This is a genomic window from Sphingomonas sp. 10B4 (assembly GCF_035019905.1).
Taxonomy (GTDB): Bacteria; Pseudomonadota; Alphaproteobacteria; order Sphingomonadales; family Sphingomonadaceae; genus Sphingomonas; species Sphingomonas glacialis.
Map to the genome: position 1 here is coordinate 1 of NZ_JASJVC010000029.1, position 45,031 is coordinate 45,031.

General features: G+C 67.1%; 46 protein-coding genes, 1 tRNA gene and 1 pseudogene. 15 read left to right on the top strand and 33 right to left on the bottom strand.

All coding sequences use genetic code 11. The features are described 5' to 3' along the window. Positions 1-78 precede the first annotated feature (78 nt). A pseudogene (locus QN347_RS10405) lies at positions 79-438 on the top strand (NAD(P)H-dependent oxidoreductase); the annotation flags it as partial. A 252-nt stretch (positions 439-690) separates the two neighbouring features. Here QN347_RS10405 and QN347_RS10410 read toward each other — a convergent pair. The 4 genes from QN347_RS10410 to QN347_RS10425 form a co-directional block, all read right to left on the bottom strand. Next, positions 691-2,076, bottom strand: coding sequence for an alpha,alpha-trehalose-phosphate synthase (UDP-forming) (locus QN347_RS10410; protein WP_322161179.1), 1,386 nt, complete (start codon positions 2,074-2,076; stop codon positions 691-693). Continuing rightward, on the bottom strand, positions 2,073-3,854 hold the full coding sequence (locus QN347_RS10415) for a glycoside hydrolase family 15 protein (RefSeq protein ID WP_322161180.1): 1,782 nt from the start codon (positions 3,852-3,854) through the stop codon (positions 2,073-2,075). The genes QN347_RS10410 and QN347_RS10415 overlap by 4 nt, the downstream gene beginning before the upstream one ends. Then, positions 3,851-4,597, bottom strand: a complete 747-nt coding sequence (otsB, locus tag QN347_RS10420) for a trehalose-phosphatase (protein ID WP_322161182.1) — start codon at positions 4,595-4,597, stop codon at positions 3,851-3,853. Before otsB ends, QN347_RS10415 begins: the two co-directional genes overlap by 4 nt. A gap of 279 nt (positions 4,598-4,876) precedes the next feature. Further along, a tRNA-Leu gene (locus QN347_RS10425) sits at positions 4,877-4,963 on the bottom strand. 109 nt (positions 4,964-5,072) lie between these two features. Here QN347_RS10425 and QN347_RS10430 point away from each other — a divergent pair. The 8 genes from QN347_RS10430 (at position 5,073) to QN347_RS10465 (ending at position 15,272) form a co-directional block, all read left to right on the top strand. Next, on the top strand, positions 5,073-6,023 hold the full coding sequence (locus QN347_RS10430) for a complex I NDUFA9 subunit family protein (protein ID WP_322161184.1): 951 nt from the start codon (positions 5,073-5,075) through the stop codon (positions 6,021-6,023). A 24-nt stretch (positions 6,024-6,047) separates the two neighbouring features. Next, positions 6,048-6,857 (top strand): undecaprenyl-diphosphate phosphatase, encoded by an 810-nt coding sequence (locus QN347_RS10435; protein WP_189676101.1) that lies wholly within the window; start codon positions 6,048-6,050, stop codon positions 6,855-6,857. 154 nt (positions 6,858-7,011) lie between these two features. Then, entirely contained in the window at positions 7,012-8,466 is a 1,455-nt protein-coding gene (locus QN347_RS10440; RefSeq protein ID WP_322161187.1) for an NAD(P)-dependent oxidoreductase, read from the top strand. Beyond that, on the top strand, positions 8,463-9,044 hold the full coding sequence (locus tag QN347_RS10445; RefSeq protein ID WP_322161189.1) for a DUF2059 domain-containing protein: 582 nt from the start codon (positions 8,463-8,465) through the stop codon (positions 9,042-9,044). The genes QN347_RS10440 and QN347_RS10445 overlap by 4 nt, the downstream gene beginning before the upstream one ends. Further along, the gene (gltB, locus tag QN347_RS10450; RefSeq protein ID WP_322161191.1) at positions 9,041-13,552 is read left to right on the top strand and encodes a glutamate synthase large subunit; all 4,512 of its coding nucleotides are present in this window, start codon (positions 9,041-9,043) and stop codon (positions 13,550-13,552) included. The genes QN347_RS10445 and gltB overlap by 4 nt, the downstream gene beginning before the upstream one ends. Before the next feature lie 207 nt (positions 13,553-13,759). Further along, positions 13,760-14,197, top strand: coding sequence for a hypothetical protein (locus QN347_RS10455; protein ID WP_322161192.1), 438 nt, complete (start codon positions 13,760-13,762; stop codon positions 14,195-14,197). Between the two features lie 69 nt (positions 14,198-14,266). Further along, a complete protein-coding gene (locus tag QN347_RS10460) occupies positions 14,267-14,938 on the top strand; it encodes a glutathione S-transferase family protein (protein WP_133190728.1) in 672 nt (223 codons plus the stop codon). Next, the gene (locus QN347_RS10465) at positions 14,925-15,272 is read left to right on the top strand and encodes a tRNA-binding protein (protein ID WP_322161194.1); all 348 of its coding nucleotides are present in this window, start codon (positions 14,925-14,927) and stop codon (positions 15,270-15,272) included. The genes QN347_RS10460 and QN347_RS10465 overlap by 14 nt, the downstream gene beginning before the upstream one ends. On the opposite strand, the gene QN347_RS10470 is transcribed toward QN347_RS10465, so the two are convergent. From QN347_RS10470 to QN347_RS10530, 13 genes are all read right to left on the bottom strand, one after another. After that, positions 15,264-16,736: a hypothetical protein gene (locus tag QN347_RS10470; protein WP_322161196.1), complete on the bottom strand. Its 1,473-nt coding sequence runs from the start codon at positions 16,734-16,736 to the stop codon at positions 15,264-15,266. The genes QN347_RS10465 and QN347_RS10470 overlap by 9 nt on opposite strands. A 4-nt stretch (positions 16,737-16,740) precedes the next feature. Next, the gene (locus QN347_RS10475; protein WP_322161198.1) at positions 16,741-17,256 is read right to left on the bottom strand and encodes a hypothetical protein; all 516 of its coding nucleotides are present in this window, start codon (positions 17,254-17,256) and stop codon (positions 16,741-16,743) included. Between the two features lie 14 nt (positions 17,257-17,270). Further along, complete coding sequence (locus QN347_RS10480) at positions 17,271-17,699, bottom strand: hypothetical protein (RefSeq protein ID WP_322161200.1); 429 nt, start codon at positions 17,697-17,699, stop codon at positions 17,271-17,273. 15 nt (positions 17,700-17,714) lie between these two features. Next, the gene (locus QN347_RS10485; RefSeq protein ID WP_322161201.1) at positions 17,715-18,251 is read right to left on the bottom strand and encodes a demethoxyubiquinone hydroxylase family protein; all 537 of its coding nucleotides are present in this window, start codon (positions 18,249-18,251) and stop codon (positions 17,715-17,717) included. Then, positions 18,248-18,721 carry a disulfide bond formation protein B gene (locus QN347_RS10490; protein ID WP_133190740.1) on the bottom strand — a complete coding sequence of 158 codons (474 nt, stop codon included), beginning with the start codon at positions 18,719-18,721 and terminating at the stop codon, positions 18,248-18,250. Before QN347_RS10490 ends, QN347_RS10485 begins: the two co-directional genes overlap by 4 nt. Then, positions 18,721-20,058, bottom strand: coding sequence for a S41 family peptidase (locus QN347_RS10495; RefSeq protein WP_322161203.1), 1,338 nt, complete (start codon positions 20,056-20,058; stop codon positions 18,721-18,723). The genes QN347_RS10490 and QN347_RS10495 overlap by 1 nt, the downstream gene beginning before the upstream one ends. A gap of 131 nt (positions 20,059-20,189) precedes the next feature. Further along, a complete protein-coding gene (locus tag QN347_RS10500) occupies positions 20,190-21,374 on the bottom strand; it encodes a murein hydrolase activator EnvC family protein (RefSeq protein ID WP_322161205.1) in 1,185 nt (394 codons plus the stop codon). A gap of 4 nt (positions 21,375-21,378) precedes the next feature. Continuing rightward, entirely contained in the window at positions 21,379-21,801 is a 423-nt protein-coding gene (locus QN347_RS10505; RefSeq protein ID WP_322161207.1) for a 23S rRNA (pseudouridine(1915)-N(3))-methyltransferase RlmH, read from the bottom strand. 162 nt (positions 21,802-21,963) lie between these two features. Continuing rightward, complete coding sequence (rsfS, locus tag QN347_RS10510; protein ID WP_133190748.1) at positions 21,964-22,365, bottom strand: ribosome silencing factor; 402 nt, start codon at positions 22,363-22,365, stop codon at positions 21,964-21,966. A gap of 8 nt (positions 22,366-22,373) precedes the next feature. Then, on the bottom strand, positions 22,374-22,991 hold the full coding sequence (locus QN347_RS10515; RefSeq protein ID WP_133192108.1) for a nicotinate-nucleotide adenylyltransferase: 618 nt from the start codon (positions 22,989-22,991) through the stop codon (positions 22,374-22,376). Beyond that, entirely contained in the window at positions 22,988-23,272 is a 285-nt protein-coding gene (locus tag QN347_RS10520) for a type II toxin-antitoxin system RelE/ParE family toxin (protein WP_133190750.1), read from the bottom strand. The genes QN347_RS10515 and QN347_RS10520 overlap by 4 nt, the downstream gene beginning before the upstream one ends. Next, the gene (locus tag QN347_RS10525; RefSeq protein ID WP_133190752.1) at positions 23,269-23,535 is read right to left on the bottom strand and encodes a CopG family transcriptional regulator; all 267 of its coding nucleotides are present in this window, start codon (positions 23,533-23,535) and stop codon (positions 23,269-23,271) included. The genes QN347_RS10520 and QN347_RS10525 overlap by 4 nt, the downstream gene beginning before the upstream one ends. A gap of 31 nt (positions 23,536-23,566) precedes the next feature. Then, complete coding sequence (locus QN347_RS10530; protein WP_322161209.1) at positions 23,567-24,835, bottom strand: glutamate-5-semialdehyde dehydrogenase; 1,269 nt, start codon at positions 24,833-24,835, stop codon at positions 23,567-23,569. 77 nt (positions 24,836-24,912) lie between these two features. On the opposite strand from QN347_RS10530, the gene QN347_RS10535 reads away from it, so the two are divergent. Next, positions 24,913-25,977, top strand: a complete 1,065-nt coding sequence (locus tag QN347_RS10535) for a DUF3667 domain-containing protein (protein WP_322161211.1) — start codon at positions 24,913-24,915, stop codon at positions 25,975-25,977. Between the two features lie 335 nt (positions 25,978-26,312). Here the strand turns inward: QN347_RS10535 and ftsH are convergent, their stop codons facing one another. The 13 genes from ftsH to QN347_RS10600 all read right to left on the bottom strand — a co-directional run bounded on the left by ftsH (position 26,313) and on the right by QN347_RS10600 (position 38,362). Further along, positions 26,313-28,280, bottom strand: a complete 1,968-nt coding sequence (gene ftsH / locus QN347_RS10540) for an ATP-dependent zinc metalloprotease FtsH (RefSeq protein WP_133190758.1) — start codon at positions 28,278-28,280, stop codon at positions 26,313-26,315. A 91-nt stretch (positions 28,281-28,371) separates the two neighbouring features. Next, positions 28,372-29,481 carry a tRNA lysidine(34) synthetase TilS gene (tilS, locus tag QN347_RS10545; RefSeq protein ID WP_322161212.1) on the bottom strand — a complete coding sequence of 370 codons (1,110 nt, stop codon included), beginning with the start codon at positions 29,479-29,481 and terminating at the stop codon, positions 28,372-28,374. Position 29,482: 1 nt separating this feature from the next. Beyond that, positions 29,483-30,502 carry a hypothetical protein gene (locus QN347_RS10550; protein ID WP_322161214.1) on the bottom strand — a complete coding sequence of 340 codons (1,020 nt, stop codon included), beginning with the start codon at positions 30,500-30,502 and terminating at the stop codon, positions 29,483-29,485. A gap of 64 nt (positions 30,503-30,566) precedes the next feature. Continuing rightward, positions 30,567-31,538 (bottom strand): helix-turn-helix domain-containing protein, encoded by a 972-nt coding sequence (locus tag QN347_RS10555; protein WP_189676119.1) that lies wholly within the window; start codon positions 31,536-31,538, stop codon positions 30,567-30,569. A 107-nt stretch (positions 31,539-31,645) separates the two neighbouring features. After that, on the bottom strand, positions 31,646-33,913 hold the full coding sequence (gene ptsP, locus QN347_RS10560) for a phosphoenolpyruvate--protein phosphotransferase (RefSeq protein ID WP_206365587.1): 2,268 nt from the start codon (positions 33,911-33,913) through the stop codon (positions 31,646-31,648). Positions 33,914-34,013: 100 nt separating this feature from the next. Next, the gene (gene ruvB / locus QN347_RS10565; RefSeq protein ID WP_322164132.1) at positions 34,014-35,036 is read right to left on the bottom strand and encodes a Holliday junction branch migration DNA helicase RuvB; all 1,023 of its coding nucleotides are present in this window, start codon (positions 35,034-35,036) and stop codon (positions 34,014-34,016) included. After that, the gene (locus QN347_RS10570) at positions 35,033-35,251 is read right to left on the bottom strand and encodes a type II toxin-antitoxin system HicA family toxin (RefSeq protein ID WP_322161215.1); all 219 of its coding nucleotides are present in this window, start codon (positions 35,249-35,251) and stop codon (positions 35,033-35,035) included. Before QN347_RS10570 ends, ruvB begins: the two co-directional genes overlap by 4 nt. Next, positions 35,244-35,450, bottom strand: a complete 207-nt coding sequence (locus QN347_RS10575) for a type II toxin-antitoxin system HicB family antitoxin (protein WP_322161216.1) — start codon at positions 35,448-35,450, stop codon at positions 35,244-35,246. The genes QN347_RS10570 and QN347_RS10575 overlap by 8 nt, the downstream gene beginning before the upstream one ends. A gap of 20 nt (positions 35,451-35,470) precedes the next feature. Then, entirely contained in the window at positions 35,471-36,064 is a 594-nt protein-coding gene (gene ruvA, locus QN347_RS10580) for a Holliday junction branch migration protein RuvA (RefSeq protein ID WP_133190772.1), read from the bottom strand. Between the two features lie 43 nt (positions 36,065-36,107). Beyond that, positions 36,108-36,593, bottom strand: coding sequence for a crossover junction endodeoxyribonuclease RuvC (gene ruvC / locus QN347_RS10585; RefSeq protein WP_322161218.1), 486 nt, complete (start codon positions 36,591-36,593; stop codon positions 36,108-36,110). A gap of 316 nt (positions 36,594-36,909) precedes the next feature. Beyond that, positions 36,910-37,653 carry a YebC/PmpR family DNA-binding transcriptional regulator gene (locus tag QN347_RS10590; RefSeq protein WP_133190776.1) on the bottom strand — a complete coding sequence of 248 codons (744 nt, stop codon included), beginning with the start codon at positions 37,651-37,653 and terminating at the stop codon, positions 36,910-36,912. A gap of 112 nt (positions 37,654-37,765) precedes the next feature. After that, complete coding sequence (locus QN347_RS10595; RefSeq protein ID WP_010185731.1) at positions 37,766-38,005, bottom strand: DUF2312 domain-containing protein; 240 nt, start codon at positions 38,003-38,005, stop codon at positions 37,766-37,768. 63 nt (positions 38,006-38,068) lie between these two features. Then, positions 38,069-38,362, bottom strand: coding sequence for a DUF1244 domain-containing protein (locus QN347_RS10600; protein ID WP_322161221.1), 294 nt, complete (start codon positions 38,360-38,362; stop codon positions 38,069-38,071). Positions 38,363-38,442: 80 nt separating this feature from the next. On the opposite strand from QN347_RS10600, the gene pyk reads away from it, so the two are divergent. Then, a complete protein-coding gene (pyk, locus tag QN347_RS10605; protein ID WP_322161222.1) occupies positions 38,443-39,900 on the top strand; it encodes a pyruvate kinase in 1,458 nt (485 codons plus the stop codon). A gap of 145 nt (positions 39,901-40,045) precedes the next feature. On the opposite strand, the gene QN347_RS10610 is transcribed toward pyk, so the two are convergent. Beyond that, positions 40,046-40,654, bottom strand: coding sequence for an HAD family phosphatase (locus tag QN347_RS10610; RefSeq protein WP_322161224.1), 609 nt, complete (start codon positions 40,652-40,654; stop codon positions 40,046-40,048). 5 nt (positions 40,655-40,659) lie between these two features. Further along, positions 40,660-40,785 carry a type B 50S ribosomal protein L36 gene (gene ykgO, locus QN347_RS10615; RefSeq protein WP_010160916.1) on the bottom strand — a complete coding sequence of 42 codons (126 nt, stop codon included), beginning with the start codon at positions 40,783-40,785 and terminating at the stop codon, positions 40,660-40,662. Positions 40,786-40,957: 172 nt separating this feature from the next. On the opposite strand from ykgO, the gene QN347_RS10620 reads away from it, so the two are divergent. Genes QN347_RS10620 through gpmA form a run of 3 tightly spaced genes read left to right on the top strand, consistent with a single transcriptional unit; the run spans position 40,958 to position 43,418 of the window. Beyond that, the gene (locus QN347_RS10620; RefSeq protein ID WP_133190784.1) at positions 40,958-41,593 is read left to right on the top strand and encodes a DUF4136 domain-containing protein; all 636 of its coding nucleotides are present in this window, start codon (positions 40,958-40,960) and stop codon (positions 41,591-41,593) included. Further along, positions 41,590-42,708: a M14-type cytosolic carboxypeptidase gene (locus tag QN347_RS10625; protein ID WP_322161226.1), complete on the top strand. Its 1,119-nt coding sequence runs from the start codon at positions 41,590-41,592 to the stop codon at positions 42,706-42,708. Before QN347_RS10620 ends, QN347_RS10625 begins: the two co-directional genes overlap by 4 nt. A 23-nt stretch (positions 42,709-42,731) precedes the next feature. After that, positions 42,732-43,418, top strand: a complete 687-nt coding sequence (gene gpmA / locus QN347_RS10630) for a 2,3-diphosphoglycerate-dependent phosphoglycerate mutase (RefSeq protein WP_322161227.1) — start codon at positions 42,732-42,734, stop codon at positions 43,416-43,418. 171 nt (positions 43,419-43,589) lie between these two features. Here gpmA and QN347_RS10635 read toward each other — a convergent pair whose 3' ends face one another. Continuing rightward, complete coding sequence (locus tag QN347_RS10635; protein WP_322161229.1) at positions 43,590-44,225, bottom strand: hypothetical protein; 636 nt, start codon at positions 44,223-44,225, stop codon at positions 43,590-43,592. Positions 44,226-44,344: 119 nt separating this feature from the next. Between QN347_RS10635 and purE the strand changes: the two genes are divergently transcribed. After that, on the top strand, positions 44,345-44,836 hold the full coding sequence (gene purE / locus QN347_RS10640) for a 5-(carboxyamino)imidazole ribonucleotide mutase (protein ID WP_189676130.1): 492 nt from the start codon (positions 44,345-44,347) through the stop codon (positions 44,834-44,836). Positions 44,837-45,031 lie beyond the last annotated feature (195 nt).

Consider the following 45,031-nt stretch of genomic DNA (forward strand, 5'->3'; position numbering starts at 1 on the left):
GCAGGTTTGGGCATCACGCCCATCTATCCCACTCGATTCCCTACGTGAATCCCCAACGTCAGTTTTGCAACAAAGCCAGTCACCGGCATCATGAAGACGCAGATCGACCACCTCCCGCTCGCCATGGGTGGGATGCGCCCGACGCAAGGGCGCACGCTCGCGGTCATGCAGGTATCGGCCGGGTCGCAGTCGTTCAACAGCGTCAACACGCTACGCCTCCTCGGGCGCTGGATGCGGATGTTCACGATCCCGAACCAGTCGAGCGTTGCAAAGGCGTATCAGGAGTTCGACGAATCCGGCCGCATGAAGCCGTCGGCTTACTATGATCGGATCGTCGACGTGATGGAGGAGCTGGTCCGCTTCACGATCGTGCTGCGCCCCCATACCGCACAGCTCGTCGACCGCTATTCCGAGCGAAAGGATGCTGGGCGGAGCTAGGCTCGATCGCGCCGACCGACGAGGCCGGCGGCTTGTCGCGCATCATCGATCTGCCGATCGCCCCTGCGCTCGGCCGCAAGCTGGTTCAGTGGGGGCGCTCCGACGGGACACCGCTGCGCCTGCCGAGCGCGGATATCCCCGCCCCCACGACCCTGCGCCTTGTCACACTGGGTTCAAGCCAACGCTCCGGCTAGCCGGGGTCCGCGGTCAATCCACTTAGATCGGAGGATCGCTGTCCAGGCACGCAAGACCCTAGGCGCCGGCTCGCGGCAGCATGAGCGCGTCGAGAAACGTCTGCCGCCACCAATTGATGTCCTGCGATTCAATCGAATCCATGCACGCGCGCCAACGACGGATGCGCTCCGCGCGATCCATTCGCATGGCCTTCAGGATCGCGTCGGACACTTCCTCGGCGCTATACGGGTTGACCAGGATCGCCTCGGTCAACTGGGCGGCTGCCCCGGCGAAGCGCGACAGGATCAGGACGCCGGGATCGTCGGGATCCTGCGCGGCGACATATTCCTTCGCCACCAGGTTCATCCCGTCGCGCAGCGGCGTGACCAGTCCGATCTTCGCCGCCCGATAGATGCCGGCCAACGTATCGCGCCCATAGCCCTGGTTGACGTAGCGGATCGGGACCCAATCGACATCGGCATAGGCACCGTTGATCCGCCCCGACAGGCCCTGCAGCGTGTCGCGAATCCGCTGATAGCTGCCAACCGCGCCACGCGACGGCGGCGCGATCTGCAGGAGAAACACTTCCTTGCGCTCTTCGGGATGCTCGACCAGGAACCGTTCGTAGCCGAGGAAGCGCTCCTCCAGCCCCTTCGAATAATCGAGCCGGTCGACCCCGACGATCATGTCGCGGCCATCGGCGCTGTCGCGCATCTTCCGGTACGCCAGCCGCGCCGGCACGCCCGCTGCGAGCTCGACGAATTCGGGCGTGTCGATCCCGATCGGGCACACCAGGGCACGCACGCTGCGGTCGCCGAGCGTCACGATCCCGTCCGCACCGATCGTTCCGCCGAGCTCGAGACGGACGAAATCGAGAAACGACTCGAGCCATTCGGCGGTGTGGAAGCCGATCACGTCATAGGCGAACATCCGCCGCACCAATTCCGCCGCTTCGGGCAGGATCGACAGCAGCCGACGCGGCGGCCAGGGAATGTGCAGGAAGAAACCGAGCCGATTGCCGCAGCCGCGCTGGCGCAGTTCGTCGCCGAGCGGGAACAAATGGTAATCCTGGATCCACACGACGTCGTCGGCCTCGAGCAGCGGCGCGACCATGTCGGCGAAGCGCGCGTTGACCCGCTGGTAACCGCCCGCGAAATCGCGCTCATATTCGGCCAGATCGACGCGGTAGTGGAATAGCGGCCACAGCGTCCGGTTGGCGTAGCCGTTATAATATTCGTCGATGTCCTGGTCCTCCAGGTCCATCGTGGCGGTCGTGACACCCTGATTGACCTGATAGTCGATCTCGCCAGTGAACGTATCGATCCGTTCACCCGACCAGCCGAACCACAGGCCGTCATGCTCGCGCAGCGCCGATGCGAGCGCGACCGCCAGCCCACCCTGCGCGCCGGACTGTGATCCCTTGGGGGCCGACACGCGGTTCGAGATGACGATCAGCCGGCTCATCGGATCGCGCTCCACGGCTTGCTGAGCAGGACGGCGCAATTGATCATGCCGACCAGCGAATAGGTTTGCGGGTAATTGCCCCACAATTCGCCAGTCTCGGGCTCGATATCCTCGGAGAGCAGGCCGGCGGCGGTGCGTCTGGCCAGCATCTCCTCGAACAGCGAGCGCGCGTCGGCACTGCGCCCGGTGAAGTGCAGCGCCTCGATCAGCCAGAAGGTGCAGACGTTGAACGCGGTCTCGGGCAGGCCGAAATCGTCCTCGATCGCGTAGCGCAGCATGAACGACCCACGGCGCAGCCCCGCTTCGACCGCCGTCAGCGTATCGAGGAAGCGGGGGTCATCGGGCGACAGGAAACGCAGGTCGAGCAATTGCAGCACGCTCGCGTCGAGATCGTCGCCCGCGAAGGTCGCCGACATGCGCTTGGTCTCGGGCCGCCACGCGGCGGTCTCGATCCGCGCACGGATCGTGTCGGCGCGCTCCTGCCAGAAGGTCGCGCGATCGGTCAGGCCGAGCGCCAGCGCGGCATTGGCGAGCCGGTCGCACGCCGCCCAGCACATCGCCGACGAATAGGTGTGGACGCTCTTGCGCGTGCGCAGCTCCCACAGACCAGCATCGGGCGCGTCGTAATTGAGCCAGGCGCGCTCGCCCACGCGCTCGAGCGATTCGAAATCCTCGAGGCCCGCCATGCGGAACAAGCGCGTGTCGAAGAAGGCGTGCACCGCGCACAACACGATCTGGCCGTAAGCATCGTGCTGGATCTGCTCATAGGCCTGGTTGCCGACGCGAACCGGCCCCATGCCGCGATACCCCGCGAGCGCCGGTTCGATCCGCTCCTCGAGCCGCGCCTCGCCCAGCACGCCGTACAGCGGCTGGATGTGGCCGCCGGCGGCATCATCGACGATGTTACGCAGGTAGCCGAGATAGCTTTCGAGCACGTCGAGCGCACCGAGGCGGTTGAGCGCCTGCACGGTATAATAGGCGTCGCGCACCCAGCAGTAGCGGTAATCCCAGTTGCGCTGCGATCCGGCATGTTCGGGGATCGAGGTCGTCATCGCCGCGATGATCGCGCCGGTTTCCTCATGCTGACACAGTTTGAGCGTGATCGCCGAGCGGATCACGACATCCTGCCATTCGAGCGGAATGGCGAGGCCGCGCACCCATTCCTGCCAGTAGCGCGTGGTGTCGGCGAGCATCGTGTCGAGCGTCGCGGCGAGATCGCCCGCAAACCCCTCGTCGGGCCCGAGGAAGAAATGCAGCGGCCGCTCGACGCGGAACGCGCGCTCTTCCTCGACCATCCCGACCGGCGCGGTCGTCGTCAGACGCAGCGCCATGCCCGGCATCAGGAAGCGGATGTGGTTCGATCCGCCGGTCTGCTCGCCGCAGGACCCGCCCCAGCCGCAGGTCGGGCGCAACCGCACGCGGATGCGCGGGCTGCCGGTCACCGGCCGCACGATCCGCGCATAGGACACCGGGCGATAGCTGCGCCCCTGCCGCTCGAAACGCGGACAGAAATCGATCACGTCGATCGCGTTGCCCGTCGCGTCGGTATGGCGGCTCACCAGGATCGGCGTGTTGCGAACATAGTGCTGCTCGACCTTCACGCTGTCTTCGATCTCGATTGCCCAGAAGCCGGCTTGCGGCGTTTCGCCGCCAAGCAGCGACGAGAACACCGGGTCGCCGTCGATCCGCGGCACGCATCCCCACACGAACTGGCCCGCCCGATCGACGAGCGCGCTGACCTGGCAATTGCCGATCGGCCACAGATCGACCGAGCTCATGCCGCCTGCTCGCACGCGGTTTCGAGCCAGGCGAGCGTGTCGGCGACATCGTGCAGACCGTAAAGTGCGCTGCTTGGGCGCGGATCGCCCACGAGGATGCCCGCACCCCCGAGCGCGGCGGCAGCGGCCATAGCCGGTTCGTCGGTATCGTCGTCGCCGAGGAAGACTGGGCGATGCCCCGCCATCGGCGCCCGCTGCATCAACTGGCGTAGCGCGCTTCCCTTGTCGGCCCCACCGACGCGCAGTTCGACCATCATCTTGCCGGTCTGCAAGTGCAGCCCCGTCTCGTCCGCAAGCGTCCCGGCGAGCGCGTGTGCCGCGGCTTCCATATGGGGGGCGCCGCGATAGTGCAGCGCCTCGCCCAGCGTCTTCGTCTCGACCAACAGGCCCGGCGTTGCGTGTGCGAATTCTGTCATGATGGCATGAATACGATCGAGAGCAACCGGTCGTTCCGGTAAGGATACCGTTCCGTCGCGCCAGCGCACCTCCGTGCCGTGGCTCCCCGCGATCGTGAGCGGCAGGCTGCCGAAGAGCGCGGCGATGCCATCGACCGAGCGCCCGCTGATCAAGGCGACGCGGCCATCGAGCCGTTCCGTCAACCGCGCGATCAACGCCGCAAGCCGCGCATCGACCGCGACCAGATCGGGGCGCGCGGCAAGCGCGACGAGCGTTCCGTCGAAATCGAGGAACAGCGAAGCGTTCCGCAACAGGGCAGCGGGCGGTCGTGGCAAAGGCTTTGTCATCGCGCCTGCGTTAGATCACAAATCCCGCGCTCGCGCCCCTTATGTGAGGGGCGCCTGCACATCCCGATATGATCGGGTTCGATCGAAGACATCCAGTCAACCGCGTCGGGATGGCCCGCCGGGCAATCTTTCAGACGGGCCACCGATGGTTCGGGCCATGGCCCATATTGAGCTAAGGTCGACCGAAATCTGCTCGGACAGCATCCGACACCACGCAGGACAAGCTGGCAAAAATCTGCCGTCTTGTCGATGGTTGTCGGATGTCCTGCGAAGAACGAATGGTGCCCGGAAGAGGACTCGAACCTCCACGCCCTTGCGAGCGCCAGCACCTGAAGCTGGTGCGTCTACCAATTCCGCCATCCGGGCACTGGGTAGGTCGCGGGCCTTAGGGGAGGCGAGTCGGCCTTGTCAACACACTGCGTGCTGGGGCAAGGGCTGACCATCCCAAGCGAATGGCAGGCACAAGGCGCACGCGATGAAGAATACACTGGTTACGCTGATCGGCGGCGGAGGGTTTCTCGGCCGCTATGTCGCACAGGCGCTGCTCGCAAGCGGTGCGCGCGTGCGAATCGCGCAGCGCGATCCGCGGCAGGCGTTTTTTCTCAAGCCACTAGGTGGCTTGGGTCAGACGCAATTCGCCGTTGCCGACATTTCCAAGCCCGATTCGATCCGCCGCGCGGTCGCGGGCTCCGACGCGGTGGTCAATCTCGTCGGCATCCTGAGCGGGGACTTCCAGAAGATCCAAGTCGAGGGTGCGCGGATCGTCGCCGAGGCCGCTGCCGCTGCGGGGGTCGCATCGCTCGTCCATGTCTCGGCGATCGGGGCCGATCCGCACTCCGACTCGGCCTATGGCCGCTCGAAGGGCGAAGGCGAGGCTGCGGTCCACGCCGCCTTCCCGACCGCCACGATCCTGCGCCCGTCGATCGTGTTCGGGCGCGAGGACCAGTTCATCAACCGCTTCGCCGCGATGGTCGCAACGGCGGCGTCGATGCCGCTCGTCCATGTCGTGCCCGTGCTGCGCGCCGGCACCAAGTTCCAGCCGGTCTATGTCGGTGACGTCGCCGACGCCGTGATCGCGGCGCTGAGCCATCCCGAGCTCGCCGCCGGCAAGACGCTCGAGCTCGGCGGGCCCGACGTGCTGTCGATGGGGGCGCTGGTGCGCTGGATCGCCAAGGCGACCAACCGCACGCCGAAAATCGTCGAACTGCCCGATGCGATCGGCGCGGCGATCGCTGCGGTCGGCTTCCTCCCGGGTGCGCCGATCACACAGGATCAGTGGAAGATGTTGGCAAACGACAATGTGGTTTCGGCGACCAACGGACTAGAGCTGCTCGGCATCACGCCGACGCCGCTCGACGCGGTCGCGCCGGGCTGGCTGGTGCGCTACCGCAAGGGCGGACGCTTCGCGGTGCCGGCGGCGGCATAAGCGCCGTCTATTAGGGGGAATTTCGTGGGCGACATCATCAGCATCATCCTGCTCGGCATCGTCGAGGGGGTGACCGAATTCCTGCCGGTGTCGTCGACCGGCCACCTGATCCTCGCGACCAAGCTGCTCGGCTATGATGCGGCGCGCTGGCAAGTGTTCAACATCGTCATCCAGCTGGGCGCGATCCTCGCGATCGTCGTGCTGTACTGGCGGACCTTCCTCGCGGTCGCGATGGGTCTGGCGCGGCGCGATCCGGTGTCGCTGCGCTTCGTGCGCAACATCCTCGTCGCCTTCATTCCCGCCGCGATCCTCGGGCTTGCGATCCACAAGCAGATCGAAGCGCTGCTCGGCAATGCGGTGGTCGTGTCGATCGCGCTCGTCGTCGGCGGAATCGCGATCATCGCGGTCGAGCGGCTCGCCCCCAAGAGCGACATCGTCGGCGTCGCGGACATTCCGCTCGGCAAGGTCGTCGGGATCGGCTGCCTGCAATGCCTGGCGATGGTGCCGGGCGTCAGCCGTTCGGGCGCGACGATTCTCGGTGCGCTCGCGCTCGGGGTCGAGCGGCGCACCGCTGCCGAGTTCAGCTTCTTCCTCGCAATCCCGACGATGCTCGGCGCGACCACGCTCGAACTCGTCAAGAACCGGCACGAATTGCTGAGCGGGCAAGGCGTCGGGCTTGGCGCGATCGGCCTCGGCTTCGTCGTCGCGTTCATCGTCGCGCTGCTGGTCGTGAAGTGGTTTGTCGGTGTCGTGACACGCTATGGCTTCGTGCCGTTTGCTTGGTACCGCATTATTGCCGGAACCGCGGCTTTCGTGTGGCTTATGACTATTTAGTCCGTTTCGGCCATATTTAGGCTGCGAACGACGCTGAAACTCGTTGCATTCCCGGCGTCACGATTTAAATAGGTCAGCACTGCTGCCATAAATCACGTTTTCGTAATGACAGCGTGACGATCGCTCGGTATTTGCGCATCCGAAAGGTGCGCACATGGCTGACACGTCCCTGTTGAAATTCGTCGATCGCGAGCAGGTTTATCCCGCAAAGCGCGAGCCCGAGCTCCGCGCCGAAGACTTTCGCGAGATTGCCGAGCGCTATCCGGTTCCCGATGCGGAAGCCCAGGCCGGGCGCTGTTCGCAATGCGGCGTGCCCTATTGTTCGGTCCACTGCCCGCTCCACAACCACATCCCCGACTGGCTGCGGCTGACCGCAGAGGGCCGGTTGCGCGAGGCGTACGAGCTCAGCAACGCGACCTCGACCATGCCCGAGATCTGCGGGCGGATCTGCCCGCAGGACCGTTTGTGCGAAGGCAATTGCGTGATCGAATTCTCGGGCCACGGCGCGGTGACGATCGGCGCGGTCGAGAAGTTCATCACCGACACCGCATGGGAAGAAGGCTGGGTCGAGCCGCTCGTCCCCGGCCGCGCGCGCGGGCAATCGGTCGGCGTGATCGGCGCGGGCCCGGCAGGCCTTAGCGCCGCCGAATATCTGCGCGGCAACGGCTATGACGTCCATGTCTATGACCGCTACGATCGCGCGGGCGGGCTGCTGACCTACGGCATCCCGGGCTTCAAGCTCGAAAAGCCCATCGTGACGCGCCGCGTCGAGCGGCTGAAGGCGGGCGGCATCGTCTTCCACGAGAATTTCGAAGTCGGTCGCGACGCCAGCATGGACGAGCTGCGCCAACGCCACGACGCGATCCTGATCGCCACCGGCGTGTACCGCGCCCGCGCGATCAAGGCGCCGGGCGTCGACGCAAACGGCGTGGTCGATGCGCTCGCCTTCCTTACCGCATCGAACCGCAAGGGCTTTGGCGATGCCGTGCCGAGCTTCGACGATGGTAGCCTGAACGCCGCGGGCAAGCATGTCGTCGTGATCGGCGGCGGCGACACCGCGATGGACTGCGTCCGCACCGCGATCCGCCAGGATGCGGCGTCGGTGAAGTGCCTCTATCGCCGCGACCGCGCCAACATGCCGGGCTCGCAGCGCGAAGTCGCCAATGCCGAGGAAGAAGGCGTCGAGTTCGTCTGGCTGTCCGCGCCCGAGAGCTTTGCCGGCGAAGGCGCGGTCTCGACCGTCAAGGCGAGCGCGATGCGGCTCGGCGCACCCGACGCCTCGGGCCGCCGCGCGCCCGAGATCGATCCCGAAGGCGGGTTCGAGCTCAACGCCGACCTGGTGATCAAGGCGCTCGGCTTCGATGCCGAGGATCTGCCGACGCTGTTCGGCGCGCCCGAATTGAACGTCACGCGCTGGGGCACGGTGCTGGTCGACAACAAGACGCTGATGACCTCGCTCGACGGCGTGTTCGCGGCGGGCGACATCGTGCGCGGCGCGAGCCTCGTCGTCTGGGCGATCCGCGATGGGCGCGACGTCGCGGCGAACATGCACCGCTATCTCAAGACCAAGGCCGCGGCCGATATGGCGGCGAGCAAGCAAGCGGCATGATGCGGCGTCGGACCCGCCTGTGGCTCGGCCGGAGTGCCACGCTCGGCGTCGCGCTGCTTGCTGGCGCGACGGCGCATGCCGAGACGCGGCGCCCTGCTTTGCCCGCGCCCGCCGCCAATGCCGATGCCGCCGCCGACTATGACGAACGCCGCGCCGCCGCCGGTCGGCTGCTCGTCGTCAGCCGCTTCCGTGCGCGGCAAGCGGTGCTGATCAAGGACGCGATCCGCGCTGCCGAGTCCGAACTGACCGAGAATTGCCTCGATCGCGCGGCGACAGGGCGCGACATGAAGCCGTGCCAGGCGTTTGTCAGCCCGAGCGCGGGGACGCGGGCGCGGCTTGCCGCGAGCGAATCCGCGATCCTCGACGATCTGATGGCGGCGAGCCAGACGATCTACGCGCGGCGCTTCACCGCTGCAGAGCTCGACGAAATCGCGCGCTTCTTCCGCACGACGGTCGGGCAGCGTTACGCGCTCACCTCACCGCAGCTCCTCAACGAAATCCAATCCCGCAAGCGCGAGATCGTGCGCCGCTATCTGAGCGCCGCCACAGCCGCCGACACCAAGGGGTCCCAACGATGACCGACCAGCACGCCTATCTCGCCGAGCACGGCATGTACCGCCCCGAATTCGAAGGCGATGCCTGCGGCGTCGGCCTCGTCGCCGCGACCGACGGCACGCCATCGCGCCGCGTCGTCCAGTCGGCGATCGATGCGTTGAAGGCGGTGTGGCACCGCGGCGCGGTCGATGCCGATGGCAAGACCGGCGACGGCGCCGGGCTGCACATCGACTTGCCGCTCAAATTCTTCGACGATGCGATCGCTGCGTCGGGCCACCGTCCGCTCCCCAACCGACTCGCGGTCGGGATGATCTTCCTGCCGCGCACCGATCTCGGCGCGCAGGAAGCGTGCCGCACGATCGTCGAGAGCATCATCATCGACGAGGGCTACACCATCTATGGCTGGCGCCAGGTGCCGGTCGACGTGTCGGTGATCGGCCAGAAGGGCTTGGCCACGCGCCCCGAGATCGAGCAGATCATGATCGCCGGGCCGCTGCCCGAGGAGGCGAGCTACGCCGAGTTCGAGAAGAACCTCTATCTCGTCCGCCGCCGGATCGAGAAGCGCGTGATCGAAGCGCAGATCCAGGGCTTCTACATCTGCAGCCTGTCGTGCCGCTCGATCATCTACAAGGGGCTGTTCCTCGCCGAATCGCTGTCGATCTTCTATCCGGATTTGCGCGACACGCGCTTCGAGAGCCGCGTCGCGATCTTCCATCAGCGCTATTCGACCAATACCTTCCCGCAATGGTGGCTGGCGCAACCGTTCCGCACGCTCGCGCACAATGGCGAGATCAACACGATCCGCGGCAACAAGAACTGGATGCTTAGCCACGAGATCCGCATGGCGAGCCTCGCCTTCGGTGAGCATTCGGAGGACATCAAGCCGGTGATCCCGGCGGGCGCATCGGACACGGCGGCGCTCGACGCGGTGTTCGAAGCGATCTGCCGCTCGGGCCGCGACGCGCCGACCGCCAAGCTCATGCTCGTCCCCGAGGCAATGGCCGATTCGATCGACATGCCCGCCGATCATCTCGCGATGTACCAGTATCTCGCCTCCGTCATGGAACCGTGGGACGGCCCCGCCGCGCTCGCGATGACCGATGGCCGCTGGGCGGTTGCCGGCATGGACCGCAACGCGCTGCGTCCGCTCCGCTATGTTCGCACGATCGACGGCCTGCTGATCGTCGGGTCGGAGAGCGGGATGGTCGTCGTGCCTGAATCGACCGTGATCGAGAAGGGCCGGCTGGGGCCGGGCCAGATGATCGCGATCGACCTCGACGAAGGCGTCCTGCTGCACGACCGCGCGGTGAAGGACCGGATCTCGGGCGAGCATGATTATGCCGCGATGATCGGCGAGTTCACCAGCATCGAAGACCTGCCGCTGCCCGGCGGCGATCCAGTCACGCGCTTCGACCGCGCCGATCTGACGCGCCGCCAGGTCGCCGCCGGCCAGACGCTCGAGGATATGGAACTGATCCTCGCGCCGATGGTCGAGGGGGCCAAGGAAGCGATCGGCTCGATGGGCGACGATACGCCGCTCGCCGTCATTTCCGACAAGCCGCGCCTCATCAGCCAGTTCTTCCGGCAGAATTTCAGCCAGGTCACCAACCCGCCGATCGACCCTTTGCGCGAACGCCACGTCATGTCGCTCAAGACGCGCTTCGGCAACCTCGCCAACATCCTCGATACCGAGGACCGGCGCGACGGCGTGCTCGTGCTCGAATCGCCGGTGCTCGACGGGGCCGACTGGGCGAAGCTCAAGGCGCATTTCGGCAGCCAGGCAGCCGAGATCGACTGCACCTTCGAAGCCGGCGGCGGCCCCGAGACGCTGCGCGCTGCCATTGCGCGGATCCGCGCCGAGGCGGTAACGGCAGTGCGCCAGGGGCATAGCGAGCTGTTCCTGACCGATCGCGCCATCGGCCCCGACCGCATCGGCATCGCCGGCGTGCTCGCGGCGGCGGCGGTCCACACGCATCTCGTGCGGATGGGCCTGCGCTCCTACGCCAGCATCAACGTCCAGACCGCCGAATGCCTCGACACGCATTACTACGCCGTGCTGATCGGTGTCGGCGCGACCACCGTCCACGCCTATCTGGCCGAGGCGTCGATCGCCGATCGCCACGCGCGCGGGCTGTTCGGCGCGCTGAGCCTCGCGGAATGCCTCGCGCGGCATCGCCATGCGGTCGAGGAGGGTCTGCTCAAGATCATTTCGAAGATGGGGATCGCGGTAATCTCGTCCTACCGCGGCGGCTATAATTTCGAGGCGGTCGGCTTGAGCCGTGCGCTGGTCAACGATCTGTTCCCGGGCATGCCCGCGAAGATTTCGGGCGAGGGCTATGCCTCGCTCCATCTCAACGCGCAGCTGCGCCACGACAAGGCGTTCGACGAGGGTGTCGCGACGCTGCCGATCGGCGGCTTCTATCGCCAGCGCCATACCGGCGAGACGCATGCCTATTCGGCACAGCTGATGCACCTGCTGCAGAACGCGGTCGCGACCGATTCCTACTCGACCTATCTGCAATTCTCGCGCGGGGTGGAGGCGTTGCCGCCGGTCTATCTGCGCGATCTGCTGCAGTTCAACTTCCCCGCCGAAGGCGTGCCGGTCGACCAGGTCGAGGCGATCACCGAGATCCGCAAGCGCTTCGTGACCCCGGGCATGTCGCTCGGCGCGCTCTCCCCCGAGGCGCACGAGACGCTCGCGATCGCGATGAACCGGATCGGCGCCAAGGCGGTGTCGGGCGAGGGCGGCGAGGACAAGGCGCGCTACCAACCCTACGCGAACGGCGACAACGCCAACTCGGGCGTCAAGCAGATCGCGAGCGGTCGCTTCGGCGTCACCGCCGAATATCTCAACGCCTGCGACGAGATCGAAATCAAGGTCGCCCAAGGCGCCAAGCCCGGCGAGGGCGGGCAGCTGCCCGGCTTCAAGGTGACCGAGTTCATCGCCAAGCTGCGCCATGCGACGCCCGGCGTGACGCTGATCTCGCCGCCGCCGCATCACGACATCTATTCGATCGAGGATCTCGCGCAGCTCATCTACGACCTCAAGCAGATCAACCCGGTCGCGCGCGTCTGCGTCAAGCTGGTGAGCTCGGCCGGCATCGGCACCGTCGCGGCGGGCGTCGCCAAGGCGCATGCCGACGTCATCCTGATCGCCGGCCATGTCGGCGGCACCGGCGCCTCCCCCCAAACCAGCATCAAATATGCCGGTACGCCGTGGGAAATGGGGCTCTCGGAGGTCAACCAGACGCTGACGCTCAATGGCCTGCGCGGTCGTATCAAGCTGCGTACCGATGGCGGATTGAAGACCGGGCGCGACATCGTCATCGCCGCGATCCTTGGTGCGGAAGAATTCGGGATCGGCACGCTGTCGCTCGTCGCGATGGGCTGCATCATGGTGCGGCAGTGCCATTCGAACACCTGTCCCGTCGGCGTCTGCACGCAGGACGAGAAGCTGCGCGCCAAGTTCAGCGGCAGCCCTGAGAAGGTCATCAACCTGATGACCTTCATCGCCGAGGAAGTCCGAGACATCCTCGCGCGGCTCGGTTTCCGCAGCTTGGACGAAGTGATCGGCCGCACCGAACTGCTCCGCCAGGTCAGCCGTGGTGCCGAGCATCTCGACGATCTCGATCTCAACCCGATCCTCGCGAAGGTCGACGCGCCCGACGATCAGCGCCGCTTCAGCCTGACCGGTCGCCGCAACGAGGTGCCCGACAGCCTCGACGCGCAGATCATCAAGGATGCCGCCGCGGTGTTCAGCCGGCGCGAGAAGATGCAGCTGACCTATTCGGTGCGCAACACGCACCGCGCGGTCGGTACGCGGCTGTCGAGCGAGATCACGCGGACCTTCGGCATGTCGGCGCTAGCCGACGGGCACGTCCATGTCCGTCTGCGCGGCTCCGCCGGGCAGAGCCTCGGCGCGTTCCTGTGCAAGGGCATCACGCTCGAAGTGTTCGGCGATGCCAACGACTATGTCGGCAAGGGGCTGTCGGGCGGGATCATCGCGGTACGCCCGGTGGTGAGCTCGCCGCTCGCCTCGCAGGACAACACGATCATCGGCAACACGGTGCTCTACGGCGCAACCTCGGGCAGCCTTTATGCTGCTGGGCAGGCTGGCGAGCGCTTCGCGGTGCGCAATTCGGGCGCTACCGTCGTGGTCGAGGGCTGCGGCGCGAACGGGTGCGAATATATGACCGGTGGCACCGCGGTGGTGCTCGGGCCGGTCGGCGCGAACTTCGGCGCGGGGATGACCGGCGGGATGGCGTTCGTCTATGACGCCGACGGCAGCTTCGCACGCCGCGCCAACCCCGAGAACATCACCTGGAACCGGCTGTCGTCGCTGCATTGGGAGGCGGTGCTGCTCGGCCTGGTCCGCGCGCACCATGCCGCGACCGATTCGAAATGGTCGGGTGCGTTGCTCGACGATTGGGGGCGTGTGGTCGATCGCTTCTGGCAGGTCGTGCCGAAGGAAATGCTCACTCGCCTCAGCCACCCGCTCGATGATCGGGTGGAGCAAGTCGCGGCGGAATAAGCCGCCTTCCGTCGGGGGACAGCCCCTCCGTCACCCCCGCGAAAGCGGGCGTCCCGCTTCTTCCGCCGACGCTGGAAAGAAGCGGGATCCCCGCTTTCGCGGGGATGACGGGGTAGGGGCATCTGTCCCGATGCAACTCGCGGATCGACAAAACGCCCCGAATCGTGCTAGGCGCCCCGCTCGATCGGGGGCGTTCGAGGGTTGCTTATGCGTACGATTTTGCTCGGTCTGCTCGCTTGCGGCATCGCCACTCCGGCGTTCGCCAATGAGAGCGCGCCCCCGCCCCGCCCGCTCCCCGATGCGGCGCAGGTCGGCGCGCTGCTGTCGAGCCCGCTCGTCCAGGAAATCATCGCGACGACGGTCGACCAATATGCCGACGCGTTGCTCCAGACGCATGTCGGCCCGCTCGCCAAGCTGACCGACACGCGCGACCATGTCCGCCCCGAGGACACGCTCGGGGATCTCGCCGCGCGCACCCACCCCGATTACCGGCGCGACCTGCACAACCAGACCCGCAGCGCGGTCGCCGCGACTGGCCAGGCCGCGCGCGACATTGCCAGCCTCAGCGCCGAGCTCAAGCACACCACCGAACGCCTCCGCGCGGCGATTGCGCTCACCCAGGCCGAGGTCAGCGCGGCCCGCTGATCCGGGGTGGCCCGACACAAAGTCGCGCGACGCCTTCCCCTCCCGGCTCGTGCGTTCTACCAAGCGAGCATGTGGCAACTCTACCAATTCCCGCTCTGCCCGTTCTCGCGCAAGGTCCGGCTTCTGCTCGGCGAAAAGGGCGTCGGCTGCGAGCTCGTTCGCGAAAACCCGTGGGAACAGCGCGATGAGTTCCTCGACATGAACCCCGCCGGCCAAGTGCCGGTGATGACCGATCCACAGCGCGGCATCCGCCTGATGGATTCGATGGCGATCTGCGAATATCTCGAAGAGACGGTCGAGAAGAACGCGATGATAAACGGTACCGCGGTCAACCGCGCCGAGATTCGTCGGCTCGTCGCCTGGTTCGATTCGCAATTCTTCGCCGATGTCGTTGCGCCCTTGTTGCACGAGCGGATGGAGAAGCGCCTCGTCACCAAGGAACCGCCCGATTCGAAGCGGCTGCGCGATGCGATGAAGGCGGCGGTGCGCCACCTCGATTATATCGATTATTTGCTCGACCATCATAACTGGATGGCCGGCGCGACGATGAGCCTCGCCGATCTGGCGGCGGCAGCGCAGATCTCCGTCGCCGATTATCTCGGCGGGATCGACTGGCGCAACCACGAGCAGACCGCGAAATGGTATCGCGGCTTCAAGAGCCGCCCGAGCTTCCGTCCCTTGCTGTCCGAACGGATGGAAGGGATCATGGCACCGAAACATTATGACGATGTCGATTTCTGAGCAGGTCACCTTCGCCGATTTCGCGAAGCTCGACATCCGTGTCGGGACGATCGTCGAGGCCTTGCCCTTCCCGCAGGCGCGCAAGCCCGCATTCCGCCTGACGATCGATTTCGGCCCCGAGATCGGGATCAAGCGCTCCTCGGCGCAGATCACCGCGCGCTACACGCTCGAGGAATTGCCCGGGCGGCAAGTCGCCGCAGTGGTCAATTTCCCGCCGCGCCAGATCGGCCCGATGATGTCCGAAGTGCTGACGCTCGGCTTTCCCGATGAAAATGGCGAGGTCGTGCTCGTCCAGCCCACTCTGCCGATCCCCAACGGCGGTCGGCTATACTGAGCCGCGACGCTCGGCACGGCGGGTCCACCACAGCATCAGCCCGAGCATCGGCAGCGCCAGGTCGAGATACAGGATCAGCCCGATCCAGGGCGAAAATCCCCAATACATATTGGGCACGGTGTTGAGATAGCCGTGCGCGAGCAACCCCATGATGTTTCGCGACCACACCGGCGTCATCATCGTCTCAGGGGCGAAGATGTCGGTCGCCGCGACGATCAGGTTCAGCAGCATCGACACGGCGAGCAGCGCAATCGCCTTGATCTTGTCGCTGCGCCGCTCGATCGACGCCCAGATTGGCGCGAGGCCAATCGCGAAAAACGGGATCGCCGGCACCGAATGCCGCGGGCCGACCGACGCGCCGCCATCCCAATAGGCATAGGATGCGTTGATCGACAGTACGATAACGATCATCGCGACGCACAGCACGCCAAGGTCGCGCGTCGCGGGGTCGCGCACCAGCTTCACCACGCCGAACCAGCCAAGCAACAGAATCGGCGCAACCCAGAACAGCCCGCGCCGCACGCCGAAGGTGATCCCGAGCAGCGCGGTGATCTTGGGATAGGTCAGCCCGAACAGCCCCTGGTTCATCCCGCTGAACCCGACCACGCCGGTATAGCCCGTCATGAACGGCGTCCCGAAGGCGAACTGGTTATAGGCGAGCATCGGCAGCACCGCGACGAGTGCGGTCGCCACCGCGACGAGATACAGCCGCCGCCGCACCGGCCAGGCCGCGTCACGGCTGCGCCACAACGCCCAGCCACCGATCACCAGCCCGCCGAGCGCCGCCTGGAACTCGATCGTCACGGCAAAGCCGAGTGCCGCGCCTGCCATCAACGGATAGCGCCAGCGGCCGAACTCGCGCTCGCCCGACGTCCCGCGCCAGATCGCCCAGGTCGCGATCAGGAACAGCGCCGCAACGGGCGCATGGCCGAACAGCGTCGTCGACCAGCCCCACACGATCGACCCCAGCGAATAGCCGAGCGCGGCAAACATCCCCGCGGCCGGGCTGCCGGTGATACCCGTCGCCAGATCAAGCAGCAGCACCGCGGCAAACGCGGTGAGGATCGCTGCGCCACACGCGACCGCGAGCTGCATCCGGAGCCGCAGGAACTCGGCAAGCCGGGGATTGGTGATGTCGATGATATGATCGTACGAGCTGACGCCCGTGACGCGGTTGGTCGCCCACACCACCGGCGCCGCCATCAGCGTCATGCCCGGCGCCTTGTCCATATAGTAATGCGTCACGCCGCCTTGCTTGAACTCGGCCTTGTCGATCGTCAGCGTCTGGTAGCGATCGATCGTCGCTTCGCCGCGCTCGACCAGCGCCAGCGTCCCGAACAGCCGCGTCGCGCTGTTGGGATTGAATACGAACGAGCCGAACCACACGCACGACAGCCAGACGAGCGCGAACAGCAGGAGCGCGACCGCATGCGGCGCGCGAACGATCGGGGCGGAGGGTGTCATGAGGTCAGGCGGTCAACCATTGGCCGAGCAGCCGGAACGGCGGCAGCGTGAAGAACCCCGCGATGAGCAGCGCGCCCGTCACCATCCCGCGAACCTGTCGGCGATGCGCCGCGATCCGGTGCGTCCGCGCGGTCCACCAGATGAGCGGCGCGGCGAGGACGACATAGGCCGACAGGATATGGATGAAACTGAAGCGCGGCGGCGTGCCGTGGCGGACGAAGAAGGATTCGGCGGCGGTCAGGAACATCGCGGCGACCCACACCTTGCCGAGCATCCGGTGCGCGGCATCGCCGCGCGGACGCAGCAGCATCACGGGGGTCAACGCCAGCGCGATCACAACCGTCGCGAGATGGCCCCATACGACGAGCGGCACGCTTCCCCAATGCGCCGCGCCTTTGGCGAGCGCGACGAGGATGGCGACCAACAGCACCGCCGCCGCGCCGGCAAGCACGGTTTCATAGCGGTCGGCGCGTAGCAATTTGCTCGCATTCGTCCGCGCTGCCCCCACAGGCGTCGCCATCCCCCCGGCCTGCGTCAGGGAACCAGCGCAGCGTCGACGGCGCGCTGGTCGGCCTTGGCGTCCTGCTTCTCGCGCTTGTACTTGCGCCCCGCCTGCGCGAAGCAGCCCATCCCGCCCCCGGCGCCGACGTTGCTGCAGCTGCCGATTCCCGTCGCACCGACCCGATCGTTAGCTGCGCCCTTGGCGGCCCAGCTTTCGTTTTCGGGCGTCACCTTCAATTCGCGCAATTCCTTCGGAATGCGGAACTGCTCGCCCGGCGCACGCCGCACGCAGACGACGATCTCATTCCCATCGGAATCGGTCGGGCATTTCTGCTTGCCGTAGATTACCAGCGGCGGGTTGCTCACGCCCTGCGCCGCAGCAGGCGCAGAGGGGAGCCCACCCGCGGCGAAGCCAGCGAGCACGAGCGCGGCAAGCGCGCCCTTCGTCATCAGGTTCTGCATGATCCTGTCTCCCCGTCAGATACGTTTCGCGGTCGCGATCGCGACCTTGCAACAGAGCCGGATCAGCCCGCTCAACACTGGATAGCCCGGCGTGTTCTCAGCCCCCGCGGCGAGTGCTGTCTCGCGATGCTCGACTTCCTCGGCCTGGAAATCGCGGATCGCCTCGGACAGTTCGGGATCGCTGTCGCCGAGCGCGACGAGCTGGTCCTCGTAATGCTTGTCGATCTCGGTCTCGACCGCGGCGGTGCACGCCATTGCGGCGTTGGGACCGAGCGCCGCCGTCACCGCGCCGAGCGCGAAGCCGGCGACATCCCAGAGCGGCGCGAGCAATGTCGGCCGTACCGAGCGCCGCGCCATCATCGAATCGAAAAAGGCGCGGTGGCGCTCTTCTTGATTGGCCATGCCCGCGATCGCACGCGCCGCCGGGCTGCGATCGCCGAGCACCGCAAGCTGCCCGGCATAGATCCGCGTCGCGCCGAATTCACCCGCTTGATCGACGCGCACCATCGAGCGGGTGTCGCGCTTCGGGTCGCCGGGTTTCCAGCCGCTCATGCTTTTGCTCCTCGCATCAGGCCAAAGATGGTGATCGCCCCGCCGACCGAAAAGAGCGCGTTGAAGCCGGCGAGCGAAACATGGAACAGCGTCCATTGCGCGACATCGCAGCGAATGATCGGCGCGGCCATGATGCTGTCGAGCGTGATCGCGCCCGACACGGTCGAAGTGCAGGCCGTAACACCCGCCCACCAATGATATTCGACGCCTGCGTGATAGGCGCCGATCACGCCGCTGATGAGGATCGCGACCGCCGCCAGGCTGACGAACACCTCGCGCTGCGCGCGGCTCGGCACCACGAACGCGAGCAACGCGAGCGGCAGCGCGGCGATGTGCGGATAGCGCTGCCACCAGCACATCTCGCACGGGTAGAGCTTGCCGATATATTGGAAGGCGAGCGCACCGCCGAGCAGAGCGAGCGGAATCAGCAGCGCGAGCAGCCGGGCGAGGATGAAACGGTCGCGCGCCATTACCGCGCCGCCACCGCTTGCGTCGTGCTCGACAGCCGCGCGAGCGTCTTCAGCGCGTAGGTCAACTGGAAATCCTCGATCCCCTTCGCCTTGAGCTGATCGGGCGTCATCACGAAGCGCGGATCGGGCTTGCCGTCTTCCTCGACCGCGGCGTTGGTGGTCTTGGCTTCGTTGATCAGATGGCGGCGCAGATCGTCCTCGCGGAACACCGGGCGCGACTTGTAATCGGGGTCGGAGAGCTGCGGCACGGCGATATCGGGTTCGATCCCGCCCTCCTGCACCGACCGGCCCGACGGCGTGTAATAGCGCGAGGTGGTGAGCCGCAGCGCAGAGTTGGCGCCCATGTCGATCACCGTCTGGACCGATCCCTTGCCGAACGAGCGCTCGCCCATCACCAGCGCGCGGTGATGATCCTGCAGTGCGCCCGCGACGATCTCGGAGGCCGAGGCGGTGCCGGCATTGGTCAGCACGATCACTGGCAGCCCGTGCGCAAGATCGCCCTTCACATACGATTCGGCGTAGAACGGCTCGATATCGGCCTTGTCGCGCCCGCGCTGCGAGACGATCTCGCCCGACGACAGGAAATTGTCGGCGACCGCGATCGACTCGTCGCGAAGCCCGCCGCCATTGTCGCGCAGATCGATGACGTAGCCGAGCGGATCGTGCCCGAGCTGCTTGACGATCCCGCGGATCGCGCCGGTCACGGCATCGCCGGTATGTTCGGAGAAGGCGGTGATGGTGATCAGCCCGACGCCGTCCTTGACGCTCCATTTGACGGGCTTCTGGACGATCTTCTCGCGAATCAGCGAGACGACGATCGGCTTGTCGTGCCCCGGGCGCAGCAGCGTCAGCGCAACCTTGCTGCCGGGAACCCCCCGCATCTTCTGGATCGATTCGTCGAGCGTGTCGCCGAAGATCAACTTGCCGTCGATATGCGTGATGTAATCGCCCGACTTGATCCCGGCGCGCGCACCCGGCGCATCGGGCTGCGGCGACATCACCTTGACCGCGCCGTCCTCCATCGTGACGGTCAGGCCGAGCCCGCCATAGCTCCCCATCGTCTGAATCTTGAGATTGTCGTAGTCGAGCCCAGTCTCGTACGCGCTGTGCGGATCGAGCGCGGCGAGCATCCCCTCGATCGCGCCCTTGACGAGCACCTTGTCGTCGACCTTGTCGACATATTCGGCCTTCACGCGATTATAGACGTCGAGGAACACCGCCATCTCGCGATACGTGCCGTTGTCGACCGCCGCCATTGCGCTCGTACCGATCGGCACGATCGCCAGCACCGCCGCGATCGCGGAAGCTTGGAGCAGCGAAGTGGTGAAACGCGACATCGGTCAATACTCGGCAAGCAAGAGGTCTTGGAGGCACCGTAGCGGGGTTTGCGCGGGGATCAAAGCGGGGCAATCGATGGCGTGCCCGGGCTGAACCGAAGCTGAGCGGGATTGCCGCCGCGGATTTCGCCTCACCCGAGCAGCGGCGTCATGTCGACCGCGCGATCGCGGCGGCGCAGCTCGACCGTCACGCTCGGCGCTTCGCCGCGCGCCGCCTGCCCGATCGGCGCGCCTTGGCCGATCGTTTCGCCGATCCGCGCGCTGGTGCTGCCGAGCCCCGAGACGAGCGTCGTCCAGCCGCCGCCATGATCGAGGATGACGATCGTGCCATAGCCGCGGAACGACCCGGCAAAGGCGACGCGCCCCGCCGCGGGGGCGACGACTTGCGCGCCGGCCAGCGGCGCGATCGTCAGCCCGCGCGAATGGACGCCGGTGTCCGAGAGTTCGCCGAGCCCGGTGACGATCTTGCCCTGCACCGGCAAGCGATACGGTGGGGCGCTGTGCGACCAGGGGCCGCGGTCGACCGGCGCGGCGACCTCGCCCGGGCGTGGCGGGCGCGCGAGCGGTCCGGGCAGCGTCGCAAGGCTCTCGCGCGTCGCCGCCTGGTTGCCGATCGTGTCCATCAGGTCGACGATGTCGCGCGCCTTTTCGCCGAGCGCGATCGCGCGGTCGGATTCGATCAGCGCATCGCGTCCGAACGCGCGGGATCGCAGCCGGTGCTCCGCCTCGAGTCGCGTCAGCGCAAGCCGCTGGACTTCGAGCCGCGACCGGCTCTCGGCGAGCGCGCGGGTCGCGACCGCGCCTGCCGCCTGCAACTGGCGGGTGCGCGCAAGATCGGCGCGGACGTCGGCGGTGCGCGCGCGGATCACTGGCATCGTATTGGCGAGCACCGCACGGACATGGACGAGATCGTCGACCGATCCGGGCTGGACGAGGCTGATGATCGCTGGCCGCCTTGCGAGCGATTGCAGCGCGCCCATCAACCGCGCGACGGGCACTTGCTTGGCGGCAAGCTTGGTGCGCTGCGCATCGAGCAAGCGATTGACGATCGCGAGCCGAGCCTGCCCTGCGGCGATATCGGCCTCGGCCTGCTGGATGCGGGCGGCGACCGCGGCTTCCTGCGCTTGCGCCTGGCGCGCCTGATCGCGCTCTGCGGCGGCCTGGCGTTCGAGCGCGGCTGAGCGGCGCGCGGCGGCATCGGATTGCGCTTTGGCTTCGGCGAGCCGGGTGCGCTGGTCGACGGGTTCCTGCGCGACGGCCACGCTCGCGCCGATCGCCGCTGCGACACCCGCGATCAGAAGAGCCCGCCCCCGCATCGCGCTATCCTTCGCGGTGGTAGGGGTGATTGGCAAGGATGCTCGTCGCGCGGTACAATTGCTCGGCGAGCATCGCGCGAGCGAGCAGGTGCGGCCACGTCGCCCGCCCGAAGCTCAGCAGCAGATCGGCCGAGGTGCGCTGCGCATCGTCGAAGCCGTCGGCCGCCCCGATCAGGAAGCGCGCCTCGCGCACGCCTGAGTCCCGCCATTTCTCGAGCGTGGCGGCGAGATCGCGCGATGGCAGGACCTGCCCCGTCTCGTCGAGCATGACGATCCGGCAGCCGGGCTCGACCGCCGGCATCTTGCCGCCGGTGTCGGGCAGTTCGGTCAGCTTGTACGGCCAGGACAGCCGCTTGACGTAGCGCTCGACCAGTTCGGCCTCGGGACTCCGCCCGATCCGCCCGCGCGCGACGATGTGGAGCAGCATGCTTGCCTCCGTTGCGAGCGATGCTCAGCGCTGTACCGCTACACGTTCCCCGGCGAAGGCCGGGGCCCAGTCGCGAAGGTCGCCATAGCCGAGCGCTGCGCACTCCGCCGCACCGCTCGCTCCTGGACCCCGGCCTTCGCCGGGGAGCAGGAGATCCAGCGATCAGTCCTCGATAACCGGCGCGGCGGGCGGGGTCGGCGCATCGCCGAACGCCCACATCCGCTCGAGATTGTAGAAGGTGCGGACCTCGGGGCGGAACAGATGGACGATCACGTCGCCGGCATCGAGCAGCACCCAATCGGCGGTCGGCAGGCCCTCGATACGCGACGGCCGGCCGTATTCGGCCTTGATCTTCTCGGACAGCTTCTGCGCCATCGACGCGACCTGGCGCGTCGAGCGGCCGCTCGCGATCACCATGTAATCGGCGATGCTCGATTTGCCCGCAAGCGGGATCGAGATGACGTCGACGGCCTGATCGTCGTCGAGCGACGCGAGCACGAGCCGAAGCAGCGCGTCGACCTCTTCGGGTTCGGACGCGCGATAGACGGGAGAAGATGAGGCCAAGATGATTCCTATGCAGAAGGTGGGGTCGGGACGGCTGGCAGGAAATGCCGCTGCCAGGCGGGGTCGGCAGCACGAAGCTGTGTCGCGGAGCGCGGGTCGGGGCGGAAGCGCAACAGCACGAGTGCCGGCAATCTCCACTGCGTCCAGTTCTTCGCCTGGTGTGCGGGCCGACGTGCGCGCCGCAACCAACCCATCGCGGGAGCCGCGAGAGCAGCACGTTCATACCCCGGACGCGCGATTACCGCAATCGGAACCTCGCGGGCGATCCGGCGCCACCCTTTCCACTGGTCGAACTGCGCGAGATTGTCCGATCCCATCAGCCAGATGAAGCGCTTTTTGGGGAAAGCGCGGCGGAGTTTGGTGACGGTATCGACGGTGTAGCGCGTGCCGAGCTTGTGCTCGATCGCGCTGACGCGGATCGGCGCGTGGCGCGCCATCCGCACCGCAGAGGCAAAGCGCGCGGCGTAGGGGGCCATGTCGCCGCTCTTCTCCTTGAGCGGATTGCCGGGCGAGACGAGCCACCACACTTCGTCGAGCCCTAGCGCATCGAGGGCTGCAAGGCTGATCGCGCGGTGGCCGGCATGAGCTGGATTGAACGAGCCGCCGAGGATGCCGACGCGGGTCAGGTCCGTATCCAATTTTCGCGCGCATGACGGATACGCAGCACCTCGATGTGCGTGTCGCTTACCCGATACAGAAGGAGATAGTCGGTGGGCGCGACGCGCCATTTTCGAGCGTCGACCTCGGGAATCGCCGGCCCTGCTGCCGGGGTGGCCGCGACGAATTCGGCTGCCTCCTCAATCAGGGCTGCAATCCGCTCGGCGGCGTCGGGAGAATATGCCGACCAGTAATCGTCAATCTCCTCGAGATCGGCGATCGCGGGGTCGCTCCATTCGACGGTCCTCATGCGACGGCGCGCTGCTGCCTCCGGCGGCGCAGGTTTTCGAAGACGGTAGCTTGCGGGGTCAGGGCACCACGATCGGCCGCATCAATCCCGACTTGGATGAAGGCGAGAAGATCGTCTTCGCTCTCAATGACTCGCCGGATGGCTTCGGCCGCAAATGCGGCTCCGGTTATCCCTTGCGCAGCCGCTGCTTTGGCGACCCGCGCAGCCGTCTCATCGTCCAGGTCGATCGTGACCGATCGCGAAAAAGGCGCAGGATGGTTCATCGCGGCAAATTACACCGGAGCCCGACCGCCATCAACCCCGCACCTGCCCGCTGCCGTAACCCACCCATTTGTACGTCGTCAGCCCTTCGAGCGCGACGGGGCCGCGCGCGTGGAGGCGCCCCGTCGCGATGCCGATCTCGGCGCCGAGGCCGAACTCGCCACCATCGGCGAACTGGGTCGAGGCGTTCCACAGCACGATCGCACTGTCGACCTCGGCAAGGAAGCGGGTCGCCACGGTCTCGTCGGCGGTGACGATCGCGTCGGTGTGGTGCGAGCTGTGCGCGGCGATGAAGCGCAGTGCGCCATCGATGCCGTCGACCAGCCCGGCGGACGCGATCGCGTCGAGATATTCGGTATCCCAATCGGCATCGGTCGTGGGGGCCAGGCCCGGCACCAGCGCGCGCAGGCCAGGCCCGCCGCGCACTTCGCAGCCGGCAGCCGAAAGCGCCGCGACGAGGCCCGCCGGATCGGGATAGGCGCGGTCGATCAGCAACGTCTCCATCGCGCCGCACACGCCGGTGCGGCGCATCTTGGCGTCGACGACGATCGCCTTCGCCATCGCCGGATCGGCCGAGCCGTCGACATAGATATGGTTGATCCCGTCGAGATGCGCGAGCACGGGGACGCGCGCCTCGGCCTGGACGCGCGCAACGAGCCCCTTGCCGCCCCGTGGGACGATCAGATCGATCGCCGCGGCGCCCGACGACCCGTCCGCCGTCAGCATCGCCCCGACCGCAGCACGATCGGTGGTCGGCACGAGTTGCGCAGCATCGGCAGGAATACCCTCGGCCACCAGTCCCGCGACGAGCGCGGTATGGATCGCACGGTTGCTCTCGATCGCCTCCGAACCGCCGCGCAGGATGACGGCATTGCCCGCCATGACGGCGAGTGCGGCGGCATCCGCGGTAACGTTGGGGCGGCTTTCATAGATGATCCCGATCACGCCGATCGGCACACGGACGCGGCGCAAGCGCAGCCCGTTGGGCCGCACGCTCTCGTCGATCACCGCGCCGACCGGATCGGCGAGTGCTGCGACCGCGGCGACACCGTCGGCCATGCTCGCGACGCGCGCGGTATCGAGCTTGAGCCGGTCGAGCATCGCGCCCGACAAGCCGGCGGCGGTCGCCTTCGCCATGTCGCTGGCATTCGCCGCGAGGATTGCCGGCGCGGCATCGCGCAACGCCTGCGCCGCCGCCAGCAGTCCGCGCGCCTTCACCGCAGTCGGCAGCGTCGCGAGCGTGCGGGCAGCGCCGCGGGCGCGATCGGTCATGGTGGCGAGCAGGGTCGTGGCGTCGGTCATGACGCTCGCGGTATCACGACCGCGCCCCTTGCGGCAAAATCTATCGCATTCGCCAAAGCCACTGCTATGCTGCCGCAATGTCGGGGGGAATCGATACAGCGGGCGATATCGCCACGGGACTCTTTGTCGCGCGTGCGGTCGAGCCGCCTGCAGGCGAAACCGCGCACAGACCGCTCGCGCACGGACTGTGCCTCAATTGCGGAACCGCGTTGCACGGCGAGTTCTGCCACGCCTGCGGGCAAAGCGGGCATGTCCACCGCTCGCTCCACTCGATCGGGCATGATCTGCTTCACGGCGTCTTCCATTTCGAAGGCAAGATCTGGCGCACCGTGCCGATGCTGGTGTTCCAGCCCGGCGCGCTGACGCGGCGCTACATCGCGGGCGAACGCGCGCGCTTCGTGTCGCCGCTGGCGCTGTTCCTGTTCGCGGTGTTCCTGATGTTTGCGACGATCCACGCCTTTGGCGGCGAGCTCGGCACCGACTTGCCCCCCGCTGCGCGCGAAACCGCATTGCAGAATATCGACGCCGACATCGCCAAGGGACAGGCCAAGCTCGCCCGGCTGCAAACCGCACCGCGCCGCGCCAATGCCGACGCCAAGATCGCTAAGGTGCAGGAAGATCTGCGCAGCCTGCAGGTCGCGCGTAGCGTGATGGATGGCGGGTCGGGCGTCACGATCGGCGACGTCCCGCTTTCCGGGCTGCGCACCGACTGGCACGCGCTCGACAAGGGCATCGCCAAAGTGAAGGCCAATCCCGGACTGGCGCTCTACAAGCTGCAGTCGAGCGCCTACAAATACAGCTGGGCGCTGATCCCGATCTCGACTCCGTTCGTCGCGCTGCTCTTCCTGTGGCGGCGGCGCTACAAACTCTACGACCACGCCATTTTCGTGACCTATTCGCTCGCCTTCATGATGATGCTGGTCGCCTCGCTGAGCACCGCCGGCGCTATCGGCGTTGGCAGTGGACTGATCGGGTTGCTCGTGATGTTCGTGCCGCCGGTGCACATGTTCGCACAGTTGCGGGGTGCCTACACGCTGCGCAAACGCTCGGCGCTGTGGCGAACGGTCGCGCTCATCGTCTTCGCCTGGATCGCGCTTACCGCCTTCGCCTGCCTGTTGCTGGCAATGGGGATTATGGAATAGCGGCGACCCGCCCGCTTGCAGCGCCACGGGAGGCGCCCCGTAAAGTCGCACTGCCTACGCGGCCTGCTCGTTCCTCAGCGCGAACGGCGGCTTAGCGCCGTGGCGGAGCACGCAAGCGACCACGTTTCGATCGCGCCCGCCTAGTCCCGGTCGTGCTGTGCGCGTCGAAGCTCGTCCATTCTCTTGGTCGCAGCGATAACGATAGTCCTTTGATACGCTCAAAGACGACCGGATGCGGAAACAGCGCAGAAGCGTCCGCATACCGCGCAGGTACGAAAAAGCCGCGCCCGACACTTGTCGGACGCGGCTTTTTAACCGTTCCAGTCCCGCGGGCGTTACGCCCCGGCAGGCGCCGGATTACCGAACGGCCCGCCGCCCTTGGGCCGGCGCGTCTTCGGGATCGAGGTCCCCGCGCCGGGCACGATCGACACCTTCGCATCGGCATCGTCGCGGCCGATATCGCCGTCGAACGCGAGGCGCTTGATCTCATCGCCGGTCAGCGTCTCATATTCGAGCAGCGCGCCGGCAATGCGATGGAGCTGGTCGATATGCTCGGTCAGGATTTCGCGCGCCTGCGCCAGCCCGCCATCGACCAGCTTGCGGATCTCGCTGTCGATCATCAGCGCGGTCTCGTTCGACATGTTCTGGCGCTGCGTCTGCGAGTAGCCGAGGAAGGTCTCGCCCTGCTGCTCTTCATATTGCAGCGGGCCGAGCGCGTCCGACATGCCCCATTGCGAGACCATCGCGCGGGCGAGCTTGGTGGCCTGCTTGATGTCGCCCGAGGCCCCGCTCGACACCTTGTCGTAGCCGAAGATCAGCTCTTCCGCCACGCGGCCGCCCATCACGGTCGCGAGATCGGCATACATCTTGTCTCGGTGATACGAGTAATTGTCGCGCTCGGGCATCGACACGACCATGCCCAGCGCACCACCGCGCGGGATTATCGTCGCCTTGTGGATCGGGTCCGACGCGGGCGTGTGGACACGAACCAGAGCATGGCCCGCCTCGTGATAGGCGGTCATCCGCTTCTCGTCGGTGGTCATCACCAGCGAACGCCATTCGGTGCCCATGATGACGCGGTCCTTGGCGGTCTCGAACTGCGCCATCGCCACCAGCCGCTTGCCGAGCCGCGCCGCCATCAGCGCCGCTTCGTTGACGAGGTTGGCGAGATCGGCACCCGACATGCCCGGCGTGCCGCGTGCGAGCGTGCGCGCATCGACGTCGGGCGCGAGCGGCACCTTCTTCATGTGCACTTCGAGAATCTTCACGCGGCCCTCGATATCGGGCAGCGGCACCGTGACGCGGCGATCGAAGCGACCCGGACGGAGCAGTGCGGGATCGAGCACGTCGGGGCGGTTGGTCGCCGCGACGATGATGATGCCTTCCGAAGCCTCGAAGCCGTCCATCTCGACCAGCAGCTGGTTGAGCGTCTGTTCGCGCTCGTCATTGCCGTTGCCGAGGCCCGCACCACGGTGACGGCCGACCGCGTCGATTTCGTCGATGAAGACGATGCACGGTGCCGACTTCTTGGCTTCGGCAAACATGTCGCGCACGCGGCTCGCGCCGACGCCGACGAACATCTCGACGAAGTCCGAGCCCGAAATCGTGAAGAACGGCACACCCGCCTCGCCTGCGATCGCGCGCGCGAGGAGCGTCTTGCCGGTGCCGGGCGAGCCGACGAGCAACGCACCCTTCGGAATCTTGCCGCCGAGCCGCGCGAACTTGGTTGGATCCTTGAGGAACTCGACGATTTCCTGCAGCTCCTCGCGGGCCTCGTCGATGCCCGCGACGTCGTTGAAGGTCACGCGGCCTTCCTTCTGCGTCAGCATCTTCGCGCGGCTCTTGCCGAAGCCCATCGCGCCCGAGCCCGAGTTCTTCTGCATCTGGCGCATCACGAAATAGCCGAGGCCGAGGAACAGGAAGAAGGGTAGCGAATTAACGAGCAGGACCTGCCAGATCGGCGCGCCTTCCTCGGGCTTGGCGGTGATCGTCACGTTCTTCTCGCGCAAACGATCGGTCAGGCGCGGGTCCTGCGGCGCATAGGTGCGGAACTTTGTGTTGTCGCTCATCGTGCCGGTGACGACTTCGCCGGCGATGTTGACGTCCTTGACCTGCCCGTTCTGGACACGGTCGAGGAACTGCGAATAGGCGATTCCGTTGACGTTGGGGCCGACCGAACGATTGTCGATCAGCGTCACGAACAGCGCCAGCGCGACGAGGATGCCGACCCAGATCAGCAGCGATTTCATCCAGGGGTTGGGCCCGCCAGAGTCGCCGCCGGGCTGCTTGTCATTGTCGTTCATGGGCACGGGATACCTTTCGTGACCCATAAGATAAGCACAGTGCGATTAATGGCAATGCAACGGCCCGCGCAATCGTCGATCAAATCGTCGATCAGTGTGAGTGACGCGGCGGTTGTGGCGCAAAATTCCAGATGGTGTCGCGCACCGCGACCAGGATTCCCGCATGGGTCGCGGCTTTGCCGGCTTCGAGCGCGTCGAGCAGCGGTTCGATATTGGCCGAGTCGGTAAAGGCTGGCGTGGTGAGCGCGTGCGCCGCGCGGACGGCGTGGATCGCGCGCCGGGCGAGGCGGCGTTTCAACTCGCGGGGTAGGTCCGCGACGTCGAGGTCGATGACGACGCCCCCCTCCCCCGTCATACCGGGCGCGTCGCGGCATCCACCGTGCCGCACGTCGTGCGGATGTTGCTCGTGGACGGCGGTGGTCCCCGGCACGAGGCCGGGGTGACGGTTGGGGGTGGGGCTGCGGCGGGTCTGCCACAGCCAGTCTTCCATCCCCCGTATCGTGGCATCGGCCTCGGCCGCGTGCGCCGCGGCGCGCGCGATCTGCAACGGGTCGAGCCACGGCGTGTCGCGGAGCAATGCGCGAAAGCGGGTGCGCTCGTAATGCGGGTCGGCGTTGCTCGGGTCATCGACGAAGGGCAGTGCGTGCGTCACAGCAAGCGCACGCAATTCGGCGACCCGCCAGCCGAGCAACGGCCGGATCAGCGCGATCGCGCCGAGCTGCTGGTGCGCGCGAATACCGCCGAGCCCGGCGACCCCCGCCCCGCGCGCCGCGCGCATCAGGAAAGTTTCGGCCTGATCGTCGGCATGGTGCGCGGTAGCGAGGCAGATCGCTCCCGCCGCAGCCGCCCATTCGAGCAGCAGCGCATACCGCCGGTCGCGCGCGCGCGCCTGGATCGCGCGCGTGCCGATCGCGTCGTCGACCACCAATGTCGCATGCGCGATGCCCTGCGCGGCGCACCAATCGGCGACCATCCGCGCCTCGTCGGCGGCGGCAACGCGCAGCCGGTGATCGACCGTCGCGGCGATGATCCGTCCGGGAAACGCGGCAGCGGCGAGCGCGAGCAGCGCCATGCTGTCGGGCCCGCCCGATACCGCGAGCGCCAGACGATCGACGGGGGCGAGCGGGCGCGCCCGCTCGACATCCCGGGTAAACCGCGCGACCAGTGCCGGCTCCACCGGCACGCGATCGGGCGCGATCATCTCACGAGCAGTTGGAAGCAGCACGACCCTTGGCGACGCCCGCCTTCATCCGCACATCGGCATCGACCTTCGCGCCATAGCTGCGCTGGAGCTCGGTATAGACCTTGCACACTTGTGCGGCGGGCTTGTCGAGCTTCACCAGCGCCTGGGCGAGGTAATAGAGGCTCTCGGGCGCGCGGTCGCCATCGGGCCATTTCTTGTAATTGTCGTAGAAAGCCAGGCTCGCGCGCGACGGCTGGCCATCCTCGAGATACGAGCGGCCGAGCAGGTTCTGCGCATAGCTCGCGCGCTTGTGCGTCGGGAACTTGGTCGTGACCGTGGTGAACTGCGCCTCGGCCTCGGGATAGAGGTGCGCCGCCCACAGGCGATAGCCGTAGAGATAGGTGTCCTCGGCAACGTCGCCCGAATCGGGGCGCTCGACCGCGGCGACTTGCTGCGCGCGCGCCGGATCCTTGGTGCTGACCACTGGCGGCGGGGTCACCGTCGACTTTGCCGGCGCGGGGCGTGGTGGAGTGGCGGGTCGGTCGAACCCGCGATCGGAGGTGCGATCCGCCGTCGGGCGTGCGGGCACGGGCCGGTCGAAGCTGCCGCCGTCATCCCCTGGCACAGCCGCAGGTGTCGCCGCAGCAGCGGCCGCGGCGGCATTGGCCTCGAGCGTCTTCAGGCGGCTGTCGAGCCCTTGCAGGCGGTGCTGGTTGGTCTCGGTCTGCGCGGTCAAGGTGCGCAGCTGGTTTTCGAGCGAATCGACGCGTGCGGTCAAATCGGCGACCGGGCTGGTCGGCGATCCGCCGAGGATCGCGTCGGGATCGGCCGGACGATTGTCGGGCTGGATATACTGGCCACCGCTGCCGCCACTGCCACCGGGGAACACCTTGCGCTGCACCGCGCGCATCTCGCCTTCGAGCCGGTCGACCCGGCCCTCGATCGCGCGCCCGTTGCCGCTGCTGCTCTGCGCATTCGCGGGCAGCGCGCTCAGCATGCTCCCGGCGAGCAGGAAAGCGGTCAATAGATGGTTACGCATTCGTACACCCCCCGGTGCTGATGAAGCGAGTAGCATAGCCGACATTAGCCTTGTGCCGCCAGCGTTAAGGGGCGGGCGTCGGAGCGGCGGCGGGTGCGGCCGGTTCGGGCGCCACCGCGGCAGGCGCCGCGATGTTGAGCGGCTGGAGCGACGACGACGGCGCCGAAGTCGATGCCGCAGTGCGCGTCCGCGTCGAGCGTGTCTCCTCGCGCCGCGCCGTCGGTCCAGCAGCGGCCGAAGGCGTCACCGCGGCCGCGGGCGCGGTGCCGCGCGCGGTGAGCGCAGCGGCGTCGAGCGGTACGTCCTTGATCGCGCGCTTGCCGTCGCCGAGCGGCGCGACCGCGGTGCCACCAACGGTCACCTGCAGCTTGTCGGGGCGCCCGACATTGATCATCGGGCCGACCGCGTCGGCGGGGATGGTATAGCTCTCGCCCGCTTTCATCGTGCCGAGATGGATCGTCTTGCCGGCCGTGTCGTAGATCCGGAGCCACACCTCGTCGGACGCGGTCAGCACGACTGCACCGGTCGGCACGCTTGGCGACGGGGCTACGGTGGGGGCGGCCGCGATGGTATTGGCGCTTTGTGTGCTCGGGGCGCTGGCGGGCTCGCCATCGCCGCGGAACAGCGAGGTGCCGTAGAACAGCCCGGCGCCGATCAGCACCACGACCGCGATCAGCAAGGTGGTGATCGCCAGGCCGCGCGGCGGAACGCGCGACGGCTCGTCGATTTCGTACGCTTCGTAATTGGTGCGCTTGGCGCTCGGCTGGTCGCTCGCGCCGCGGACTTCGCGCGCGATCGCGACCTCGTCGACGCCGACCGCGCGGGCATAGGCCTTGGCGAAGCCGACCGAATAGGTGATCGACGGAAGCGCCGCATAATTGCCCTCCTCGATCGCCTCGAGCTGGCGCACCGGGATCCGCGTCCGCGCGGCGACTTCGGCAAGCGACAGGCCCTGCGCCTCGCGCGCCTCGCGCAGCGTGTCCCCCGCGGTCTTGGGAAACAGCTTCGGCTCGTCGGCCGGGATCGGTTCGGTCATCACTTCCTCCGGCAAGGCGCGTGCGGCCCGATATGTCCCTTGCCCAGCGGCTGTCTCACAAAGGGGGCGGGACAAGTCAACGCCTTGTCACGCCGCCCGCCGTACGATCACGCCAGTTCGACACCGTTTTCGCCCGCCCATGCAAGCAGCGCCCCGCGCATGTCGCGCGGCGGCGTCTTGAGCAGATCGGCCATGAACACGGTGAGCGCGGCGCGATCGAGCGAGCGCACCATCGCCTTGATCGGCCCGACCGCCGCCGGGGTGATCGACAGCCGCTCGATCCCGAGCCCGATCAGCGCCATCGCCTCCAGCGGCCGCCCGCCCATCTCGCCGCAGACGGTGAGCTGCACCCCGGCCGCGCGTGTCGGCGCGACGAGCTTTGCGAGGAAGCGCAGGATCGCCCCGCTCAGCCAGTCATAGCGTTCGGCGAGCTTGGGATTGGCGCGGTCGGCCGCGAACAGGAACTGCGTCAGGTCGTTGGTGCCGACCGACAGGAACGCAATGTTGGGCAGCAGCAAATCGAGCTGTTCGGCAAGCGCCGGGACTTCGAGCATCGCGCCGTAGCGGATCTCGCTCGGCATCTTCTTGCCGCGCGCGCTCAGCCATTCGCGCTGCGCCTCGAACAGCGCGCGCGCTTCGTCGAACTCCCATGGCTCGCTGACCATCGGGAACATCACGCTGAGCGTCCGCCCCGCCGCCGCCTCGAGCAGCGCGCGCGCCTGGACCTTCATCAACCCGCCGCGTTCGAGCGCGAGCCGGATCGCGCGCCAGCCCATCGCGGGGTTCTCCTCGTCGGCATCTTCCTTGTTGAGATAGGGCAGCGCCTTGTCGCCGCCGATATCGACCGTGCGGAAGATAACCGGGCGGTCGCCCGCAGCGTCGAGCACGTCCTTGTAGAGCCGCTGCTGGCGCTCGCGCGATGGCAACGTCGCCGAGACGAGGAACTGGAATTCGGTGCGGAACAGCCCGATCCCATCGGCGCCGGTCACGTCGAGCGCCGCCACGTCGTCGCGCAAGCCCGCATTGACCATCACCGTCAGGCGATGCCCGTCCTTGGTCACCGGCGCCTCGGTCTTGAGCGCGGCGAACACCGCGCGGCGCTTCTGGCGCAGGTTGAGCGCGGTATCGAAAACCTCCTCCATCGCGGAGGACGGCCGCGCGAAGACATTGCCGGCAGTAACGTCGAGCAGCAGCAGATCGCCCTCGCCGATCAGCCGCCGCACGTCGCGAACGCGGCCGAGCACGGGCACCCCCATCGCGCGCGCGACGATCGTGACGTGCGCGGTGAGCGACCCTTCCTCGAGCAACACGCCCTTCAGCCGCCGCCGGTCATATTCGAGCAGCTCGGCGGGCCCCAAGTTACGCGCGATCAGGATCGTGTCCTGCCGCAGCCCCATCTGCGCCGCGGTCCCCATCTGGCCCGAGACGATGCGCAGCAGCCGGTTCGACAGATCCTCGAGATCGTGCATCCGGTCGGCGAGCAAGGGATCGTCGATCTGCCGCATCCGCATCCGCGTGCGCTGCTGGACACGCTCGATCGCGGCCTCGGCGGTCAGCCCCGAATCGATCGCCTCGTTGATCCGCCGTGCCCAGCCCTCGTCATAGGCGAACATCTTGTAGGTCTCGAGCACCTCCTCATGTTCGCCACCGCCACCGAACTCGGCCTGGCTGGCGAGCCGCTCGATCTGCGCGCGCATCTTGTCGAACGCGGCATAGACGCGGTGGCGCTCGGCCTCGGTATCCTCGGCAACGGTATGCTCGACATGAACGCGCGGCTGGTGGAACACGGCGTAACCGCTCGCCATGCCCTCGACGAGCTTCAGACCCATGATGCGCATCGGCGCGGTCGATTGCGGGCGCATCGTCGCGGCGCCGCTCGCATCGACCAGCTCGGCATTGGCGATCAGTTCGGACAGCACCATCGCGACGGTCTGCAACGCCTCGATCTCGACCTCGTCATAGCGGCGCGGATCGACATGCTGGACCGACAGCACGCCGATCGCGCGCTCGCGCCGGATGATCGGCACGCCGGCGAAGCTGCGAAACTTCTCTTCGCCGGTCTCGGGATTCTGGACGAAGTCGGGGTGGCTCGACGCTTCGTCGAGGTTGAGGATCTCGGCCTGCTGCGCGATCGTGCCGACCAGCCCCTCGCCAAGCGCCAATTTGGTGACGTGGACCGCTTCCTGCGCAAGACCACGCGTGGCGTAGAGTTCGAGCACGCCTTCGCGCAGCAAATAGATCGAGCACACTTCGCTCGCCATGCCTTCGCCGACGATGGCGACGACGGCGTTCAGCTTGGCCTGCGGCGCGGTGCGCGAGGCCATCACGTCGTGAAGACGAACGAGGATTTCGCGGGCGGAGGCGGCTGCAGTCATACGAATGGGCTAACAGATTGGTGCGGGGCTTGGCTATCGTGCGCCGCACAAGATTTGCTTCTCTGGTCCTTCCCTCCCCTTCAGGGCAGGGGCTTTTAGGTCAGCTATCGAACAGGCTCTCCTGCGCGCCTTCGGGCGGCGTGAGGCCGAGATGCTTCCACCCGCCCGCATTCAGGCAGCGCCCGCGTGCGGTCCGCGCGATCAGGCCCAGCTGGATGAGATACGGCTCGATCACTTCCTCGACCGTGTCGCGCGGCTCGCTCAGCCCCGCCGCCAGCGTCTCGACCCCGACCGGTCCGCCGCGATAGATGTCGGCGATCATCATCAGATAGCGCCGGTCCATCGCGTCGAGCCCGAGCCGGTCGACTTCGAGCCGATTGAGCGCGGCATCGGCAGCCTTCGCATCGACCAGGTCATGCCCTGCGGCATGCGCGAAATCGCGCACGCGGCGCAGCAGCCGCCCGGCGATCCGCGGCGTCCCGCGCGAGCGCCGCGCGACCTCGGTCGCGCCATCGCTCGACAGCGGCAGGTCGAGCAGCCGCGCAGCGCGCGACACGACCTTTTCGAGCTCCTCGATGGTGTAGAAGCTCAACCGCACCGGGATGCCGAAGCGATCGCGCAAAGGGGTCGTGAGCAACCCCTGCCGCGTCGTCGCGCCGATCAGCGTGAAGCGCGGCAGGTCGATCCGCACCGAGCGCGCCGACGGCCCCTCGCCGATCATCAGATCGAGCGCGCGGTCCTCCATCGCCGGGTAGAGCACTTCCTCGACCGCGGGCTGTAGCCGGTGGATCTCGTCGATGAAGAGGACGTCGCCATCCTCGAGATTGGTGAGCAAGGCGGCAAGATCGCCCGACTTGGCGATCACCGGCCCCGAGGTTGCGCGGAAGCCAACGCCCATTTCGCGCGCGACGATCTGCGCGAGCGTGGTCTTGCCGAGCCCCGGCGGGCCGAAGAAGAGTACATGATCGAGCGCGTCGCCGCGTGCCTTGGCGGCGGCGATGAACACGCGCAGATTCTCGCGCGCGGCCTTCTGCCCGACGAAATCGTCGAGCGATTTGGGACGCAGCGCGGCGTCGATGTCTTCGGACTTGCGCGTGGGCGCGAGGATGCGGTCGTCGGTCAGCGAATGGCTCCGAAAAAGTCCTCGTCGGGCACGTCGGCCCGCCGAAGGATGGTGGCGAGTGTGCCGGCCCGGATCTCCCCGTGCAGCGGCACGACGCAGCCTCTTTCCGCGCGACGCGGCACCACGTGACTGCCGCGCTGGCGCATCGCGACGTATCCCAGTCGTTCCAGCGCGCGGACGGCTTGCGCCCCGGAGACGACGGGGCGCTTAGGCATGAACGGGAATTTCGAACGACGTCACGACCGGCGGCGCGCCGACCTTCATCGGAAACTCTTCGAGATAGAGTTCGACCGCCTCGCGCAAATTGGCGATCGCGTCTTCGAGCGTGTCGCCTTGACTGCCCGTGTCGGTTTCAGGGTTGAAGGCGTTGAAACTACCCTCTTCGGCGGCGGTCAGGACGGCAGTCATGTGCATCGTCATCTCCTCGCTCTGCATTACTTCGCCGCCTTGCGCAGCGCCAGCCGCACCAGGGCGTCGAGCGTCGCACCCGCCCCCAATTCCTCCTCCGCCGCCGCCACCGCACCGCTGGCTTCGGCAGGACGGAAGCCGAGATTGAGCAGCGCGGAAACCGCGTCCGCGCCGGCCCCCACCGGCATGATCGACGACGCGGCGTGGCCGAGTTCGACCCCGCCGATCTTGTCCTTCAGTTCACGCACGATGCGTTCGGCGAGCTTGGGCCCGACGCCGTTCGAACGCGCGACCATTGCCTTGTCTTGGGCGGCGATCGCGCGGGCGAGGTCGGTCGGCTCGAGCGCCGACAGAATCGCCAGCGCGACGCGCGCGCCGACGCCCTGCACGCCGGTGAGCAAGCGGAACCAGTCGCGCTCGGCAGCGCTCGAAAAGCCGACCAGGCGGATGAAATCCTCGGCCACCAGCATTTCGGTATGCAGCATCACCGCCTCGCCGACCGGACCGATGCTCGCGAGCGTCCGGCTCGACGCGCCGACGAGATAGCCGACGCCGCCGACGTCGATCACGGCATGGTCGAGTCCGGTCGCATCGAGGCGGCCTTTGAGATGGGCGATCATGCGCCGGTACGTAACAGGAACGGGATGCTGCGGGAAAGCGAAATCAGGACAATCGCCGCGCGCTCGCGAGATGATGCGCGTGGCAGATCGCCACCGCGAGCGCATCGGCGGCGTCGGCGCCGTCGATCTTGACGCCGGGGAGCAGCACCGAGACCATTGCATGGACCTGCGCCTTCTCCGCGCCGCCGGTGCCGACCACAGCTTTCTTGACGAGCCGCGCAGCATATTCGCCGACCTCGAGCCCGGCACGCGCGCCCGCGCACAGCACGACGCCACGCGCCTGGCCGAGCTTGAGCGTCGATTGCGGGTTGGAATTGACGAACACTTCCTCGACCGCGCACCCATCGGGCGCATGGTCGATGATCAACGCGCTGAGCATCGCGTCGAGATGCGCGAGCCGGCGCGGCAGCGTGGCGGCGGTGTCGGTCTTGAGCTTGCCGTTGGCGACATGGCTGAGCCGGTTGCCCTCGGCGCGGATCAGCCCCCAGCCCGTCGTGCCGAGGCCAGGGTCGAGGCCGAGGATCAGCATTGCGCTGCGCGAACAGGATTCACGCCAAGGCGCGAAGGCGCGAAGAAGGGGTTTGTTCGCGCGGAGGCGCGGAGGCGCGGAGAAGAAGGTTGCGGGGTGGCTACGCCGCTTTCGTCACCCCGGGCTTGTCCCGGGGCCCACCGACGTCCGAGCGCATCACGCGCAGCAAGTGCGGCACGGTGAATGCCGGGACGAGCCCGGCATGACGGAGGAGTGGTGGTGCCCGATCCAGAGCGCACCACCTCCGCGCCTCCGCGCCTCCGCGCGAACGAACCTTCTTCTCTTCGTGCCTTCGCGCCTTCGCGTGAAACCAAGATCACCCAAGCTTCTCGAGGATCGCGTCGGACACTTCGTAATTGCCCCACACGGTCTGCACGTCGTCGTCATCGTCGAGCGTGTCGATCAGCTTGAACAGCGTCGCCGCATCGTCCTCGCCGACTTCGACCATCGTCTGCGGGCGCCAGGCGAGCTTGGCGCCTTCGGGCTCGCCGAGCACCGGTGTCAGCGCCGTCACGACTTCGTGGAGCGAATCGTTCGAGGTCCAGATCTCATGGCCGTCCTCGCTCGACTGCACGTCCTCGGCGCCGGCTTCGAGCGCGGCCTCGAACACCTTTTCGGCATCGCCCGCCGAAGCCGGATAGGAAATCAGCCCCATCCGGTCGAACGCATGGCTGACCGAGCCCGAAGCGCCCATGTTGCCGCCATTCTTCGCCATGCCGGTGCGTACGTTGGTCGCGGTGCGGTTGCGGTTGTCGGTCAGCGCTTCGATGATCAGCGAGACACCGCCGGGGCCGAAGCCCTCATAGCGGATTTCCTCGTAATTCTCGGTATCGCCCTTGCTCGCCTTGTCGACCGCGCGCTGGATATTGTCCTTGGGCATCGACTGCGCCTTGGCGGCGTTGATCGCCATGCGCAGCCGCGGGTTCATGTCGGGATCGGGCAGGCCCATCTTCGCCGCGACGGTGATTTCGCGCGACAGCTTGGAAAACATGCCCGAGCGCTTCTTATCCTGCGCGCCCTTGCGGTACATGATGTTCTTATATTTGGAATGGCCTGCCATTGGATCTCTCTCAAACTACAGTGTCGTCACCCCGGACGTGGGAGCCGGGGTCCATGGGCGACGCTCGGCCGATCGCATGGATGCTGAAACGAGTTCAGCATGACGGGTCGGCTTAGTCGAGCCCGAGCGCTTGCTTGTAGGTCTCGAGCAGCGCCTCGGCTTCCTCGCGGTGATGCTTCTCCATCTTGCGCAGCCGCACGATCGAGCGGATCGTCTTGACGTCGAAGCCGGTCGACTTCGCTTCGCCGTACACGTCCTTGATGTCGTCGGCGATGCCCTTCTTTTCTTCCTCGAGGCGCTCGATGCGCTCGATGAGAAGGCGTAGCTGGTCGGCGGCGATAATGTCGCTCACGGTAAATCCCCCGGGGTTTGAATCAGTGAAAGGCGCGCGCTTTAGGCCAGCGCAGCGCCGCCGTCACGCATTCTTCGAAACACTCTGGCGCATCCGCTCGAGCTGCCCGGGCGTCGCATCGCCCTGATGCTCGGCTTTCCACTGCGCGTACGGCATGCCGTAGACGATCGCGCGTGCCTCGTCCTTGGTCATGCTGCCGTCTGCCTCTTCGACCCAGTCCGACAGGCAGTTGCGGCAGAAACCGGCCAGCCCCATCAAGTCGATATTCTCGGCGTCGCTGCGGTGGCGCAGATGGCGCACCAGCCGCCGAAACGCCGCCGCCGCTACGGCATCATCCAGTCCATCCAAATCGCGCATCGTTTCGCTCCACGGTTGATCGTGGCGAGATAGGAGGTAGAGCAGCAGCCGTACAGCCTCCCCACGGCAAGGACCTCCCCATGATCAAGACCATCGCCCCGCGCGCGCGTAAGGTACGTATCCTCGCCACGCTCGGCCCCGCCAGCAGCACCCCCGAAATGATCGCGGCGCTGTTCGAAGCGGGCGCCGACGCCTTCCGCGTCAATATGAGCCACGGCGACCAGCAATCGAAGATCGCCGTCATCCAGGCGATCCGCGCGCTCGAGAAGATTTATCAGCGCCCGACCACGATCCTCGCCGATCTGCAGGGGCCGAAGCTCCGCGTCGGCAAGTTCGAGGGCGGCAAGATCGAACTCGTCAAAGGCCAGACCTTTACGCTCGACCGCGACACCACGCCCGGCGACACCACCCGCGTCGAGCTGCCGCATCGCGAGATCTTCGAGGCGATCGAGCCCGGCGCGCGCCTGTTGCTCGACGACGGCAAGCTCGTGCTGCGCGTGACCGACCACACCGACACGACGATCGTCACCGAGGTCGTGGTCGGCGGCGCGCTTTCGAACAGCAAGGGGCTGAACGTCCCCGACGTCGTGCTGCCGATGGCGGCGCTGACCGAAAAGGACCGCAGCGATCTCGCCTTCGCGGTCGACCAGGGCGTCGACTGGATCGCGTTGTCGTTCGTCCAGCGCCCCGAGGATCTCGCCGAGGCGCGCAAACTGATCGGCGGCAAGGCGTCGCTGCTCGCCAAGATCGAGAAGCCGCAAGCGATCCAGCGGCTCGAGGAAATCGTCGAGATGTGCGACGGCGTGATGGTCGCGCGCGGCGATCTGGGCGTCGAGATGCCGCCGGAGAGCGTCCCGCCGCTGCAGAAGCGCATCATCGAAGTGTCGCGCCGCCTGGGCCGCCCGGTGGTGGTCGCGACGCAGATGCTCGAATCGATGATCACCTCGCCCTCGCCGACGCGCGCCGAGGTGTCCGACGTCGCGACCGCGATCTATGACGGCGCCGATGCGATCATGCTCTCGGCCGAAAGCGCGGCGGGCGCGTGGCCGACCGAATCGGTCGCGATGATGAACGCGATCGGCGAGGCGGTCGAAAAGGATCCGACGCATGGCGACCGGATCCACTTCACCGTGATCCGCTCGGACCCGACCACCGCCGATGCCCTGGCCGAAGCCGCCAAGAACATCGCGCAGACGGTCGAGGCCGCCGCGATCATCTGCTTCACCGCCTCGGGCTCGACCGCCCGCCGCGTCGCGCGCGAGCGGCCCGGCGTCCCGCTGATGATCCTTACCCCGAACCCCGAGACCGCGCGGCGGGCGGGCTTGCTGTGGGGCGCCTATGCGATCCTGACCAAGGACGTCGATTCGTTCGAGGAGATGGTCGCCAAGGCCAAGCGCATGGCGCTGCGCCACAATCTCGCCAAGGCGGGCGACCGCATCATCCTGATCGCGGGCGTGCCGTTCAAGACGCCCGGGTCGACCAACGTGCTCCACGTCGTGCGGGTCAGTGGCGATGAGCTGAAGGGGTATGCGAGCTAGGTCCAACCCCTCACGGTCACCCCGGGCTTGTCCCGGGGTCCACTGCGATGTTCACCCTGCCGCCCGAGCGCGCGCGGCACGGTGGGCCCCGGCACAAGGCCGGGGTGATGAAGTGGGTGCTACGCGATGGAACCGAAGGCGTGGCTTAGGCGAGAATGCCGTAGCGCGCGAGATCCGCGCGCAGCGTCGCGGCGTCGGTGAAGACCACCGCGCCCATCCCGACGCTCTGCGCGCCCGCGACATTGTCTTCGCGGTCATCGACGAACAGCGTGTCTTCCGCGCGCAAGCCGAATCGCTCAAGCGCACGGCGGTAGATCGCCGGATCGGGCTTGGTCAGCAATTCGTCGCCCGAGACGACGATGTCGTCGAAGCGATCGAACAGATCGGCCTCGCGGTCGCGGAACGACGGCCAGAACTCGCCCGAGAAATTGGTGATCGCATACAGCGGCACGCCCGCCTCCTCGAGTTCGCGCACGAGGTCGCGCATCCCCGGCAACATCCCGCCAAGCTGCTCGCCGAAGCGCGGCCCCCAGGCGGCGATCAGAGCGGCATGCTGCGGATGCGCGGCGGCGAGCTCGGCCGAGGTCTCGGCGAACGGACGGCCAGCGTCATGCTGGAAATGCCATTCCTTGGTCGCGACATCGCGCAGGAATGCATCGAGCGCCCGATCGTCACCGATCAGGCGCTCATAGAGGAATCTGGGATTCCAATCGTACAAGACGTTGCCGACGTCGAAGACGACGGCCCGCGTCACGTCGCTTAGCCCTGGCGGGCCTTGAAGCGGCGGTTGGTCTTGTTGATGATATAGGTACGCCCACGACGACGGATCACGCGGTTATCGCGATGACGGCCCTTGAGCGACTTCAGGGAATTGCGGATCTTCATGATCGATTCGCTTTGCAAAATCTGGAATGTGGAAAAGAGCCGCTGCGCATATGGTCGCGCCCTCCCCAAGTCAAGCGCGACCGCGTCGATACGCCGCGCTATAGCGACGGAACCCGAAGCCCGGGTCCAGGCGTTACACCCCTGCAACGACTGTGATAACAAGGACAAGAGTATGAAGCTGGCTTTGGGAATGGCAATTGCCGCGGCAGCGAGCTTGAGCGCCTGCGCGACGACGACGACGAGTGGTCCGGTCGAAGTGACGCGGTTTCACCTCGGATCGACGGCAACGCCGCTCGAGACGGGGACGCTCGCGGTCGAACCCGCGCCCGGTGGCGGCCCCGCCAGCCTCGAGTTCAAGACCTATGCCGCCGCCGTCCAGACCGAGGCGCTGGCGCACGGCTTCACCGTCCCCAAGACCGATCCCGATGCGCAATATCTCGCGGTCGTCGGCTTTACGCGGACGACGCGCCCGGCGCCGCCGCGCAATGGCGGCAGCGGCGTGAGCATCGGCCTCGGCGGCGGTGGCTATAGCGGTGGTGGCGGCTATCGTGGCGGTGGCGGCGTGGGCCTCGGTGGCGGGATCTCCTTCCCGATCGGCAAGCAGAAGTACCGCACCGTCGTGCTCACCGACCTGACCGTGCAGATCCGCCGCCGCCGCGATGCGACGGTGATCTGGGAAGGCCATGCGCAGACCTTCTCGCCCGGCGAGGCGCCTGCGGCACAAGCCAACGCCGCGGCAGCCAAATTGTCGCATGCGCTGTTCCTGGGCTTCCCCGGGGAATCGGGTCGCACTATTACGGTGCGATGAGCATCACCATCAACGCCGCTTTCGATAGCGGAAACATCGACGTGGTCGCCATTGATGGCGACCGCGTCGATCTCGCCATCCGGCTCGACCATCAGTCGGACTTCTTCCAGTGGTTCCACTTCCGCGTCGCCGGCGCGAAGGGGCGGACGCTCACCTTGCGCATCACCAACGCTGCGCAATCGGCCTATCCGTTTGGCTGGCCGGGCTACAAGGTGCGCGCGAGCACCGATCGCCTGGCATGGCGGATGATCCCGACGCGCTACGTCGACGGGATGCTTGAGTTCGAGTGGAACGGCGACAGCGAACTCGTCTGGTTCGCCTATTTCGAACCCTATACGATCGAGCAGCACGACGCGCTCGTCGCCCGCATCGCGGGGCAGCCGGGCGTGACGCATCGCGAGCTCGGCCAGTCGCTCGACGGACGTGCGATCGATTGCCTCGATATCGGCAGCGGCCCCAAGCACGTCTGGTTCTATGCGCGCCAGCATCCCGGCGAGAGCATGGCCGAGTGGTGGATGGAAGGCGCGCTCGACTGGCTGACCGATGCCGCCAATCCGGTGGCCCGCGCCGTGCGCGAAAAGGCGACCTTCCACTGCGTCCCCAACATGAACCCCGACGGCTCGTTCCGCGGGCATCTGCGCACCAATGCGGCGGGCGTGAACCTCAACCGCGAATGGCATACGCCGACGCCCGAGAAGAGCCCCGAAGTGCTGTGCGTCCGCGATGCGATGGATGCGACCGGCGTCGCCTTCGCGATCGACGTGCATGGCGACGAGGCGATCGCGGCGAATTTCTTCGCCGGGTTCGAGGGAATCCCGTCCTGGACCGACGCGCTCGGCGCCAAATATACCGAGTTCGGCGAGCGGCTCGCGGCGCACTCGCCCGATTTCCAGACCGCGCGCGGCTATGACAAGGCGGCACCGGGCAAGGCCAACCTGTCGATGTCGACCAACCAGCTCGCCGAGCGGTTCGGTGCGGTGTCGATGACGCTCGAAATGCCGTTCAAGGACCATGACCCCAACCCCGATGCCGAGTTCGGCTGGTCGGGCGCGCGCTCGAAGACGCTGGCGCATGCCTGTCTCGAAGTGCTTGCCGACATGATCGACGCAATCTAGGTCCCCTCGCAAAGGAGACCCCGATGCCCACCCTCGTCCTGATCCGCCACGGCCAGTCGGCCTGGAACCTCGAGAACCGCTTCACCGGCTGGTGGGATGTCGATCTGACCGACAAGGGCGTCGAGGAAGCGCGCGCGGCGGGGCGGCTGATGGCGGAGAAGGGGCTCGATTTCGATCTCTGCTTCACCTCGCTCCAGACGCGCGCGATCAAGACGCTCAACCTGGCGCTTGAGGAAATGCGGCGATTGTGGCTGCCGGTCGAGAAGGACTGGCGGCTCAACGAGCGGCATTATGGTGGGCTGACCGGGCTCGACAAGGCCGAGACCGCCGCCAAGCACGGTGCGGAGCAAGTCCATATCTGGCGCCGCAGCTTCGACATCCCGCCGCCGCCGCTCGAAGCCGGCAGCGAATACGATCTGTCGCAAGACCGCCGCTACGCCGGGATCGACATCCCCGCGACCGAGAGTCTCAAGGACACGATTGCACGCGTCCTGCCATATTGGGAGGGGCGGATCGCGCCTGCTCTGCGCGACGGGCAGCGCGTCGTCATTTCGGCGCACGGCAATTCGCTGCGCGCGCTCGTCAAGCATCTGTCGGGGATCCCCGATGACGAGATTACGACGCTCGAAATCCCGACCGGGCAGCCGATCGTCTACGAACTCGACGATTCGCTGGCGGCGACCGATCGTTATTATTTGAGCGAGCGCTGAGCTCTTAGCTCGGCCGCTGGGCGGAAAGGGGAACTGCTCGCCTTCTTCAAACGGATGGTGGAGGGAGATCGATAGCGCGCACAGCGCATGTTGCCCCCTCCACTATTCGCTGACTGCTCAGCGTCCACCTCCCCCGATCGCCGGGGGAGGGGATCAAACCATCGCTCGGGCTTACTGGCCCGTCGTCACCGTCGTCGTGGTCTTCTCGGTCACGCGCGCAGGTGCAGCGCGGCGCGTCGTTGCCTTGCGCACGACGCGCTTGACTGCGGTGTGACGAACGGCAGGCGCCGCGGTCTTGGTCGTCTCGGTCGTTACCGTCGTGGTCGGTGCAGGCGCCTGGACGACAACCGGCGGCGCCGACCGTGCTGCGGCTGCGTCGGCGGCTGCCGAAGCGGCGGCCTGCTCGGCGGCGTTCGCACGGGCGTTGGCGGCTGCGGCGTCGGCCTGCGCGTCCATTGCGACGTTGCGGGCGTTGGTCGTGGCGGCATGGGCGGCATCGTTATGCGCACGCTGCGCCTGGCCAAGCGCGGTGTCGGCAAGCTGCGACGCGCGGTGCGCATCGTCGATCGCTTCGGCCTTCTTGCCAGCGGCGAGATGCTCTTCGGCGGCGCGGAGCTGCGCCTGGGCATCGGCCTGGAGCCGCGGCGTCTCGGTCGTCGCGCCGACCTTGGCCGACGCGTCGATCTTGGCGCGCGCTTCGGCAATCGCCTGCTCGGCGCGGTCGTGCTTGCCCTCGGCAAAGGCGGGGGCGGAGAATGCCAGCACGCTGGCAAGCGCGACGGACGAAAGGGTCGAAAGACGGGTCATGGCGTGTGTCCGATATGACTGTATGGACTCGCCCAACCCGCGCGACGTCGAACAAGTTCCGCTTGCGATATGACGGCGGAGTGGTTGCCCTGCGGCACCCCGCTCGCTAGTCGGGTGCGATGGCACAGAGCGCGTCCCCCCTTGTCGGCATTATCATGGGCAGCACGTCCGATTGGGAGACGATGCACCATGCGGCCGATTTGCTCGCCGAATTGGGCGTTGCGCACGAGACGAAGGTCGTCTCGGCGCACCGTACGCCGCAGCGGCTCTACGATTACGCGACCGGTGCCGCGGAACGTGGATTGCAGGTGGTGATCGCGGGCGCTGGCGGTGCTGCGCATTTGCCCGGAATGGCGGCGGCGATGACACATTTGCCGGTGCTCGGCGTGCCGGTCGAGAGCAAGACGATGAAGGGCCTCGATAGCCTCTATTCGATCGTCCAGATGCCGGCGGGGATCCCGGTCGGCACGCTGGCGATCGGCAAGGCGGGCGCGAAGAATGCGGCATTGCTCGCCGCGGCGATCCTTGCGCTGTCGGACGCGGCGCTGAGCGCGCGGCTGCAGTCGTGGCGCGCCGCGCAGACCGATGGCGTGGCGATCGATCCGGAATGATGCTCGACGGCTGCTTCCCGTCTCCTCCCCTCCCTGAAAGGAAGGGGTTGGGGGTGGGTCGGCCTAGGGCGGGTGCCCGGCCGAACCACGGGCCAACCCATCCTGTCTCTTATACACATCTGTATGGCGGCTTGTGGGTGTAAAAAAAAAAGGGGGGGGGGGGGGGGGGGGGGGGGGGGGGGGGGGGGGGGGGGG

Coding starts and splice junctions, on each gene's coding strand:
- gltB (WP_322161191.1), top strand. CDS start 9,041: ATGACCGACCAGCACGCCTATCTCGCCGAGCACGGCATGTACCGCCCC.
- ruvA (WP_133190772.1), bottom strand. CDS start 36,064: ATGATCGCCCATCTCAAAGGCCGCCTCGATGCGACCGGACTCGACCAT.
- QN347_RS10460 (WP_133190728.1), top strand. CDS start 14,267: ATGTGGCAACTCTACCAATTCCCGCTCTGCCCGTTCTCGCGCAAGGTC.
- QN347_RS10430 (WP_322161184.1), top strand. CDS start 5,073: ATGAAGAATACACTGGTTACGCTGATCGGCGGCGGAGGGTTTCTCGGC.
- tilS (WP_322161212.1), bottom strand. CDS start 29,481: ATGATCGCGCCCGATCGCGTGCCGGTGGAGCCGGCACTGGTCGCGCGG.
- gpmA (WP_322161227.1), top strand. CDS start 42,732: ATGCCCACCCTCGTCCTGATCCGCCACGGCCAGTCGGCCTGGAACCTC.
- QN347_RS10485 (WP_322161201.1), bottom strand. CDS start 18,251: ATGAGCGGCTGGAAACCCGGCGACCCGAAGCGCGACACCCGCTCGATG.
- QN347_RS10530 (WP_322161209.1), bottom strand. CDS start 24,835: ATGACCGACGCCACGACCCTGCTCGCCACCATGACCGATCGCGCCCGC.
- QN347_RS10455 (WP_322161192.1), top strand. CDS start 13,760: ATGCGTACGATTTTGCTCGGTCTGCTCGCTTGCGGCATCGCCACTCCG.
- QN347_RS10635 (WP_322161229.1), bottom strand. CDS start 44,225: ATGACCCGTCTTTCGACCCTTTCGTCCGTCGCGCTTGCCAGCGTGCTG.
- ftsH (WP_133190758.1), bottom strand. CDS start 28,280: ATGAACGACAATGACAAGCAGCCCGGCGGCGACTCTGGCGGGCCCAAC.
- QN347_RS10620 (WP_133190784.1), top strand. CDS start 40,958: ATGAAGCTGGCTTTGGGAATGGCAATTGCCGCGGCAGCGAGCTTGAGC.
- QN347_RS10555 (WP_189676119.1), bottom strand. CDS start 31,538: ATGACCGAACCGATCCCGGCCGACGAGCCGAAGCTGTTTCCCAAGACC.
- otsB (WP_322161182.1), bottom strand. CDS start 4,597: ATGACAAAGCCTTTGCCACGACCGCCCGCTGCCCTGTTGCGGAACGCT.
- QN347_RS10490 (WP_133190740.1), bottom strand. CDS start 18,721: ATGGCGCGCGACCGTTTCATCCTCGCCCGGCTGCTCGCGCTGCTGATT.
- QN347_RS10505 (WP_322161207.1), bottom strand. CDS start 21,801: ATGCTGCTCCACATCGTCGCGCGCGGGCGGATCGGGCGGAGTCCCGAG.
- QN347_RS10415 (WP_322161180.1), bottom strand. CDS start 3,854: ATGAGCTCGGTCGATCTGTGGCCGATCGGCAATTGCCAGGTCAGCGCG.
- QN347_RS10465 (WP_322161194.1), top strand. CDS start 14,925: ATGTCGATTTCTGAGCAGGTCACCTTCGCCGATTTCGCGAAGCTCGAC.
- QN347_RS10550 (WP_322161214.1), bottom strand. CDS start 30,502: ATGCGTAACCATCTATTGACCGCTTTCCTGCTCGCCGGGAGCATGCTG.
- ykgO (WP_010160916.1), bottom strand. CDS start 40,785: ATGAAGATCCGCAATTCCCTGAAGTCGCTCAAGGGCCGTCATCGCGAT.
- QN347_RS10575 (WP_322161216.1), bottom strand. CDS start 35,450: ATGCACATGACTGCCGTCCTGACCGCCGCCGAAGAGGGTAGTTTCAAC.
- QN347_RS10475 (WP_322161198.1), bottom strand. CDS start 17,256: ATGGCGACGCCTGTGGGGGCAGCGCGGACGAATGCGAGCAAATTGCTA.
- QN347_RS10625 (WP_322161226.1), top strand. CDS start 41,590: ATGAGCATCACCATCAACGCCGCTTTCGATAGCGGAAACATCGACGTG.
- QN347_RS10520 (WP_133190750.1), bottom strand. CDS start 23,272: ATGAGGACCGTCGAATGGAGCGACCCCGCGATCGCCGATCTCGAGGAG.
- purE (WP_189676130.1), top strand. CDS start 44,345: ATGGCACAGAGCGCGTCCCCCCTTGTCGGCATTATCATGGGCAGCACG.
- QN347_RS10500 (WP_322161205.1), bottom strand. CDS start 21,374: ATGCGGGGGCGGGCTCTTCTGATCGCGGGTGTCGCAGCGGCGATCGGC.
- QN347_RS10470 (WP_322161196.1), bottom strand. CDS start 16,736: ATGACACCCTCCGCCCCGATCGTTCGCGCGCCGCATGCGGTCGCGCTC.
- QN347_RS10445 (WP_322161189.1), top strand. CDS start 8,463: ATGATGCGGCGTCGGACCCGCCTGTGGCTCGGCCGGAGTGCCACGCTC.
- QN347_RS10525 (WP_133190752.1), bottom strand. CDS start 23,535: ATGAACCATCCTGCGCCTTTTTCGCGATCGGTCACGATCGACCTGGAC.
- QN347_RS10590 (WP_133190776.1), bottom strand. CDS start 37,653: ATGGCAGGCCATTCCAAATATAAGAACATCATGTACCGCAAGGGCGCG.
- QN347_RS10480 (WP_322161200.1), bottom strand. CDS start 17,699: ATGCAGAACCTGATGACGAAGGGCGCGCTTGCCGCGCTCGTGCTCGCT.
- QN347_RS10535 (WP_322161211.1), top strand. CDS start 24,913: ATGTCGGGGGGAATCGATACAGCGGGCGATATCGCCACGGGACTCTTT.
- QN347_RS10410 (WP_322161179.1), bottom strand. CDS start 2,076: ATGAGCCGGCTGATCGTCATCTCGAACCGCGTGTCGGCCCCCAAGGGA.
- QN347_RS10440 (WP_322161187.1), top strand. CDS start 7,012: ATGGCTGACACGTCCCTGTTGAAATTCGTCGATCGCGAGCAGGTTTAT.
- QN347_RS10600 (WP_322161221.1), bottom strand. CDS start 38,362: ATGCGCGATTTGGATGGACTGGATGATGCCGTAGCGGCGGCGGCGTTT.
- ptsP (WP_206365587.1), bottom strand. CDS start 33,913: ATGACTGCAGCCGCCTCCGCCCGCGAAATCCTCGTTCGTCTTCACGAC.
- pyk (WP_322161222.1), top strand. CDS start 38,443: ATGATCAAGACCATCGCCCCGCGCGCGCGTAAGGTACGTATCCTCGCC.
- QN347_RS10495 (WP_322161203.1), bottom strand. CDS start 20,058: ATGTCGCGTTTCACCACTTCGCTGCTCCAAGCTTCCGCGATCGCGGCG.
- ruvC (WP_322161218.1), bottom strand. CDS start 36,593: ATGCTGATCCTCGGCCTCGACCCTGGCCTCGGCACGACGGGCTGGGGG.
- QN347_RS10570 (WP_322161215.1), bottom strand. CDS start 35,251: ATGCCTAAGCGCCCCGTCGTCTCCGGGGCGCAAGCCGTCCGCGCGCTG.